This is a genomic window from Massilia sp. UYP32, from assembly GCF_050434365.1.
Taxonomy (GTDB): domain Bacteria; phylum Pseudomonadota; class Gammaproteobacteria; order Burkholderiales; family Burkholderiaceae_D; genus Telluria; species Telluria timonae.
Genome location: NZ_JBNDIK010000026.1, coordinates 1 through 54,658 on the forward strand (window position 1 = coordinate 1; position 54,658 = coordinate 54,658).

Here is a 54,658-nt window from a genome sequence, read left to right on the forward strand (position 1 = left end):
TTGAGCTTCTTAGTGGTCATCACTTCGGTCATGGAACAGTCCTTTCGGGATTATTTCATGACCCCGGTTCCACACAGAAATTCTGACAGGCTCGCATGATCTTCTATGTGGCGATCGCCAGCCGTTGTTCATATTCCTTCCGCATGCTGTAATCGAATGGTTCATCCTCCTATCGTCGATCCATGCAGCCGCCCTCACTTGTTTCCTCCTTGCGCACCACATCCTGGCGCGATCTAGCCGGTTGGGGTCTCGCCGCCTTATTCCTGGTCTCCATCGCCAGGACGCTCGCTCCTGATGCCGCCAAGCCCTTCTTGCGCAGTCTCGGCCTGTCCTTGCCCCTGTTGCTGCTGATGGCGAAAGACATCGCCCACGCGCCGGACGCCTGGCAGCGCCTGCGCAGCGCGCATGCGGCCCGGGCCCCATGGCATGCGCGCGTGGCGGCGCTGCTACCGCCCGAACTGGTGGGGATGCTCCGGCTCGACCGCCTGCTGTGGATCGGCTGCTTCAGGCGCCTGCGGCGGCAAACCGCTGCGTGCACGCTGCCGGACGGCGTCGCGCTGACCTATCTGGAACGCGGCGCCTACGGCACCGCCACCGCCGTCGTCTTCGTCAGCCTGTTGCTCGAGCTGCCGGTGCACGTCCTGCTGCTGAACCTGTTCGTCGAGGATGCCGGCAAGCTGGCCCTGCTGCACGTCCTCGGCGCCGTGGCGGTGCTGTACACGCTGGCCTGGGTGCTCGGCGACCGCTGGCATATCGGGGCAGGGCGCCACGTCATGACGGACGATACGCTGCACCTGAGCGTAGGAGCCCGGGTCGAAGGCCTGCTGCCGTTGGCGGCAATCGCGCGCCTGGAGACGGTCGATGCGCCGCTGCCGATCTGGCGCCGGCGCCATGGGGTGGCGAGCCGGGACACGCTGCTGGTCACGCCGTTCGACAAGCCGAACTGCGTGCTGGTGCTCGCCGACGACGCGCGCATCGATATCCTGCACTGGCAAGCGAGGAAGCGCCTGCCGCGTTACGTGTTCCTGTATCTCGACCGCCCCGAACTGCTGGCGGCGCGGCTTCGCCGGCGGGACGACGCTTGACGCGGGGCGTCTCCGGCGCGCTGGTCGCGCTGGCGCATCTCCTGTTCGTGCTTGCGCTGCTGCGCTTCGCGGAAACGCCCGATGCGCGCTACGCGGAGGCGCCCGTCGACTACGTTGCGGTCGTCTTCATTCCGGCGCCGCGGCCGCCGGCGCCGGCAGCGGCGCTCGCGCCGCCTCCGGTCACGGCGGCGCCGGTGCGCCGGCCGAATCGGATGAGGGCGCCGGTCGTGGAAATGCCAACGCCACCGGCGCCGCCCGCCGCGGCGCCCGAGACGCCGCCGTCGACGGACAGTCAGCAGACGCTGGCGCCGGCCAGGACCATCGATATGGAATCCTTGCGCGCCGCGGCGCGGCAAGTGGAAAGCGCGCGGGCGCCGACCGCGCTGGAAAGCCTGCGCGAATCCGAACAGATGCGCGCCAGCGACGACAGCGACCTGTCGCGCGCGGTGCGCAGGGCGAAGCGCCCCGATTGCCAGACCAAGTATGCCGAGGGCCGGACGACGGTCAACCTGCTGTTGCTGGTGCCGCTCGCCATCGAGACGATCACCGACAAGGGCTGCAAGTGGTAGCAGCCCTGCCGTAACGGGTTTACTTGCTGCCGGTCTTCCAGCGCATGCCGAAGCCGTAGTGCCGGTCCATCAGCTCGTGCGCGCTGGTCATGCCCTGCTGCTGGAAGTACTCGGCCAGCTTGGTGATCACCAGGTTGCCGCCGCGGTTCTCGATCAGCGCGATCGCGCACATGATCTGGCGGTCGCCGCCGTCGAGCTTCACTTCGACCGGCGCCTGGCCCGGCGCCGTCACCGTCACCACGCCATTGGTCACGCCCCAGTTGGCCGCGCCTTCGTAGATGAAGGAAAAGATCACCGCGCGCTTGATCTTGTCGAAGCGTTCGCCGTTGATGAACAGGTTCTCGCCATTGGCGGCGGCGCCGGTGCGGTCGTCGGCATCGAGCTGGATGAAAGGTTCGCGCTCATAGTCGCCGAAGGTGTTGCCCAGCGCCTGCACCAGGCCGCGGCGGCCGTCGGCCAGCTCGTACATGCAGCCGAGATCGAGGTCGATGCCGCTGCGGCCCTTGCGCGCCGCGCCGGCCTTGTTGGCCATCTCGCCGGCCTTGTTCGCGAGGTCGCCCGCCATGCTGGTGAGGCGGTCGAGGAAGCCGCCGCCGCGCGCGGCCGAAGAGGGAGGCGGCGGCGAGGCCGGCGGCGGCGCGATGGCGGCCTGGTTCCAGTTCAGGTTGACGTGGATGCGGCCGTAGCCGCCGCCGGGTCGCTTGTCGAGCGAAACCTTGTCGCCGCGCTTGTCGAGCGTGACCTTGGACAGCGAGACCGCCGGCTTGGGCGCAGGAGCAGGAGCAGGAGCAGGAGCAGGCGCGGGTGCGGCCGGCGCCGGCGTACCCGCCTCGGCGCCGCCGAAGTGCTTCAGCAGCGCCGACAGGCCGCCATTGAAGCCCTGGCCGACGGCGCCGAAGCGCCACAGGCCGTCACGTCGATAGAGTTCGGCCACGATCAGGGCCTTCTCGTCGCCGAAGTCGGCGCCCGACCATGGGAAGCGCACGGCGCTGCCCAGCGACAGTGAGCTGGCTCCCAGCGTGCGCATGGTGGCTGCGCCGTCGATCGCCGCCACGAACACGAGTTTCGTGATTGAGCTGGGCAACAGGTCGAGGTTCAGCGCGAAGCGCGCGCGAGCGCCGCTCAGGTCCAGGCGCACCGCGCCTTCGGGGCTGGCCAGCTGGTTGTAGAACACCATGTAGCGGTCGTCCGACAGCTTGTCGTTGGCGTCCAGGCCAAAGCAGGATACGTCGACCGAGGCGCCGTTGGCGGCGATCTCGACGTCGACATCGAAGATGTGGCCGGCGCCGAGGTCGGCCAGCTTGCCCTTCTGTCCGCGTCCAAATGTAGTCATGAGGGTTCTCCTTCCAGGAATGGTTTGTGGCCCAGTTCGGCGCGCGAGCCGAACAGGCGCGATTGTTCGAGGGTGCGCTCGGCCCAGGCGCGGTGGGTGGCGACTTCCTGCATCGCGTCGTCCATGCGGAACACCGCCGGGCTCGAGGCGTCGAGGATGGCGCGCGCCACCGCCAGGTCTTGCGGCGTCACCTTGAAGTGCTGCTCGATCGCCGCGATCTGGGTAGGATGGATCGCGGTCTTGCCGACCATGCCGTGGGCCAGGTCTTCGATCACTTCCTGGTCCAGCAGTTCGGGCAGGTCGAGGTATTCGAACACCGGCGCGGTCAGCATGAAGCCGTAGGGCCGGAAGGTCGTCACCAGGCGCGAGATCACCGGCCCGAGCGGCGTGCGGTACAAGGTCATGCCGCGCGGGCGGCGCAGGCCGAGCAGGGCCAGCAGGTCGTTGCCGCCGATGCGCAGCGCCAGGATGCGGTGGCGCACGCCCGGCGCCTCCAGGGCGGCGCGCAGGCCCTGCATTTCGCCGTCGTCGAAGGCCTCGGCCGTCTCCAGGGTCGGCATCAACACGTGTCCGGTGTGGCGCACCAGCTTGAAATAGCTGTCGAAGTTGTGGCGCGTGATCTTGGGCAGCACGAAGCCGGTCAGCTTCTCGGCGCCGGGCATGGCCAGCACGCGCGCCAGCACTTCGGGATTGCGCACCCGCACGAAGCGGTCGGCCGCCACGTCCAGGCGCATGTTCGCCAGCACCACCGACAGGTTGAACAGCGACCAGCTGAGTTCCCGGTCGGCGATCGAATCCTCGGTGCAGAAGATCAGCGAGCGCGCGTGCGGCAGGCGCTCGCCATTGGCGATCGCGGTCAGGTTCTTGTGATTGGCCGGCACGTACAGCGACGCGCCCAGTGATTTAGCCATCCGATGCACTCCTGATCAGGGATACTGCGTGATAGGGCAGGTGCGGGTCGATCTCGACCGGCACCCGTTTTTCTTCGGCCAGCACGGCCAGGTGCGCCACTTCGGCGGCGCCAGGGTCGCGCAGCACGACCAGGCGCGGCACGCGGCGCAGCAGCACGCGCGTGGCTTCGCCAATGCCGGGCTTGACCAGGTTGACGTCGGCAATGCCGTAGCGCCGCATCGCGGCGCCGATGTAGTCCTGCGAGCGCGCGCGCGCGGCCGCGGCGTCGATCGCTTCCGCGCGCGGCAGCGTGTCGGCTTGCGCCAGCGCCAGCGCCAGCAGCTCGTCGGCGAACGCCTGCGAGCGGTCCACCGCCGCGAACTGTTCGTAGAACACGCAGCCGTGGAAGTCGTCGGCGCGCATGTCCTCGCTCATCACCGTGCGGCTCACCAGGCCCGACACCGTGGCGTTCAGGATGCTCGACGGGATCAGGTAGTCGTCGCACGAGGCGGCGCAGGCGCTAGCGCCGGCCAGGTCGGACAGCACGTGCAGGCCGGCGTCGATATGGGTGCCGTGGCGCACGTTGAACACCTCGATCGAGCCGGCCAGTTCGCGCGCGATCACGCCCTTGCCGGTCCAGCCGTCGAGGAAGACGATGGAATCGGGCTGGTGCCCATGCGCCAGGATGTGGCGCAGGGCGGCGGCGTCGATGCCGCGGTCGCGCACGATCGACACCGAGTAGTGCACGGCGTCGCGTCCGAACAGCTCGCGCAGCAGGCGGGCGACGACCACCCCGACCGGGGTGCCGGCGCGCGCCAGCGACACCAGCGCCAGCCGGTGCAGCGGGCGCGCGGCGATCAGGCGGGCCAGGCGCAGGCAGTCGCGCGCCATGCGCGCGTTGTTGGCGCGGCAGGCCTCGTCGAACAGCGCCATGTAGCGCGCCGACGGCGCCGACTCGGGCGACAGCATCTGGCTGTAGTGGCGCCGGCCGCTCTGGATCAGCGCTTCCTTCTCGGCGACGTCGACGAAGCCCTCCTGCGGCAGGCGGCGCAGCAGGAAGCTGACCTCGCCCTTGCGGTAGCTGCCGGAGAAGTCTTCCCAGTCGCTCACAGCGCCCCCACGGTGATGCCGGCGAGCTGGGTGCCGCGCGGGATGATGGCGTAGTCGCAGGCGGCCATGAAGCGCGCGTCCGAGCGGCTGTCGCCCATGCCGAAGGTGACGATCTCGCCGAATTCGCGCTTCAGGCGTTGGGTGATGTGGGCCACCGCGTTGGCCTTGTCGAGCGCCTTGGGCAGGATGGCCAGGTTGTTGCCGTTGCGGTGGATGAAGTAATCGCGGTCGCCGTCGGCGATCCAGGGGCGCACCACGTCTTCCTCGAGCGGCGCCAGGCGTTCGGCCCGTTTGTCCGGATCCTTCACCACCAGGAAGAACGGGGTGGCGAAATCCTCGATCATGCGCGCGCGGCCGCCATAGCCGCTGCGCTTCCCATGGTCGTCGATGTGGGCGGCCAGCTCTTGCAGGCCGGGCAGCGCGGCATGCATCGCCGTGCGCATGCCGTCCAGCCAGGGCTGGTCGAGCGCGCCGCCCGGCTCGAGCACCACGCCGCCATAATTGATGACGGCGTAGCTGTCGAACGGCAGCGACACCCGGCGCAGGCCGTCGAGGTCGCGCGCGGTGGTCGGGATCATCGTCATCCCGTCCTGCAGCAGCGCCAGGAACGAGCGCTGCGAAGGCGTGGTATAGGAACAGATGCTGCCGTCCTTGTAATAGGCGGCCGGCTCCAGGGCGCCCGGGGTGTCCCGGTGCGCGCCGCATTTGCCGAAGGTCTGGAACAGCGTGTCGTCCAGGTCAGCGAACAGGAACTTCTTCAACGTGGTCCTCGGACTGGAAGTGGAATAGCCGCGCGTTCAGCTGGCCGGCCAGCTGGAACAGCGCGGGGCCGGGCGCGGTCTCGTGACAGACCAGCACGTGCTCGTACTGGCCGGGCGCGACGTTGTACAGGTAATTCGCGATGCCCTCGCCGTAGTTGTCGGGGAAGGTCAAGGCATGGCTCACCGCGCCCCAGGTGAGGATCGGCGAACGCGTGGTCGACTGCACCACCACGTCGACGCCATGGCGCTGCAGGGCGGCGCCGAACAGGGTCGAGACGTGCATGAATTCGCCGGTGCCCAGCACCAGCACCCGGCTGCCGGGCGCGAACTCGCCGGCCAGGCGCGCCGCCAGTCGCTCCGGCGCCCGCAATGCCCGCGCCGTGCCGAGGCGGCCGAAGGCGGGGCTGGCGCCGCGGTCGGCGTCTTCCGCATAGCGCTGCGCCACGCCGCGGTCGGGCGGCAGCGCTCCCTGCGCGAAGCTGAATTCGCCCTCGACCAGCGCGCCGCTCGTCACCGGCATGCCGAAGCGGGCGTCCAGCGCGTCGGTCGCGGCGCGGCCCATGAAATTGGTGATGGTGGCCAGGTGCACCCGCTCCAGGCCCGGATTCAGGCGGCGGCAGGCGGCGGCCAGGTTGACGAAGGTATTGCCGGTGCTGGCTTCGTCGTCGACCAGCACCAGGGTGCGTGCGGCCAGCAGCAGAGCGTGCAGCTCGGGCTCGACCGGCGCGTGCAGGAACTGGCGCGGCGCGTGACTGTGCGCTTCCTCGAATTCGATCAGCGGGCCATCGCCGACCCGGTAGCGGGTGGTGTGCAGGAACAGCGCCTGTTGGCCCGGATGGGCGCGCAGCCAGGCTTCGAACACGCCCTGGCCCAGGCCGATCGCGGTCTCCGCCATGGCGATGAACACCACCGGGCCCTGGACCGCGCCTTTGAGCTGCGGCACGGTCGCGGCCAGGCGCTCGTGCACCGTCAGCATGTCGATCGGTTGTGCCGGCCAGTGCTTGCCCAGCACCTTGCTGAGGAACAGGAAGCCGCGCTTGGCGTTGGCGCGCGCGGCAAAGCCGAGCAGGGCGTCGAGTTCGGACGCGCCGCTGTCGATGCGCAGGTCGAGGACACCGGTCGGCAGTTCGATGCGCTGGATGGGGAATGGGTGCGGCGCGTTCATGCCAGCTCCGTCGCGACGCTGACTTCGGCCACCCGCATGCCGTGGCGCGGCGCGGGAATCTCGAGGCCATCGTAGCCCTCGGCGAAGCCGCGCAGCGCGATATAGGGCAGGTTGGGGCCGGCCAGGCAGGCCATGCCGATCCCGCCCGACATGCGCGGATTGATCTCCAGCAGGCGCGGGCGGCCGCCGCCCTCGCGGAACTGGACGTTGAACACGCCATTGAGCTGGTAGTCGGCGGCCAGGCGCGTCGTCGCATCCAGGATGTCCTGGCGCATGTCGATCAGCTGGCCGCTGCCGGCTTGCGGCAGCTTGCGGCGTACCACGCCCGTGACCAGGCGCCCATGGTCGCCCACGCAGTCGACGCTGTATTCGGGGCCGTCCAGGAATTCCATCAGCAGCATGGTGTTGAAAGTCTCCAGCTCTCCCAGCCCGCGGCGCAGGTCCTGGTAGCCGATGTGGTACTCCACGCCTTTGATCAGCAGCGCGGCGCTGCTGCGCTCTTCGTCGACGATGGCGAAGCCCAGGCCATAGATGCCGTGCGCCGGCTTGACGCACAGCTTCGCATGGTGGGGGCGCAACTCGGCATAGGCGGCGTCGAACTGCTCCAGGGTCGCGAAGGGGCGGAACGCCGCCACCGGCGCGTCCGGCAGCACCGTCGCGGCATAGAAATCGGCCTTGTCGTGGATGCGTTTCAGCTGCGCCGGCGGGGCGGCGCTGAGCACGCGGGTCTTGATGTCGGCGAAGCGCGCATGCTCGGCCGCCAGCAGGGTGGCTTCGCGGCCCGGCACGAAGATGTCGATCCTGTGGTCGCGGCAGAAGGCGAGGCACCAGTCGACATAGGCGTCGCCTTTCAGGCCGGTCGGCTCGACGTGGAATTCATGGGCCAGGCGCGCGGCCGGCGCATGGCGGTTGGCGTTGCTGTGGATGATGGTGAAACGGCCTTCGGTATCGGCCTCGCGGATCAGCTTGATCGCCGCATTCACGGACGAAAACGTCCTGTTGTACCAGACGCGCATGTGGACTCTCTTGATGGATGATCGGCCACTGGCGTGGCGTTGCGGGCCCGCGCCAGGCGGCGCGGGCCATCAGGGAAGCTCCCTGTGAAACTCTCAGACGTTGACGCCGAACGAGCGTGCCAGCGGACCGAGGCCGCCCTTGAAGCCCTGGCCGACGGCGCGGAACTTCCATTCGCTGCCGGCGCGGTACAGTTCGCCGAAGATCATCGCGGTTTCGGTCGAGCTGTCCTCGGACAGGTCGTAGCGTGCGATCTCGGCTTCGCCGGCGGCGTTCAGGCAGCGGATATAGGCCTTGCCCACCTGGCCGAAGTTCTGGCGGCGCGCGTCGGCGTCGTGGATGGTGACGCAGAACGAGACCTTGTCGATGTCGGCCGGCACGCGCGCCAGGTCGACGGTCAGCTTCTCGTCGTCGCCGTCGCCCTGGCCGGTGGTGTTGTCGCCAGTGTGGACCACCGAGCCGTCGCTCGATTTCAGGTTGTTGTAGAAGATGAAGTCGGTGTCGCCGCGTACCTTGGCGTCGGTCTTCAGCAGGAAAGCGCTGCCGTCCAGGTCGAAGGCGGAACCGTCGGTCGAGCGGGGATCCCAGCCCAAGCCGATGATGACCTTGGTCAGGCCCGGTGCTTCCTTGCTCAGGTTGACGTTGCCGCCTTTTTGCAGACTGATTGCCATGCGAACTCCTTTTCCGTTGAGGGATGAAATAGACGACGATGCCGCCGTCGCCATCGGGGATGCATCCGCCAATATAGGCGGTAATTGATCAATTGTACATGGGGCCGGAGCGCGTGAATTTCAACATCTTTCATAGAGGGATGTACGTACTTACGCCCGCCCTGACCCCCGGAATGTCACATTTGCGGATTTGGAGAATCAGGCAAAAAGAGGCCAGTTTCCGGCAACGGAGAGCATGCCCGAACCCGATACTGGGTGCTCTTCCACCCCACCTGAAGGAGCGGAACTCTAGCCCCATCACAGGTGTCTGATCCTACGTATGCTGACAAGGAAGCACGCCATCACATGACTCATCTTTGTCGCGAAAACCAAGCGACAGAGATGCCAAAGATGTTGGATGTGCATGGCATGCGGTCAGTAACGAGGTGTTTCATTTGAAGCACGGCCCGCCACCATCGCTCTTGCAGCGAGAACGGCGCTACCCGTGGCGAGTCTGGCGGTGACGTCAGACACTGCTGCCGAACTTTGTCGGCGGGAGGCGGGAAAGTCACGCCTGTCAGATACGAACACGGTCAACAAGACGGCTCGGGGCAGGAAGAGGACGCTGGGTACATGTGCTCACGTCTTTGATAGCAGGATCGGGCAAAGATTGCCGAGTTTCCGGTCACGACGGGGCGGCCGGCGGCGCGATGATGGCTTCACCGGCGCGGCAGACCTCGCCGCGAACGCGCCCTGGCTGCTGGCGTCGCGGATGCGCGAGCTGGGCGGCCGCTATGAGCGCGGCGCCGAGGATTGGGCCCCGTTCGCGATCACGGACGGCAGGCTGGTCACCGGCCAGAATCCGGCGTCCAGCGCGCTGACCGCGGACGGGGTGCTGGCGCTCCTGGGCAGGGGCGCCTGACCGGGCTTACGCGGCCCTGGCGTCGTCCCCGCCGGTCCACGCGGCCTGGTCCACCGCTTGCGCGGCCTGCGCAAGCTGCGACTGATCGCGCGCGAGCCGCACCAGCTGCACCGGCAGGGCCAGCGACACGCCGCGTTCCTCGAGTCCGGCGAGGATGCTCAGGTAGATCTCCTGCTGCACGTTCATGTAGACGGTGTAGTCGGTGTTGTCGACGTAGTACACCACCTCGTAGTTGAACACCGGCGCCGCGATGCCGGCCAGGTGGGCGCGGTCGAAGCGCACCTGCGGCTGGGCCGCGACGATCTGCTGCACCATCTCCGGCAAGCCACGCAGCAGGGTCGCCGGCGTCAGGTGCGACACCCCGAACTGGAACACGACGCGGCGCGACTCCATGCGGCGCAGGTTCTGGATGCGGCTCTTGAGCAGGTCGTTATTGGAAAACACGATCTGCTCGCCGGAGAGGCTGCGCACGCGGGTGGTCTTCAGGCCGATCTTCTCGACCGTGCCCAGCATCTTGTCGACGATGATGAAGTCGCCCACCACGAACGGTTTGTCCAGCACGATGGAGAGCGAGGCGAACAGGTCGCCCAGGATGCTCTGCACCGCCAGCGCGATGGCGATACCGCCGATCCCCAGGCTGGCCACCAGGGTGGTGATGTTCACGCCCAGGTTGTCCAGCACCATCAGGGCCACCACCGCCCACAGCGCCACCCGCACCAGGAAGGCGATGGCGGCTGAGGAGGTGATGCGGTCCGGGTCTTCGTTGCGCTGGGCGCGGGTCGCCACCAGCCAGGTGCGCAGCGCGCGGTCGCCCCAGATCGCGACCTGGATCAGCACCGCGGTGATGGTGACGCGGCCGATGAACAGCTGCGCCTTGTCCGGCAGCGCCAGGACGCTGGCGCCGGCGTAGACGCCGACGATGATCAGCACCAGCAGCTTGGTCGAGCGCAGCGCGGCGACCGCGATGTCGTCCCACTTGGCGTCGGTGCGCGCGGCAAGCGCCGCCAGGCGCCGCGCCAGGATCGATTTGACGGCGTCCAGCCCGGCCGCCACGGCCGCGACCACGACCAGCGCGACCAGCCAGTCGGCGACCGGATTCTTGAGGATGACGTATTCCATCACGGTTTCATTTCCCTTTCATTCAATGTTCAAGCTTCAGGCGGCGGAGCGCTCTTCCTGGGCGTCGTCGTGCCCGGATGACGGCAGGGCGGCCAATGCGGCCAGGAAGTCGTCGCCCCAGCGCGCCACGTCGCGGTCGCGCACGATCGCGGCCATGCGGCCGGAGCGGTAGGCCACTTCATCGGCGCCCATGGTCAGCGCGTGGTAGAGCGTCGCGCTCATCGCGTTCCTGTCATACGGGTTCACCAGCAGCGCGCCGTGCAGCTCGACGGCGGCGCCGGCGAATTCGGACAGCACCAGCGTGCCCGGACGGCCGGCGGCGTGGCGGGTGGCGACGTATTCCTTGGCCACCAGGTTCAGGCCGTCGCGCAGCGGCGTGATCCAGGCGACGTCGCAGGCGGCGTAATGGGCCACGACTTCCTCGAACGGCAGCGAGCGGTAGAAGTAGCGCACCGGCACCCAGTCCAGGGTCGAGAAGCGGCCGTTGATGCGGCCCACGGTGCGGTCCAGTTCCTCGCGCAGGCTGTCGTAGATCTCCATGCCCGACGCCGCCGGCGTGATGATGTTGATGAGCATGACCTTGCCCAGCAGCTCGGGGTGCTGTTCGAGCATGCGCTCATAGGCCTGCAGCTTCTCCAGCGAGCCCTTCACGTAGTCGAGGCGCTCGATCGAGATGATGCCGGTGCGGCCATCCAGATACTCGTCCCATTCGGCGATCTGGCGCTGGATGTCGTCGCTCCTGACCAGGTCGTCGATCAGGCCGGCGTTGGTGCCCACCGGATGGGCGCCCAGCGTGACCCGGCGTCCGCCCACTTCGAGCGCGCTGTGCATGCGGTCCACGCCCAGCGCGCAGCCAAAGGTCAGGTAGCGCGGCGCGCACGGCACCGCATCCAGCACCTCGACCGGCGCGCAGGAGCGCGCGGCATCGACGAAGTTCTCGACGTAGCGCGGGATGTGGAAGCCGACGTAGTCGCACTGCAGCAGGCTGCCGATGATGTCGTTCCTCCATGGCAGGATGTTGAACACGTCGCTGGAAGGGAAGGCGGTGTGGTGGAAGAACGCGATCGTCAGGTCCGGGCGCAGCGGGCGCAGGAAGGCCGGCACCATCCACAGGTTGTAGTCGTGGATCCAGGCGGTGGCGCCGGGCGCCGCCTCGCGCGCGGTCTGCTCGGCGAACAGGCGGTTGACTTCCAGGAAGCGCTCCCAGTGGTCCTGGCGGAATTCGGCCTTATCGGGGAAGGAGAAGATGATCGGCCAGAACGCCTCTTTCGAGAACTTCTTGTAGAACTGGTCGATGTCGTCCGCCGTCAGCGGAATCCGGGCCGCCTTGAGTTGCGGGTAGCGCTGGGCGTCGACGGCCACGTGCGGGATGAACCCGCTCGGCGTCCGGCTGGCCTGCTGCGACCAGGCGACCCACGAGCCCTTGCGCCCGCCGGCGAAAAAGCTGAGCAGGGTCGGCATGATGCCGTTCGGGCTTTTCGGGCGGCGCTGGTAGGTGACGCCGCCTTCCACCACTTCGTCATAGGGCAGGCGGTGGTAGACCATCACCAGCTCGGCCTCGCCGTAGGAGGTCGCGTCATGCGCCACGGCGTCGCCGTCCAGGCGCAGGCCGTGGCGGCCGAAGGCCTGCAGGATGCCGCCGCAGCCGGCGGCGTCGGCCACCACCACGCGCGGCATCTTGCGCACCGCCTGCACCAGCGCCGGTTCGGCGGCGCCGACCACCACGCCGCGAAAGCCCGCCTCGAACATCGACAGGTCGTTCAGGGTGTCGCCCGCCACCACGATATGGGCCGGATCGAAACCGGCGACTTCGGCCAGGCGGCGCACCGCGACGCCTTTGCCGACGCCGCGCGGCAGCACGTCCAGGTAGCGGCCGGCCGAGAACAGCAGGTCGCAGCCGAGGGCGTCGACGGCATTCCGGAGTTCAGGCGTCAGGGCCTCCTCGGTGGCGTAGAAGGAAACGCGGCGTTCCTGCGGCACCGACTGGCGCACCAGCTCCGGGAAATCGGCCAGCGCTTTCAATACCGCCTGGCTGCCCGGCCAGCGCGCCGCGATCTCGTGCGCCAGCGGTTCGACCGGGCGCAGGTCGGCGTCGACGATGGTGGCGCCGACGTCGGCGATGATGTAATGGGGGCGCGGCACCGTTGGGTCGGACAGCAGGGGAATGACGGTTTCCAGGCCGCGGCCGGTGACGAACACCAGTTTTGCTTCCGGCAGGGCGCCGGAAAACAGTTCGCGGATGCGGCGCCGCGCCTCGTGGGTGCCGGCCAGCAGCGTACCGTCGAGGTCGGTAGCCAGCACCAGGCGTGAGGGATCGAGCTGGCGCGGCCAGTGGCGTGTTTCAATGACAGTCATTCTTCATCCTTTGCAGCGATGCGTCCGCCCATGAGCCATGGGTTGGGTGGCGGACCGGGTCTGGGCCTGCGATGCTCGCCGGGGAGGCGCGCGGGCCGGAGAAAGGCGGGATGCGACAAGCGGCGCTCTCTTCTGTAGGAATGCGCGTTCGACACATCGGGAACCGCCAGGCGGAAGAGGGCGGACAGCGCCGGCATGGATGCCGGAAAATCACGTGCGCCAGGTGCGCGCGACGCGGTCGACCCTCGGAAAACATTTGTACAATAGCATTTCGGGGCGGCATCTTCAACCCGCGATTCGCCTCGCCGTCCCGGCGCGGCCGCGGACGAGGAGCACAGAAATTGACGGGCACGCGAAAAAAGCTATTGCAAAACTTTAAGCCCGGCACTTATAATTCGGCTCCCCGGGCGGTTAGTTCAGCTGGTTAGAATACTTGGTCGACATCCAAGGGGTCGCAGGTTCGAATCCTGCACCGCCCACCAGACTTCCAGATCGCAGGCTCCCAGCAATGGTCGTAGCCTGTAGAGAAAAGGCGCAGCGGTGTGTCTTTTCTGTGCCGCTCAGCTAGAGCGGATTCTTCTTTCTCCAGTTACTGCGAAAAGCGCAACAGGCCGGTCTTGACTCCGATTTTTCCTGTTGCGCCGAAGCCTTTTGCGCGCTATACTAGCCGGCTTCGGTATGGGTCTGTCTTTTTTGACCCATATTTTTTAGTAGTTCAACTACCCCCGCCCAATCGTAGGTGGGAATGGAGAAAAAATGAGCCTGGGCCTCCTCGGTCGCAAGGTTGGCATGATGCGTATCTTCACGGATGACGGCGATTCGATCCCTGTCACCGTGCTGGACGTGTCGAACAACCGTGTCGCACAAGTCAAAACCCCTGAAACTGATGGCTACACCGCAGTTCAGGTCGTCTTCGGTCAACGTCGCGCTTCCCGCGTGAACAAGGCCGCCGCCGGTCACTACGCCAAAGCTGGCGTCGAAGCCGGTACGATGCTGAAAGAATTCCGCATCGATTCCACCAAAGCCGCTGAACTCAAAGCCGGCGACACCATCGATGCTTCGATGTTCGAAGTGGGCCAGAAAATCGACGTGCAAGGCACCTCGATCGGTAAGGGCTACGCCGGTACCATCAAGCGTTACAACTTCGCTTCGGGCCGTGCTACCCACGGTAACTCGCGTTCGCACAATGTTCCTGGCTCGATCGGTATGGCCCAGGATCCAGGCCGCGTGTTCCCGGGCAAGCGCATGACCGGTCACCTGGGCGACGTTACCGTCACCACCCAGAACCTGGAAATCGCTCGCATCGACGCCGACCGCCAGCTGCTGCTGGTCAAAGGTGCCGTGCCTGGCGCGAAGAACGGCCAAGTGGTCGTCAAGCCTGCTGTCAAAACCAAAGCCAAGAAAGGAGCGTAAGCATGGAACTGAAGCTCCTGAATGAGCAAGGTCAAGCTGGCGCCAACGTTGCAGCAACCGACGAAGTGTTCGGTCGTGAATACAACGAAGCCCTGATCCACCAGATCGTCGTCGCCTACGCTGCCAACGCACGTAGCGGCAACCGCAAGCAGAAGGACCGTGAAGAAGTCCACCACACGACCAAGAAGCCATGGCGCCAGAAAGGCACCGGCCGCGCTCGTGCTGGTATGTCGTCGTCGCCACTGTGGCGCGGCGGTGGTCGCATCTTCCCGAACACCCCGGACGAGAACTTCTCGCACAAAGTTAACAAGAAGATGTTCCGTGCAGGTATCTGCTCGATCTTCTCGCAACTGGCTCGCGAAGGCCGCCTGAACGTGGTCGAGAACCTGTCGATCGAAGCTCCAAAGACCAAGCTGCTGTCGCAAAAACTGCAGACCATGGGTCTGGAATCGGTCCTGGTGATCACCGACACCATCGACGAGAACCTGGAACTGGCATCGCGCAACCTGCCGCACGTGCTGGTCGTCGAGCCGAAGCACGCTGATCCGATGTCGCTGGTGTTCTACAAAAAAGTCCTGGTCACGAAAGCTGCTCTGGCCAAGATCGAGGAGATGTACGCATGAGCGCCGCAATCAAATTCAGCGAAGAGCGCCTGATGAAGGTGCTGCTGGCTCCGATCATTTCCGAGAAGGCTACCTTCGTCGCGGAAAAGAACGAGCAGATCGTGTTCAAGGTCCTGCCTGACGCGACCAAGCCAGAAATCAAGGCTGCCGTCGAACTGCTGTTCAAGGTCGAAGTGGAATCGGTGCAAACCGTGAACCGCGAAGGCAAGCAAAAGCGTTCGGGTCGTTTCACCGGCCGTCGCAACCACACCAAGCGTGCTTTCGTGTGCCTGAAGCCAGGCCAGGAAATCAATTTTGTCGAGGAGGCTAAATAATGGCACTCGTTAAGATGAAGCCAACCTCCCCAGGCCGTCGCGGCATGGTGAAAGTTGTGACCGAAGGCCTGTACAAAGGCCGTCCGCTCGCAGCCCTGGTTGAAAAGAAATCGAAAACCGCCGGCCGTAACAACAACGGTCACATCACCACCCGTCACAAGGGCGGTGGTCACAAGCAGCACTACCGTCTGGTCGACTTCAAGCGCCAGAAGGACGGCATTCCTGCCAAGGTCGAGCGTATCGAATACGACCCGAACCGTACCGCGCACATCGCACTGCTGTGCTACGCGGACGGCGAGCGTCAGTACATCATCGCCACCAAGGGCATGGCTGTCGGCGACAGCGTCATGAACGGCTCGGAAGCGCCGATCAAGGCCGGTAACTGCCTGCCAATCCGCAACATCCCGGTCGGTACCGTGATGAACTGCGTCGAAATGCTGCCAGGTAAGGGTGCCCAGATGGCCCGTACCGCCGGCGCCGGCGTCGTGCTGATGGCCCGTGAAGGCACCTACGCCCAGGTTCGCCTGCGCTCGGGTGAAGTCCGTCGCGTGCACATCGAGTGCCGTGCAACCGTGGGTGAAGTCGGCAACGCCGAGCACAGCCTGCGCAAGATCGGTAAGGCTGGCGCGATGCGCTGGCGCGGTGTTCGTCCTACCGTCCGCGGTGTGGTCATGAACCCGATCGATCACCCGCACGGTGGTGGTGAAGGTCGTACGGCAGCTGGTCGTCATCCAGTGTCGCCATGGGGCCAGCAGACCAAGGGCAAGAAGACGCGTTCGAACAAGCGCACTTCGTCGATGATCGTCTCGCGTCGCGGCAAGAAATAAGGATAAATCATGACTCGTTCATTGAAAAAAGGGCCGTTCATTGACGCCCACCTGGTGAAAAAAGTCGAAGCCGCGCAAGCGACCAAAGACAAGAAGCCAGTCAAAACCTGGTCGCGCCGCTCGACGATCACCCCGGACTTCATCGGTCTGACGATCGCCGTCCACAACGGCAAAGTGCACGTGCCTGTGTACGTGTCGGAGAACATGGTCGGCCACAAGCTCGGCGAATTCGCGCTGACCCGTACGTTCAAGGGCCACGCCGCTGACAAGAAGGCGAAACGATAATGGAAACTAAAGCAATCCTCAAAGGCGTGCGCCTGTCGGAACAAAAAGGCCGTCTGGTCGCCGACCTGATCCGTGGCAAGAAAGTTGACGCTGCACTCAACATTCTGCAATTCAGCCCGAAAAAGGGCGCGACCATCATCAAGAAGGTTCTCGAGTCGGCGATCGCCAACGCGGAACACAACGATGGCGCGGACATCGACGAGCTGAAAGTCACCCAGATCTACGTCGAAAAGGGCCCGATCCTGAAGCGCTTCACCGCACGTGCGAAGGGCCGCGGCGATCGTATTTCGAAACAATCCTGTCACATCTACGTGACTGTCGGTAACTAAGGAGTCACACGATGGGTCAGAAAATCCACCCAACCGGCTTCCGCCTGGCGGTCACCCGTAACTGGGCATCGCGCTGGTACGCTGGCAACGGCAATTTCGCCGACATGCTGAAGGAAGACCTGGAAGCACGCGCTTTCCTGAAGAAGAAGCTGAAGAACGCTTCGGTCGGCCGCATCGTCATCGAGCGTCCTGCCAAGAACGCACGCTTCACCATTTACTCGTCGCGTCCTGGTGTCGTGATCGGTAAAAAAGGCGAAGACATCGAAGTGCTGAAGTCGTCGCTGACGAAGATCATGGGCGTGCCTGTGCACGTCAATATCGAAGAGATCCGCAAGCCGGAAATCGATTCGCAGCTGATCGCCGATTCGATCTCGCAGCAGCTCGAAAAGCGCATCATGTTCCGCCGCGCCATGAAGCGCGCCATGCAGAACGCCATGCGCCTGGGCGCCGTCGGCATCAAGATCATGTCGTCGGGCCGCCTGAACGGCATCGAAATCGCACGTACCGAATGGTACCGCGAAGGCCGTGTGCCTCTGCACACCCTGCGCGCCGATATCGACTACGGCACCAGCGAAGCATCGACCACCTACGGCATCATCGGCGTCAAGGTCTGGGTCTACAAGGGCGACCGCTCCCCAACGGGCGAAGCACCTGTGATCGACACCCCGCCGGACGAGAAGAAGCCACGCGGCCCACGTCGTGACGACGGCAAGCCAGGCAGCCGTCCACGTCCAGGCGCGAAGCCAGGTGCCGCTCCAGCGGGCCGCCGCGCCGCTGCCAAGCCGGCAGCTGAGAAAGCAGGAGAATAAGCATGCTGCAGCCATCGCGCAGGAAATATCGTAAAGAGCAGAAAGGCCGTAACACCGGCATTTCGCACACCCGCGGCACCGCTGTGTCGTTCGGCGAATTCGGCCTGAAGGCAGTTGCCCGCGGCCGTATCACCGCACGCCAGATCGAAGCGGCTCGTCGTGCCATGACCCGTCACATCAAGCGTGGCGGTCGTATCTGGATCCGTATCTTCCCGGACAAGCCGATTTCGAACAAGCCGGCCGAAGTCCGTATGGGTAACGGTAAGGGTAACCCGGAGTACTACGTCGCTGAAATCCAGCCAGGCAAAGTCCTGTACGAGATGGACGGCGTCGCTGAAGAACTGGCGCGCGAAGCGTTCCGCCTGGCCGCTGCCAAACTGCCACTGGCTACCACCTTCGTGGTGCGCCAAGTTGGCCAATAACAGGAGTTGAATATGAAAGCATCGGAACTCCGCGGCAAAGACCAGGAAGCGCTGCAGAAGGAGCTGAACGAGCTGCTGAAGGCCCAGTTCGGTCTGCGCATGCAAGTCGCTACCCAGCAGCTCGGTAACACCGCGCAGCTCAAGAAAGTACGTCGCGATATCGCGCGTGTGAAGACTGTGATGAACCAGAAGGAAGCCAAATGAACGACACCACTAAAACGGCGCTGAAGCGTACGCTGGTCGGCAAAGTCGTGTCCGACAAAATGGACAAGACGGTGACCGTGCTGATCGAACGTCACGTCAAGCACCCGCTGTACGGCAAGATCATCGTGCGCTCGAACAAGTATCACGCGCACGACGAAGCGAACGAAGCGAAAATCGGTGACACCGTCGAGATCGCAGAAGGTCGCCCGATCTCGAAGACGAAAGCGTGGACTGTGACCAAAGTGTTGCAAGTCGCACAGGTACTGTAAGTATCTAGAAAATTTGTCTTGCGTGGCCCGCTGGTATCTGAGATACTAGCGGGCTTCGTTCATGTGTTGCCGCAGTTTGTCCCCTCGGCAAGTGCGGCCTGTAACGAATGCGTTATTGGAAAGTCCAATCACCCAATCGTGGTGCTCCAGCAGGGGCGGCACGGCGGGACCAAGACTGACCGCAGGCCCATGGGTTTCCGTGGGGTTTTCTACGGCTTAAGTTGGGAAAGAAAATACTATGATTCAAACCGAAAGCCGGCTCGAAGTAGCCGACAACACCGGTGCCAAGGAAGTTCTGTGCATCAAGGTGTTGGGCGGCTCGAAGCGCCGTTACGCGAGCATTGGCGACATCATCAAGGTCACCGTGAAAGTCGCTGCCCCACGTGGTCGCGTCAAAAAGGGTGAAATTTACAATGCCGTGGTTGTGCGTACCGCTAAAGGTGTGCGCCGCCAGGATGGTTCCCTGGTCAAGTTCGACGGCAATGCCGCTGTCCTGCTGAACGCCAAGCTGGAGCCGATCGGTACCCGTATCTTCGGACCGGTGACGCGCGAGCTGCGTACCGAGAAGTTCATGAAGATCGTGTCGCTGGCACCTGAAGTTCTGTAAGGATTCGACATGGATAAGATTCGTAAAAACGACGAAGTCATCGTTCTGACCGGTAAGGACAAGGGCAAGCGTGGCGTCGTTCAGAAGCGTGTAGACGCTGAACACGTCATCGTCGAAGGCGTCAACGTCGCTAAGAAAGCGACCAAGCCGAACCCGATGACCGGTGTTACTGGTGGTATCGTCGACAAGACTATGCCGATTCACGTGTCGAACGTCGCGCTGTTCAACGCTGCGACCGGCAAGGCAGATCGCGTTGGCTTCAAAGACCAGGACGGCAAGAAAGTCCGCGTCTTCAAGTCGAACGGCGAAGTAGTGAAAGGGTAATAAGAAATGGCCCGTCTCCAAGCAATTTACAAAGACAAAGTCGTCGCCGAACTGACCGAAAAATTCGGTTACAAGTCGGTGATGGAAGTGCCGCGCCTGACCAAGATCACCCTGAACATGGGTCTGTCGGAAGCAGTCGCCGACAAGAAGATCATCGAGCACGCTACCGGCGACCTGACCAAGATCGCTGGCCAGAAGCCAGTCGTGACCAAGGCTCGCAAGGCAATCGCAGGTTTCAAGATCCGCGAAGGCTACCCGATCGGCACGATGGTGACCCTGCGCGGCGCCCGCATGTACGAATTCCTGGACCGTTTCATCACCGTGGCCCTGCCGCGCGTGCGTGACTTCCGTGGCGTGAGCGGCAAATCGTTCGATGGCCGCGGCAACTACAACATCGGTGTCAAAGAGCAGATCATCTTCCCAGAGATCGACTACGACAAGATCGATGCGCTGCGTGGCATGAACATCTCGATCACCACGACCGCTAAGACCGACGAAGAAGCCAAAGCGCTGCTCGCCGCCTTCAAATTCCCGTTCAGGAACTAAGAGCATGGCAAAACTTGCACTGATTAACCGCGAACAGAAGCGTGCAGACCTGGTGGAGAAATTCGCCGCGAAGCGTGCCGCTCTGAAAGCAATCATCGACGACCAGTCGAAGTCGGAAGAAGAACGTTACGAAGCGCGCCTGAAGCTGCAGGCTCTGCCGCGCAACTCGGCCCCGACCCGCCAGCGTAACCGCTGCGCCATGACCGGCCGTCCACGTGGCACTTTCCGTAAATTCGGTCTGGCCCGTACCAAACTCCGCGAATTCGCCATGAAGGGCGAAATTCCGGGTATGACCAAAGCTAGCTGGTAATAGGAGAATAAGCAATGAGTATGAGCGATCCTATCGCCGATATGCTGACCCGCATTCGCAACGCACAAGTTGTTCAGAAAACCTCGGTCGCAATGCCGTCGTCGAAAGTCAAGGTTGCCATTGCCAACGTCCTGAAGGACGAGGGTTACATTGAAGATTTCGCAGTGTCGTCCGAAGGCGGCAAAGCGGAACTGAAAATCGGTTTGAAGTATTACACCGGCCGTCCGGTCATCGAGCGCCTCGAGCGCGTTTCCCGTCCTGGCCTGCGTATCTACAAGGGCAAAGACGAGATCCCAACCGTCATGAACGGCCTGGGCGTGGCTATCGTCTCGACCCCGCAAGGCGTCATGACTGACCGCAAAGCACGTGCTACCGGCGTCGGTGGCGAAGTGATTTGCTACGTGGCTTAAGGAGTAGACGATGTCTCGAGTAGCTAAGATGCCAATCGCCGTCCCTGCCGGTGCCGAAGTCGCGATCAACGCGTCGTCGATCACCGTCAAGGGCCCGCTGGGCACCCTGACCCAAGCCCTGAACGGCCTGGTCAAAGTGGAAAACAACAATGGCACGCTGACCTTCGACGTGATCGACGAGTCGCGTGAATCGAACGCCATGTCGGGCACCCTGCGCGCCCTGGTCAACAACATGGTCACCGGCGTCACCAAGGGCTTCGAGAAGAAGCTGAACCTGGTCGGCGTGGGCTACAAGGCAGCAGTGCAGGGCAACGCCCTGAACCTGTCGCTGGGCTTCTCGCACCCGGTCCTGCACGCGATGCCTGAAGGCGTCACCGCAGTGACCCCGACCCCGACCGAAATCGTGATCAAGGGTATCGATCGCCAGAAGGTTGGCCAGGTTGCCGCCGAAGTTCGCGCTTACCGCGCTCCTGAGCCTTACAAGGGCAAGGGCGTCCGTTATTCGGACGAAGTGGTCAAGCTTAAAGAAACCAAGAAGAAATAATCGGAGCAGACATGGACAAGAAACAATCCCGTCTGCGTCGTGGCCGTCAGACCCGCATCAAGATCGCCCAGCTGGGCGTGAACCGCCTGTCGGTTCACCGCACCAACCTGCACATCTACGCGAACCTGATCAGCCCGGACGCAAAAGTACTGGTGTCGGCTTCGACCCTGGAAGCGGAAGTGCGCGCCGAACTGGCTGGCAAGACCGGCGCCGGCGGCAACGCTGCTGCAGCCGCTCTGGTTGGCAAGCGCGTCGCAGAAAAAGCACTGAAAGCAGGAATCACCGAAGTTGCGTTCGATCGCTCGGGTTTCCGTTACCACGGCCGTGTGAAGGCGCTGGCGGAAGCCGCGCGCGAAGCCGGTCTGAAGTTCTAAGGAAGAATCGTCATGGCAAAAATGCAAGCGAAAATGGCAAGCGACAAGCCGGATGATGGCATGCGCGAAAAAATGATCGCGATCAACCGCGTGACCAAAGTGGTCAAGGGTGGTCGTATCATGGGTTTTGCAGCGCTGACCGTTGTCGGTGACGGCGATGGCCGCATCGGCATGGGCAAGGGCAAGTCGAAGGAAGTTCCTGTCGGCGTGCAAAAAGCGATGGAAGAAGCCCGCCGCAACCTGATCAAGGTGCCACTCAAGAACGGTACCCTGCACCACACCGTGTCCGGTCGTCACGGCGCCTCGCGCGTCATGATGATGCCAGCCAAGCCTGGTACCGGCGTGATCGCTGGTGGCGCAATGCGCGCTATCTTCGAAGTGATGGGCGTGACCGACGTGGTCGCCAAGTCGACCGGTTCGTCGAATCCTTACAACCTGGTGCGCGCAACCCTCGACGGCCTGTCGAAGATGAGCACCGCGGCTGACATCGCTGCCAAGCGCGGCAAGTCGGTCGAAGACATCGTCGGTTAAGGAGAACTCACATGGCAAACACCGTTAAAGTTCAGCTCGTCAAGGGCCTGATCGGTACCCGTCAAGACCACCGCGCCACCGTGCGTGGCCTGGGCCTGCGTCGCGTCAACTCGGTCTCCGAGCTGCAAGACACCCCAGCCGTGCGTGGCATGATCAACAAAGTCGCGTACCTCGTGAAAGTTGTTTCGTAAGCCCTCGGGTTTGCGAACGGAGAAATCAATGGAACTCAATACCATTCAACCAGCCGAAGGCGCTAAACACGCCAAGCGTCGCGTCGGTCGCGGCATCGGCTCCGGCCTGGGCAAGACCGCCGGCCGTGGTCACAAGGGTCAGAAATCGCGTTCGGGCGGCTTCCACAAAGTCGGCTTCGAAGGCGGTCAGATGCCTCTGCAGCGCCGTCTGCCGAAGCGCGGCTTCAAATCGCTGAACGCGACCTTCAAGGCTGAAGTTCGTCTGTCCGACCTGAACAACCTGGCTGTCGGCGACGTCGACATCCTGGTGCTCAAGCAGGCAGGCATCCTGCCGGTCGTGGCACGCGACGTGCGCGTCATCCTGTCCGGCGAGATCACCAAAGCGGTGAACCTCAAGGGCCTGAAAGCGACCGCTGGCGCGAAAGCAGCGATCGAAGCAGCTGGCGGCTCGGTCGCGTAAAGCGGCCGCTGCCTGATCGGAGCAAAAATTGGCGACTAATTCACAACTTGGTAAAAGCGCCGCTTCCGGATTCCCCTGGGGCCGGCTGTGGTTTTTGCTTGGCGCATTGGTCGTGTACCGCATCGGTGCTCATATCCCGGTTCCCGGGATTGACCCGGTGCAGCTCGCTGCGCTGTTCAAGCAGAACGAGGGCGGCATCCTGGGCATGTTCAACATGTTCTCGGGTGGCGCCTTGTCCCGCTTTACCGTGTTCGCGCTCGGCATCATGCCTTACATTTCGGCTTCGATCATCATGCAGCTTGCATCGATCGTCTCGCCGCAACTCGAGGCGTTGAAGAAAGAGGGCGAGGCCGGCCGCCGCAAGATCACCCAGTACACCCGTTACTTCACGGTGGCACTGGCGTTGTTCCAGGCGTTCGGCATCGCAGTCGCGCTCGAGGCGCAGCCTGGCCTGGTCATCGACCCTGGTCTCGGCTTCCGCTTCGTGACCGTCGTTACCCTCCTGACCGGCACCATGTTCCTCATGTGGCTGGGCGAGCAGATCACCGAGCGTGGTCTTGGCAACGGCATTTCGATCATCATCTTTGCCGGTATCGCAGCAGGTCTGCCTTCGGCCCTGGGCGGCTTGTTCACCCTGGTCTCGAACGGCTCGATCGGCAGCTTCTCGGCCATCCTGATCGTGGTCCTGGTGGCTGCGGTGACGTATGCGGTGGTGTTCGTGGAACGCGGACAGCGCAAGATCCTGGTCAATTACGCCAAGCGTCAAGTCGGCAACAAGATCTACGGTGGCCAAACCAGCCATCTGCCCTTGAAGCTGAACATGGCAGGCGTGATCCCGCCGATCTTCGCTTCGTCGATCATTCTGTTCCCGGCGACGATTGTCGACTGGTTCACGCGCGGCAAGGATTCCAGCGGCCCCGTGATCGGGTTCCTGAAGGATCTGGCGGCGTCGATGGCGCCAGGCGAGCCAATCCACGCGTTGCTGTATGCGGTGGCGATCGTGTTCTTCTGCTTCTTCTACACCGCGCTGGTATTCAACAGCAAGGAGACGGCGGACAACTTGAAGAAGAGCGGCGCGTTTGTTCCGGGCATCCGTCCGGGTGAGCAGACCGCACGCTACATCGACAAGATCCTGATGCGCCTGACCCTGGCCGGTGCAGTCTATATCACCCTGGTGTGCCTGGTGCCGGAGTTCATGACCGCCCAGTGGAAGGTTCCCTTCTACTTCGGTGGCACGTCGCTCCTGATCATCGTGGTGGTGACGATGGACTTCATGGCACAAGTGCAGAATTACGTCATGTCGCAGCAATATGATTCCCTGCTGCGTAAGGCTAACTTCAAGGGTGGAGTTCCTACGCGATAAGCGGGGGAGTGCATAGAGCGAATGGCAAAAGACGACGTCATCCAAATGCAGGGGGAGATTCTGGAAAATCTCCCAAACGCGACGTTCCGCGTGAAGCTGGAAAACGGACATGTGGTCCTGGGGCATATCTCGGGTAAAATGCGGATGAACTATATCCGCATCCTCCCGGGTGACAAGGTGACGGTGGAGTTGACCCCGTACGACCTGTCCCGGGCCCGCATCGTGTTCCGCACCAAGTAAAAACATCATCAAGTAAACGAACCGAAGAGAGTGCAAAATGAAAGTTAACGCTTCAGTCAAGCGGATCTGCCGCAACTGCAAGATCATCAAGCGCAAAGGCGTGGTCCGTGTGATCTGCGTCGAGCCGCGTCACAAGCAGCGTCAAGGTTAATCGAGGAATAACGAATGGCACGTATTGCAGGGGTTAACATCCCAAATCATCAGCACACCGTTATCGGCCTGACGGCTATCTACGGTATTGGCCGTCCGCGTTCGCAGAAGATCTGCGACGCAACCGGTATCGCGACCAACAAGAAGGTCAAGGACCTGGACGATAACGAACTCGAGAAACTGCGCGACGAAGTCGGCAAGTTTGTCGTGGAAGGCGACCTGCGCCGCGAACTGTCCATGAACATCAAGCGTCTGATGGACCTGGGTTGCTACCGCGGCATGCGTCACCGTAAGGGCCTGCCGGTCCGCGGTCAGCGTACCCGCACCAATGCTCGTACCCGTAAAGGTCCGCGCAAGGCAGCTCAATCGCTCAAGAAATAATCTAGGAACCGACCATGGCCAAGCAACAAAGCAGCGCAGCAGCAGCACGCGTGCGCAAGAAAGTGAAGAAGAACGTTGCCGAGGGCATCGCCCACGTGCACGCCTCGTTCAACAACACGATCATCACCATCACCGACCGTCAGGGCAATGCTCTGTCGTGGGCAACCTCCGGCGGCGCCGGCTTCAAGGGTTCGCGCAAATCGACCCCGTTCGCGGCTCAGGTCGCTGCCGAAGCTGCAGGCAAGGTCGCTCAGGAATCGGGCGTGAAGAACCTGGAAGTGCGCATCAAGGGCCCAGGCCCAGGCCGTGAATCGGCTGTGCGCGCTCTGAACAACCTCGGCATCAAGATCACCGAGATCCAGGACGTCACCCCAGTTCCACACAACGGCTGCCGTCCGCCGAAGCGTCGCCGTATCTAAGACCTCGGGAAGGGTGGTTCGCCGCCCGATCCGTGTCTTGAACACGACGCACGGGGCGCGCGCCCCGTTGTGTTTAAAAGATCGCCGGTGCAGTTGCCCAGAAATGGGTTATACTGCCCGGCTCTTGTCGCCTGCCATCTTGATGGCGGGCGCTGTTGTAAGCCACGTCCGGCCTGAGTTGCTATCAACTGCAGAGCTGGACTAGCGCCTGGGTGCATGTGCATCGCTGGGGCGTGATCAAATATTAAAGGAAATCTAACGTGGCACGTTATATCGGACCAAAAGCAAAACTGTCGCGCCGTGAAGGCACCGACCTGTTCCTGAAGAGCGCACGTCGCTCGCTCGATTCGAAGTGCAAACTGGACGTCAAGCCAGGCCAGCACGGCGTCAAGTCGGGTGCCCGCACCTCGGACTACGGCAACCAGCTGCGCGAAAAGCAGAAGGTCAAGCGTATCTACGGTGTGCTGGAACGTCAGTTCCGCCGCTACTTCGCTGAAGCGAACCGTCGCAAGGGCAACACCGGCGAAACCCTGCTGAAGCTGCTGGAATCGCGCCTGGACAACGTCGCTTACCGCATGGGCTTCGGCTCGACCCGCGCCGAAGCACGCCAGCTGGTGAGCCACAAGGCCTTCACCGTGAACGGCAACGTCGTGAACATCGCTTCGTACCAGGTCAAGACCGGCGACGTCATCGCTGTTCGTGAAAAAGCCAAGAAGCAAGTGCGTATCGCTGAAGCGCTGTCGCTGGCCGAACAAGTCGGTTTCCCGAGCTGGGTCTCGGTCGACGCGAAGAAGCTGGAAGGCACCTTCCGTTCGTTCCCAGAGCGTAACGAAATCGCTGCCGACGTCAACGAAGCGCTGATCGTCGAACTGTACTCGCGTTAACGACTGCGACAGGGACGGCTGCAAGCCGGCTCTTGGGCAGTCGTCCCCGCGCAGGCGGGGATCCCAGTTTTGCTTCCGAAGTCGCAGAACTTGGGTTCCCGCCTACGCGGGAACGACGTGGTGGTGGTGCGGGCGCAGCGACCTCGGGTCGGCACCCACAGCGAATCGGATGCACATCTTTCCAGTTCCTATCATCGCGTCGCACAGAATTGTTTTACCCGCCTGCCTTTGCGCAGGCGTTCTCTTTAAAGCCATCAGCCTTATCGGTGTAACGAGCCGAGGGTATTGAAAAGGACTCATTCATGCAAAATAGTTTGTTGAAGCCACGTATCATCGACGTCGAAGCACTGGGCGCCGGCCACGCGAAAGTCGTGATGGAGCCGTTCGAGCGTGGCTATGGCCACACCCTCGGCAACGCACTGCGTCGCGTCCTGCTGTCGTCGATGGTGGGCTATGCGCCGACCGAAGTGACGATCGCTGGTGTCGTGCATGAATACTCGTCGCTGGATGGCGTGCAGGAAGACGTCGTCGACCTGCTGCTGAACCTGAAGGGCGTGGTCTTCAAGGTCCACAACCGCGATTCCGTCACCCTGACCCTGAAGAAGGAAGGCGAAGGCGCCGTCCTGGCTTCGGACATCGACCTGCCGCACGACGTCGAACTGATCAACCCTGACCACGTCATCGCCCACCTGACCGCAGGCGGCAAGCTGGACATGCAGATCAAGGTCGAAAAGGGCCGCGGCTACGTGCCGGGCAACGTCCGTCGCCTGTCGGAAGACACCAACAAGACCATCGGCCGCATCATCCTGGACGCCTCGTTCTCGCCAGTGCGCCGCGTGTCGTACGCCGTGGAATCGGCCCGTGTCGAACAGCGTACCGACCTGGACAAGCTGATCATCAACATCGAGACCAACGGCGTCATCACCCCGGAAGAAGCGATCCGCCAGTCGGCGCGCGTGCTGGTCGACCAGCTGAACGTGTTCGCCGCCCTGGAAGGCACCGAAGCCGCCGCCGAAGCGCCATCGCGCGCGCCGCTGGTCGATCCGATCCTGCTGCGCCCGGTCGACGACCTGGAACTGACCGTCCGTTCTGCCAACTGCCTGAAAGCGGAAAACATCTACTACATCGGCGACCTGATCCAGCGTTCGGAAAACGAACTGCTCAAGACGCCGAACCTGGGCCGCAAGTCGCTCAACGAAATCAAGGAAGTCCTTGCTTCGCGTGGCCTGACCCTGGGCATGAAACTCGAGAACTGGCCACCAGCCGGCCTCGAGAAGTAATCCAGAAGTTTTGCAGTACCCCCACCCGGGCACAGTGTTCGGGCGGATTCAACCTTGAACCGGTCCGCGGTCATGCGCAAGCCTGAACGATCGAAGAACTGGATTTAGAAAACACCGAAAGGAAATACCATGCGTCACCGTCACGGCCTTCGTAAACTGAACCGTACCTCGTCCCACCGTCTGGCAATGCTGCGCAACATGACCGTTTCGCTGCTGCGTCACGAAGCCATCAAGACCACCGTCCCGAAAGCCAAGGAACTGCGTCGCGTCATCGAACCGATCCTGACCCTGGGCAAGACCGACACCCTGGCAAACAAGCGCCTGGCCTTCGCTCGCCTGCGCGACCGCGAAATGGTCCAGAAACTGTTCGCTGAACTGGGTCCTCGCTACGCAAACCGCAACGGCGGCTACCTGCGTATCCTGAAGATGGGCTTCCGCGTTGGCGACAATGCACCAATGGCTTACGTCGAACTGCTGGACCGTCCAGAAGTCACTTCGGCTGAAGAAGCACCGACCGCCGAGTAATCGACTGTCGACTTGAAAAGACCAGGCCTCGCGCCTGGTTTTTTTTCGCCCGTGCCAAGGATGAGTTCCGGCGCGAAGCGGGCAAGCGGTGTACCATGCCCGGTGCAGTAACTTTCCACGAGATACCATGGTTCGATTTTCCGCCCGCCGCCTGCTGCAGGCCTGCCTGACGCTGTTCGCCGTCCTTTCCCTGTTCACCGCGCTGCCCGCCCGCGCCGGGCAGGACTTCCTCGATCCCGCCGTCGCCTTCCGTTTTGATGCGCGCATGGCCGACCCGCAGACCGCCGAGATCACCTACGTCATCGCGCCCGCCTACTACATGTACCGCGAGCGCTTCGCCTTCAAGGCCAGCGGCGCCGGCGTCACGCTGGGCGAGCCGCAGGTCCCGCAGGGCAAGGTGAAGTACGACCCGACCTTCGAGAAGGATCTCGAGACCCATACCGGCACCCTGACGATCCGGATTCCGGTCGAGGGCACCGGCCCGTTCACCCTGACGGCCACCAGCCAGGGCTGCGCCGACGCCGGCCTGTGCTATCCGCCGCAGGAGCACAGCGTGAATCTCGGCGCCGGCGGCGCGCAGCCCGCGTCCGGCCTGCCGATCGGCGGTGGCGCGGCCCAGGGCGGCATGTCGACGCCGGCGTCCGCGCCGCTCGCCGCTACGCCGACAGCGGCGCCCGCCGCGCCGCAATCGGACCTCTCGACCATCGCCGGCATCCTCGGCGGCGGCAGCCTGCTGGCCATCGTGCCGGCCTTCATCCTGCTCGGCCTGGGCCTGGCGTTCACCCCGTGCGTGCTGCCGATGGTGCCGATCCTGTCCTCGATCATCGTGGGCGAGGGCAGGCACGTGAGCCGTTCGCGCGGCTTCGTGCTGTCGCTGGCGTATGCGCTGGGCATGGCGATCGTCTACACCCTGCTCGGCATCGCCGCCGGGCTGGCTGGCGAAGGCCTGGCCGCCGCGCTGCAGAATCCCTGGGTGCTGGGCGCCTTCGCGCTGCTGATCGTGGCCATGTCGCTGTCGATGTTCGGTTTCTATCAGTTACAACTCCCTAACACCTTGCAGACCCGTTTGACGCAGGCATCCAACAGCCAGCAGGGCGGCAAGCTGCTCGGGGTGTTCGTCATGGGCGCCATTTCGGCCCTGATCGTGGGCCCCTGCGTGGCGGCGCCGCTGGCCGGCGCCCTGGTCTACATCAGCCAGACGCGCGACGTCTTCATCGGCGGCGCGGCGCTGTTCTCGATGGCGGTGGGGATGAGCATCCCGCTGCTGCTGGTGGGACTGTCGGCCGGCTCGCTGCTGCCGCGCGTCGGGCCGTGGATGGAATCGGTGAAGCGCCTGTTCGGCGTGCTGATGCTGGCGATGGCGATCTGGCTGGTGTCGCCGGTGCTCCCGGGCCTGGCCCAGATGCTGCTGTGGGCGGCGCTGCTGCTGGGGTATGGCTTCTATCTGTTGCGCCATACCCGTCACTGGGCGGCGCTGGCCTTCGGCGCGGCGTTCGCGGTGCTGGGGGCGACCCAGCTGGTCGGCCTCGCCAGCGGCGGGCGCGACGCCTGGGCGCCGCTGGCGCACCTCGGCGGCGCGCCGCAGAACCACGGCCTGGCGTTCACCCGCATCAAGACCGTGGACCAGCTCGACGCCGCGCTGGCCGCCAACGCCGGCAAGACCGTGATGCTCGATTTTTATGCAGACTGGTGCGTGTCGTGCAAGGAGATGGAAAAGTTCACCTTCGTCGACCCGGCCGTGCAGCAAAAGCTGGCCGACACGGTGCTGCTGCAGGTGGACGTGACGGCCAACGATGCCGACGACAAGGCCATGCTCAAGCGCTTCGGCCTGTTCGGACCGCCGGGCATCATCCTGTTCGATGGACAGGGGAAGGAAATCGCGGACAGCCGGGTGATCGGCTTCCAGAATGCGGAGAAGTTCCTGGCCTCGCTGCAGCGGCTGCAGCGGTAAGGTTGGCGGCGTCGCCGCCAACCTTGGGAGCCGTCATGCTTACGCGTTCGCGCGGTGGCCGTGGTGACCGTGATGGCGCGGGCCCTTGCGGTGCTTGGCCTGCTCATCGAAGGTCTTGCGCTGTTCCGGCGTCAGCTGGGCATAGAAGCTGTTCAGGGCGCCAAGACGCGCTTCCATGCGCGCGGTGCGTTCCTTCTGCATCGCGATCTGCTTTTCCATGCGTTGCGGGGCGCTCAGGCTGGCCCAGGCGGCGCGGTCGCCACGTCCGGCGCGTTCACCCTTCTTCTGCGGCGCCTGGCTGGCGACGAAGGCGTCCCAGGCCGGCTGCTGCTGCGCATTGAGCTTGAGCGCATCGCGCAGCTTGGCCTGGCGTTCGGCGCGCTTCTGTTCCATCTTCGCGCGGCGCTCGCCGGCCTTGGCCTGCCACTCGGCCTTCTTGGCCAGGCGTTGCTCGGCGGTCAAGGCCGGACGGCCTTCGGCAGGGGCGGCGGTCTGGGCCTGGGCGCCGACAGTGGCGCCGAACAGGCCGGCAGCGGTGAGGGCGATCACGAGATTCTTGCGGAGGGTGTTCATTGGTTATTCCTTTGTGAGAGTCTGGTTGACGTGCATCCGAAACGCTCGCTGCACGGTTCCCATCTTGCGCACAAACTGTAACCGTGGGGTTTCCCCTGTCTCGCACATTGTATCAATATGTTTCGGGCCTATTCGCTTATACACAGCGATACAAAATGCTCCTCCGGGCTTGTCATAAACTCGGATAATTGAGGTTATGGATACTCCCTCTACGATTCTGATCGTCGACGATGACCGCGACATCCGGACCCTGCTGGCCGACTACCTCGAGTCGAACGGCTACCGGACGCTGGCCGCCGCCGACGGCAACGCGATGTGGAAGGCGCTCGAAGAAACCCGCCCCGACCTCATCGTGCTCGACCTGAACATGCCCGGCGACGACGGCCTGACGCTGTGCCGCAAGCTGCGCGCCACCTCGACCCTGCCGGTCATCATGCTGACCGCCCGCAACGAGCCGCTGGACCGCATCCTCGGCCTCGAGATGGGCGCCGACGACTACCTGCCCAAGCCCTTCGAGCCGCGCGAACTGCTGGCGCGCATCCGCAGCGTGCTGCGCCGCTCGCACGCCATGCCGTCCAACACGCCGTCCGAGAACGTGCAGCAGATGCGTTTCTCGGGCTGGACGCTCGACCTCACCGCGCGCCACCTGCTCAACCCGGACGGCATCGTGATCATGCTGTCGGGCGCCGAGTTCCGCCTGCTGCGCGTGTTCCTCGAGCATCCGAACAGGGTGCTGAACCGCGACCAGCTGCTCAACCTCACGCAGGGCCGCGACGCCGACCCGTTCGACCGCTCGATCGACATCCAGATCAGCCGCCTGCGCCAGAAGCTGGGCGAGGATGCGCGCATGCCCCAGATCATCAAGACGGTCCGCAACGGCGGCTACGTGCTGGCCGGCCAGGTGACGGTGGAGCCGGCGGCGTGAAGGATTTCTTCGGGTCGATGACGGGCCGGGTGTTCCTCACGCTGCTGCTGGGCGTGTGGATCTCGGCCGCGCTGACCCAGCTGGCGGCCGACTACCAGCGCCTGCGCGACTGGGAACGCCAGCGCGAGCAGCACCTGCTGGAACGCGCCGAGCAGCTCGTCATGGCCACCGAGATCGTGCCCGCCGAGGCGCGCTCGATCTATCTCGACGTGGCCAACCGCCCCGGACTCGAGCTCCAGGTCAGCGATACGATTCCGGCGGCAGCGCCGGCCACCCCGTTCGCGAAGTCGCTGGCCGCGCGTCTGGGCAAGGGCTACCGGGTCGAATCGGTCTCCGCGCGTCCGGCCGCCTGCGACGGTGCGCCGCCCCTGCCCATGATGTACGGGCTGCTCAGCATGCGCTACAGCGGCGCCTGCGAATCGCTCAACGTGCACCTGCGCGACGGCGCCGAGCTGCACCTGTCGGTGCTGCCGCCACGCCCGTCCACGCCAAGCGACCTCGACCTGCGCGCGCTGGTCGCCCTGTTCATGGTCAGCATCGCCGTGCTGGCCTACCTGGTGGCGCGCATGACCACCCGGCCGTTCAAGCAGCTGGCCCAGGCCGCGCAAGACCTGGGCCAGGACATCAACCGTCCGCCGCTCGACCTCACCGGCGCCAGCGAGATCCGCCAGGCCAGCGCCGCCTTCAACGCGATGCAGGCGCGCATCCGCCAGTACATCTTCCAGCGCACGCAGATGCTGGCCGCGATCACCCACGACCTGCAGACGCCGCTCACGCGCATGCGCCTGCGGCTCGAAAAGGTGGCGGACGGCGAGCTGCAGGAGCGCCTGATCGGCGACCTGTCGGCCATGCAGGAAATGGTGCGCGAAGGCCTGGTGCTGGCGCGCAGCATGGACACCACCGAGGCGATGCAGATGCTGGATCTCGATTCGCTGCTGGAAGCGGTGTGCGCCGACGCCAGCGACGCCGGCCAGGATGTCACGCTGGAGGGCAAGGCCACGATGGCGGTGCTGGGCCGGCCGCTCGACCTGCGCCGCTGCCTGGGCAACCTGATCGACAACGCGGTCAAGTACGGCCGCGATGCGCGCGTCTGCGTCGACCGCATCAACGGCACGGCGCGGGTGCGCATCCGCGACAGCGGCCCGGGCATCCCGAGGAGCGAACTGGGACGGGTGTTCGACCCGTTCTACCGGGTCGAGACCTCGCGTTCGCGCGAATCGGGCGGCACCGGCCTGGGATTGACGATCGCGCGCAACATCACCGAGCAGCACGGCGGCAGCATCACCCTGACCAACCACCCGGAAGGCGGGCTGGAAGTGACCTTGATGCTGCCGGCCTACTACCCGAACAAATTGGTGAATAAATAAGGCAGTACACGAAGTCGTAACAACACTGTGGGACAATGCGGCGCCCTCATCCAGGGCGAGCTGCACGGCCACCACGATCAATGATGGAGCCGCCGACAACGGGCGGCAAGGGACGAGAATGAAAAAGAAGAATGTCGGCGTCATCGCCGGAATTGCGGCGCTGGTCGTGGCTGGCGGCTGGTATCTGAACCAGGGCAACGATGCCAAGGCCGAGGCGGGAGCGGGCCAGGGGCCGGGCGGCCAGCCGCCGGTGACCGTCAACGTGGTCGCGCCCGAGCGGCGCGACGTCGGCGTCGAACTGTTCGCCAACGGCACCGTGACCCCAATGAAAACGGTCAACCTGCATCCGCAGACCGTCACCACGATCCGCGAAGTACATATCCGCGAAGGCCAGTTCGTCAAGGAAGGCCAGCTGATGTTCTCGCTCGATGACCGCGCCGACATGGCCAACGTCGCCCGCGCCGAAGCGCAGGTGGCGCGCGACTCGGCCACCCTGGCCGACCTCGAGCGCCAGTACAAGCGCAGCCAGGAACTGGTGGCGCAGAACTTCCTGGCCCAGAGCGCCCTCGACTCCCTGCTCAGCCAGGTCGAAGCCCAGCGCGCGCTGGTGCAGTCGAACCAGGCGGCGGCCCGCGCCACGCGCGTGAGCGCCAGCTACACCACGATCCGGGCGCCGATGACGGGCCGGGTCGGCGCCATCGACGTCCACCCGGGCACCCTGGTGCAGATGAGCACCTCGCTCACCACCATCACCCAGCTCGACCCGATCAACGTGTCGTTCACCCTGCCGGAATCGACGCTGGGCGCGCTGCTGGCGGCCCAGAAGCAGGGCAACGTCGAGGTACGGGTCAACCCGGGCAGCGGCAAGGAAGAAGACGCGCCGGTGGTCGGCCGCCTGAGCTTCATCGACAACGCGGTCGATCCGCAGGCCGGCACCATCCGCGTGAAGGGCGAGTTCGCCAACCGCGACACCTCCCTGTGGCCGGGCCAGTACGTGACCGCCAACGTGGTGGTGCAAACGCTGAAGAATGCGGTGGTGATCCCGCAGACCGCCATCATCACGGCGACCAACGGCACCTTCGTCTATGTGCTGGGCGAGGGCAACTCGGCGCGCCAGGTGCCGGTGCAGCGCGTGTACGCCTTCGGCGACCAGGCGGCCGTCACCGGCCTCGAGGGCGACGAACGGGTCATCACCGAAGGCAAGCAGAACCTGCGTCCGGGCGGCAAGGTGCGCCTGGCCGGGCAGGGCGCCAAGCCGGCCGCGCCGGCGCCGGCCAAACAGGGCGAGCAGGCATGAATCTGTCCGAACTGTGTATCCGCCGTCCGGTGATGGTGGTGCTGCTGTCGCTCAGCCTGGTGCTGGTCGGCATCCTGTCGTACATGCAGATCCCGGTCGCCGCGCTGCCCAGCTATAACACGCCGGTCATCAACGTCTACGCCAACCTGGCCGGGGCCAGCCCCGAGACGATGGCGTCCTCGGTGGCGCTGCCGCTCGAGAAGCAGTTCTCGACCATCGCCGGCATCAAGCTGATCACCTCGACCAGCACCCAGGGCGACACCAATATCGTGCTGGAGTTCGACAACGAGATCGACGTCGACAAGGCGGCGGTGGACGTCCAGGCGGCCCTGCTGGTGGCCCAGCGCCGCCTGCCGCTCGAGATGACCGAGATGCCGTCCTACCGCAAGGTCAACCCGGCCGACGCCCCGATCCTGTTCATGCACCTGACCTCGCCGTCGATGGACTTGTCGGAGCTGAACGACTACGCCGAAAACCTGATCTCGCCGGCGATCTCGACCGTGCAGGGCGTCTCGCAAGTGTCGATCAACGGCGGCAAGCGCTTCGCCGTGCGCGTGCGCGCCCGTTCCGACCTGATGAACGCCCGCAATATCTCGATGGACGAGCTGGCGGCGGCGCTGCGCGCGGCCAACTCGAACACGCCGCTGGGCATCCTCGACGGCCCGACCCAGGCGCTGACCATCCAGGGCGGCGGCCAGCTGATGCGGGCAGCCGACTTCGCCAACCTGATCATCGCCACCCGCGACGGCCTGCCGGTGCGCCTGAAGGACATCGCCGACGTGCAGGACAGCTACCAGTCGGTCAAGGCCATGGGCAGCCTGAACGGCGAGCGCTCGATCTCGCTGATGGTGCAGCGCCAGCCGAACGCGAACACCGTGCAGGTGGTCGACGCGGTGCGCGCGCTGATCCCGCGCTTCGAAGGACAGCTGCCGGCCTCGATCAAGATCGAGCTGGTGAACGACCGCTCGCTGTCGATCCGCGAAGCGATCCACGACGTCAACCTGACCCTCGGCGGCACCGTGCTGCTGGTGATCCTGGTGATCTTCCTGTTCCTGCACCGCGCCGCCGCCACCTTCATCCCGGCGGTGACGGTGCCGATCTCGCTGCTGGGCGCGCTGTCGCTGCTGTACTGGCTCGGCTACAGCCTGGACAATATCTCGCTGCTCGGCATCACGCTGGCGGTCGGCCTGGTGGTCGATGACGCGATCGTGGTGCTCGAGAATATCGTGCGCCATATGGAGATGGGCAAGAAGCCGATGGCGGCCGCCCTCATCGGCGCGCGCGAGGTGGGCTTCACCATCATCTCGATCTCGATCTCGCTGGTGGCGGTGTTCATCCCGATCTTCTTCATGCCGGGCGTGATCGGCCTGCTGTTCCGCGAATTCGCCGTGATCGTCGGCCTGGCGGTGCTGGTCTCGGCCCTGATCTCGCTGACCCTGGTGCCGATGCTGTGCTCGCGCCTGCTCAAGGATGGCGGCCACGTCGACCCGAAAGACATGTCGTGGATCGGCCGCCGCTTCGAAGCCGGCTTCACGCGCGTGCGCAACGGCTATGGACGCACGCTGGACCTGGCGCTGCGCCACCGTTTCGTGGTGCTGATGCTGGCGCTGGGCACCTTCGTGCTGACCGGCGTGCTGTATTCCACCATGCCGAAGGGCTTCTTCCCCGAAGAAGACATCGGCCAGATCCGCGTGATGGTCGAAGCGTCGGAAGACACGTCGTCGATGGCGCTGGCCGAGCTGCAGGGCAAGGTGGTCGACATCATCCGCGCCAATCCCTATGTGAAGGACACGACCTCGTTCAGCGGCGGCGGCAATACCGGCCGCATGTTCCTGGTGCTGAAGGACCGCGGCGAACGTCCGCCGATGGACCTGGTGATCGACGACCTGCGCAAGGCCACCCGCGCCGTGCCGGGCGTGCAGGTGTTCATGTCGCCGCAGCAAAACCTGCAGCTGGGCGGGCGCCAGAGCAAGGCGCGCTACCAGTACACGCTGCAGAGCGTGTCCGGCGGCGAGATCGGCGGCTGGGCCGAGAAATTCCTGGAAGGCATGCGCAAGGACGAGCGCTTCCGCGACGTCAACAGCGATTCCCAGAACAAGGCGCTGCAGGCGACGGTGGACATCGACCGCGACAAGGCGGCGCTGCTGGGCGTGGAAATGGACGACATCCGCACTGTGATGTACGCCTCGTTCGGCGAACGCCAGGTCTCGACCATTTATTCGACGGCGGCGAGCTACTACGTGATCCTGGAAGCGGCCGCGAGCGACCGCTACTACGACGAAGCGCTGTCGCGGGTCTCGGTGCGCAGCAAGAGCGGCGAGCTGGTCAAGCTGTCGAGCATCGCCTCGGTGCGCCGCACGGTCGGCCCGCTGCAGGTCAACCACCAGGGCCAGCTGCAGGCGATCACCCTGTCGTTCAACCTGGCCCCGGGCGTGTCGCTGGGCGACGCCACCGCCCACATCGAGGAGCTGGGGCGCGAAATGAAGCTGCCGGCCTCGGTCATCGCGACCTATGGCGGCGACGCCGCCGTGTTCCAGGATACGCAATCGAGCCAGCTGATCCTGATCATCGCCGCGGTCGGCGTCATCTACGTGCTGCTGGGCGTGCTGTACGAAAGCTATATCCACCCGCTGACCATCCTGGCCGGCCTGCCGTCGGCGGCCGTCGGGGCGCTGATCACCCTATGGTTCTTCGACAAGGACCTGACCCTGATCGCCATGATCGGCATCCTGATGCTGATCGGCATCGTCAAGAAGAACGCGATCATGATGATCGACTTCGCGCTCGACGCCCAGCGCAACCTGGGCATGAGCCCGCAAGAGGCGATCCGCGAGGCCTGCATCCTGCGCTTCCGCCCGATCCTGATGACGACCCTGGCGGCGCTGATGGGTGCGCTGCCGATCGCGCTGGGCATCGGCGCCGGCGCCGAGCTGCGCCAGCCGCTGGGCCTGGCGGTGTGCGGCGGCCTGATCTTCTCGCAAGTCATCACCCTGTACATCACCCCGGTGATCTACCTGTACCTGGACCGCTACAGCGGCACCGGCCCGTTGACCGACGAGCAGATCGCGAGGGCCGACCAGGACCACGTGGCGCATCCGGCCACGCCGGTCCACCCCGTGCACCCGGCCTGAGCGGCAATCATGTGCGCCGGCCGGCCGCCAGTATCGGAACATTCATTGTCTGATACTGGCGGCCGGAAACATTTGGTAACAACCATCAACGGCCTGGACAGCGCACCCGGGCGCCGCGCGTGGTGCGTCGGCGCCGCAAAACGGTTAGACTGCGGCTCTCTGCCGTTTTTTTAGACGTGGCTTCCAGGAAATCGATCGATCTTGCGTGACCATTCCCACACCTACGACCAGGACAGCGAAGTGTGTTCCCATTGCGGGCAGCCACTGCCGCCGACAGGGCCGCGCTATGGGCTGGGGCTAGCCTACGGGCGCAAGAAGCCGAACCGCTTCGGCGTGGCGGGCACGATCGCCGTCCACCTGTTGCTGGTGCTGCTGTGGTTCTATGAACCGAAGGAGCAGGACCAGCGCACGGCGCGGCCGGCCTCGGAAGACCAGGGCGACAGCCAGGTGGTCTATGTGGCGCCGCTGCAGGAAACCTCACCCGTCGAGGCGGCGCCGCGGCCGACGCCGCGTCCCTTGCCGGCGCCGCCGGTGCCGCGCGTGGAACAGGAGCGCATCATCGTCCAGCGCCTGCCGGACACCATCACGGTTCCCGACGAGCGTCCCGCGCCGCCGGCTCCGCCGCAACCGCAGCGCCAGCAGCCGCCCACCGAAGTCCCGCCCGACATGGACATGGCGGCTTACGTGAAGGCCCAGCGCGAGCGCCGCGGCGCCCCGACCGGCGCCGAAGTGCCGGCCCAGGAAAGCGACGCCGCGCGCGGCACCCGCAACGCGCTGGCGAACATCGCCGCCATCAACGGCCGCGGCACCGACGACAGCAACGAGACGGGCGGCATCTTCTCGGTGTCGAACAAGACCTTCAACACCATGGACCTCAAGTTCCGCGGCTGGAACCCGAGCTTCAAGCGGCGCTGGCTGACGGCGGTGACGGTGGAGCAGGGCAGCGAGCGCGATATCGAGACCGCCGTCATCAAGAAGATGATCGAGCTGATCCGGCGCGAGAAGAAGGGCGACTTCGAGTGGGATTCGCACCGCCTGGGGCGCGTGGTGAAGCTCAGTGCGAGGCCGCAGGATACGGATCAGCTGATGACCTTCCTGTACAAGGAGATGTTCCCGGATTACAGGCCGGTGCCGGGACGCTGAGGCATTGTCGACGCCAACAAAAAACCGTGCCTCGGCACGGTTTTTTCATGCGCGCGGAGCGATCAGCCCGCCTTCAGCTTGCGCGCGATATCCAGCGCAAAATACGTCAGCACGCCATCGGCGCCGGCGCGTTTAAAGGCCATCATCGACTCCATCATGACCTTGTCGTGATCGAGCCAGCCATTCAGCGCGGCGGCCTTGAGCATCGCGTACTCGCCGCTGACCTGGTAGGCGAAGGTCGGCACCTTGAACTCGTCCTTCACACGGCGCACCACGTCCAGGTAGGGCATGCCCGGCTTGACCATCACCATGTCGGCGCCTTCGGCCAGGTCGAGCGCCACTTCGCGCAGCGCCTCGTCGCTGTTGGCCGGGTCCATCTGGTAGGTGTTCTTGTCGGCCTTGCCCAGGTTGGCGCTGGAACCCACGGCGTCGCGGAACGGGCCGTAGAAGGCGGATGCATACTTGGCCGAATAGGCCATGATGCGGGTGTGGATGTGGCCCTGCGCTTCGAATGCCTGGCGGATGGCGCCAATACGGCCGTCCATCATGTCCGACGGCGCCACGATGTCCACGCCGGCCTCGGCGTGGGTGAGCGCCTGCTTCACCAGCATCTCGATCGTCTTTTCGTTGACGATGTAGCCGTTCTCGTCCGGCAGGCCGTCCTGGCCGTGGGTCGTGTACGGGTCGAGCGCGATGTCGCTGATCACGCCCAGTTCCGGGAAGTTCTTCTTCAGTTCGCGCACCACGCGCGGCACCAGCCCGTCCGGGTTGGTCGCCTCGATGCCGTCATAGGTCTTGACCGACTGGTCGACCAGCGGGAACAGCGCCATGGCCGGGATCCCGAGCGAAACGCATTCTTCGGCGACTTTCAGCAGCAGGTCGAGCGAGACGCGTTCGACGCCCGGCATCGACGCCACCTGCTGGCGCTGGTCCTGGCCTTCGAGCACGAAGACCGGGTAGATCAGGTCGGCGGCGGTGATGGTGTTTTCGCGCATCATGGCGCGCGAGAATGGGTCGCGCCGCATGCGGCGCGGGCGGGCCGCCGGATAGGCGGAGGTAATAATGGTCATCTTGATCGTCCTTGCAAAATCAGGCGGCAGGGTTATCGTCGTCCGCCGACGGCGCAGCACTTTCTTCGTTGCCGGTGTCTTCCTCTACTTCTTCCTCGTATTCGTCCTCGCTGCCGCTGAGTCCGGCCAGTTCCAGGATCTTCGCGTCCGCTTCCTCGATGCCGATGCGCTTGAGCGCCGAGAACAGTTGCACCGTGAACGGGAAGCCATTGCCTTCCTCGTCGACATAGCTGTCGAGCACGGCGCGCGCTTCGCGCAGGGCATTGGTCGACTCGTTGCGATTGAGCTTGTCGGCCTTGGTCAGGATGCAGTGGATCGGCTTGCCGGTCGGGGCGAACCACTCCAGCATCTGGACGTCGAGGTCGGTGAACGGGCGGCGCGAATCCATGATCAGGATGAGCGCCGCCAGCTGGTCGCGGCGCTGGACGTAGTCGCCCAGCAGCTTCTGCCAGTGCAGCTTGGCGGTGCCCGAGACTTCGGCATAGCCGTAGCCCGGCAGGTCGACCAGCAGCGCTTCGATCTCGTCGACCCGGACCGCATCCTTGCGGTGCTGGCCCACGTGGGCGCCGCCGATCGAGAAGTAATTGATGTGCTGGGTACGGCCAGGCGTCTTGGAAGCGAACGCCAGACCCTTCTGGTTGGTCAGGATATTGATCGCTGTGGATTTGCCGGCGTTCGAGCGCCCGGCGAAGGCGATTTCCGGTACTTGCGTGCCTGGCAAATCGCGCAACTGGTTAACGGTCGTGAAGAACCGGGCTTGCCATAATCTGGACATTGGGAGAGGGATTAAGGGCCATGAAATGGCGTTGGGGAAACAAAGCTATTGTACAATAAGGGGTTGATTGCTGCTCCGCCCACTGGCGGGTAGATCAAAGCGCTGCACTGAACTTTCAATCTTGACTTTATAAGGTGCCAGTTATGAATCGGTTGACGTCCCCCTTGCTTAAAACACTGTTGGTTACTTCGCTGACTGTTTTTGGGGGACTACCGGCGGCGATGGCGGCGTCCGCCGCAACCGCGCCAGCGGTCAAAGCCGATCCAGCCAAGGGCGGCGCCCTGTACGAAGCGGGCGACGCCGCGCGCGGCCTGCCGTCCTGCCTGTCCTGCCACGGCGCGGCCGGCAACTCGACGATCGCGATCAATCCGAAACTGTCGGGCCAGTTCGCGACGTATACCCACAAGCAGCTGGTCGACTTCACGACCGCGCACCGCCAGCAGCCGATCATGACGACCTATGCCAAGATGCTGACGGAGCAGGAGAAGAAGGATATCGCAGCCTGGCTCGCGACGCAGGCGCACAAGCCCGGCGCGGCGAAGAACAAGGAAACCGTCGAGCTGGGCCGCAAGATCTATCGCGGCGGCATTGCGGAAAAAGGCGTGGCTGCCTGCGCCAGCTGTCATGGCGCCACCGCCAACGGCATCCCGGCGCAATACCCGCGCCTGGCCGGCCAGCACCAGGATTACACCACGGCCCAGCTGGAAGCATTCAAGACCGGCGCCCGCGCCAACAGCCCGCAGATGACGGTGCTGTCGCAACGGATGTCGCCGGAAGAGATGCGTGCAGTGGCAGACTATATCGCCGGCTTACGCTAAGAGTGTTGCTTTAGCGCTACGCATGAGCATGAGATGAACGGAAGAGGGCGGCAGCGTCGAGCTGACGCCCTTTTTTCCACGCGCGGACCCGCTTTCGCGCAGGATGAAAGTTGTAGAGTATGAGCACCACCGGAATTGAACTGAATACCCGCCGCCCCTGGCTGGCCGAGGCGGTCGAGCTGATCTCCTCGATGCGCTTCGCGATCAGCCTGCTCACCATCATCTCCATCGCCTCCGTCATTGGCACCGTGCTCAAGCAGAACGAGCCGATGCCCAATTACGTGAACCAGTTCGGGCCGTTCTGGTTCGAGATCTTCGACAAGCTCGGCCTGTACAACGTCTATTCGAGCTGGTGGTTCCTGGTCATCCTGGTGGTGCTGATCGTCTCGACCGCGCTGTGCGTCGTGCGCAACACGCCGAAGATGTTGCGCGATATGCGCAGCTGGCGCGAGAACGTGCGTGTCGAATCGCTGCGCAATTTCCACCACAAGGCCGACTGGCAGGCGCCGCTGTCGCGCGCCGCGCTGGCCGAGCAGAGCGCGTTGCGCCTGCGCCACGCCGGCTATGCCACCAAGATCGTGGAAAAAGACCAGGCGATCCTGGTGTCGGCCAAGAAGGGCGCCGGCAACAAGTTCGGCTATATCTTCGCCCATACCTCGATCATCGTGATCCTGCTGGGCGGCATGCTGGATTCGGAACTCCCCGTGCGTGTTCAACAATGGTTCTTTGGCAAGACGCCGTTCACCGGCAGCGGCGTGATCGCCGAGATCCCGGCCCAGCATCGCCTGGGCACCAGCAATCCCAGCTTCCGCGGCAATACCGCGATCGCCGAGGGCCAGACCAGCCATACCGCGATCCTGAACCAGCCGTCCGGCGTGCTGGTGCAGGAATTGCCGTTCGGGATCGAGCTCAAGAAATTCCACATCGAGTTCTATTCGACCGGCATGCCCAAGCTGTTCGCCAGCGATGTCGTGGTGCACGACCTGGAAAACGGCCACAAGTTCGAGTCGACGATCAAGGTCAACCATCCGCTGATCTACAAGGGCATCGCCGTCTACCAGTCGAGCTTTGACGATGGCGGCAGCAAGCTCAGGCTGACCGGCTTCCCGATGACGGGCGCCAGCGCGGCCAGCTTCCCGATCGAAGGCGAAGTCAATGGCGCGACCGAGCTCACCTTCGGCAAGGATACCTATGCCGTCGAGTGGTCGGGCTTCCGTCCCTTCAACGTCGAGAACGTCGCCCAGGGCAACGACGCGCGCGCGGTGGGCAAGAACGTCGGCTTCAATGCGCAGCTGTCGGCCACGCTGGGCAAGGCCTCCGGCGCGGCGGCCGACCCGGACGCCAACAAGGACCTGAAAAACGTCGGCCCCAGCGTGCAGTACAAGCTGCGCGACCACACCGGCCAGGCGCGCGAATACATGAACTACATGCAGCCGCTGACCCTCGAAGGCGCCCAGGTCTACCTGGCCGGCGTGCGCTCGAATCCGTCCGAGAACTTCAGCTTCCTGCGCATCCCGTCCGACGAGCGCCACGGCGTGGGCGACTGGATGCGCCTGCGCGCGGCGCTGTCCGATCCGGCCGCGCGCCAGGAGGCGGCCAGCCGCTACGCCAGCCGCGCGCTGAGCGCCGAGCAGCGCGGCGGCGGCGCGCTGGCCGGCCAGCTGAAGGACTCGGCCGCGCGCACGCTCGACATCTTCGCAGGCAGCGACGGCCGCGGCGGTTTCGTCGGCGTGGCCCGCTTCCTGGAACAGATCCCGCAGGCCGAGCAGGAAAAGGCGGCCGGCATCTTCATGAAGATGCTCAACGGCGCGCTGTGGGAATTGTGGCAGGTGGCGCGCGAAAAGAACGGCGATGCCGCGGCGGAGCCGACTGACGCCAACGGTCGCTTCCTGCAACTGGCCACCAATGCCTTGTCGGACAGCTTCCTGTACGGCGCCCCGGTCTATTTGCAGCTGGACGATTTCACCGAAGTAAAGGCGTCGGTGCTGCAGATGACTCGCTCGCCGGGCAAGAATGTGGTCTACTTCGGCTGCCTGCTGCTGACGCTGGGCGTGTTCGCGATGTTCTACATCCGCGAGCGGCGCGTCTGGATCTGGGTGCGCGACGTCGATGGCGGGGCCGAGGCCCTGATGGCGATGAGCACCCAGCGCAAGACGCTCGATTTCGAGCGTGAATACGAAGAGCTGTCGGTCAAGCTGCCGCAACCGGCGTAAGCTGGCGACGATCTGGAGAAAATGATGGAACTGTCCCAAACGAAAAATAGCGCTCCGGCGCGCTCGACCGACAAATACCAGGAAAAGGTCGGCTACTTCCGCCGCCTGACCGCGGCCGACTGGCTGTACGGCATCGCGCTGCTGGCGGGAGCCCTGTACGCCCAGGTCCAGTACGGCCATTTCATGGACATCTATGAAGAAATCATCCTGATCTGTACCGCGCCGGTATTCGCGGCGCTGGGCTGGTACTGGAAGCCGATGCGCTGGCTGGTGCCGCTGGTCGGCGTGCTGTCGCTGGCCGCGATCTCGATGTATGACGGCAACCTGGCGGCGGCCGAGCAGAAGTTCTTCCTGAAATACATGCTGTCGAGCGGCTCGGCCATCCTGTGGATGAGCGCGCTGTTCATGTTCTCGACCGTGTTCTACTGGGTCGGCCTGTTCAGCCGCGGCAAGTTCGGCGGCGGCGTCGGCGCCAACCTGTGCTGGGCCGCGGTCGTGATCGGCTCGGTCGGCATGATGGTGCGCTGGTACGAAAGCTACCTGATCGGGCCGGACGTGGGCCACATCCCGGTGTCGAACCTGTACGAAGTGTTCATCCTGTTCGCGATCATCACCGCGCTGTTCCACCTGTACTACGAAGAACACTACGCCACTCGCCAGCTGGGTCCGTTCGTGATGCTGATCATCGGCGCCGCGGTCGCCTTCCTGCTGTGGTACACGGTGTCGCGCGACGCCGCCCAGATCCAGCCGCTGGTTCCGGCGCTGCAGAGCTGGTGGATGAAGATCCACGTCCCGGCCAACTTCATCGGCTACGGCACCTTCGCCCTGGCGGCGATGGTCGGCACCGCTTACCTGCTCAAGTCGCACGGCATCCTGGCCGACCGCTTGCCGCCGCTGGAGGTGCTGGACGACGTGATGTACAAGTCGATCTCGGTCGGCTTCGCCTTCTTCACCGTCGCCACCATCCTGGGCGCCCTGTGGGCGGCCGAGGCCTGGGGCGGCTACTGGTCGTGGGACCCGAAAGAGACCTGGGCCCTGATCGTCTGGCTCAACTACGCGGCCTGGCTGCACATGCGCCTGATGACCGGCCTGCGCGGCCGCGTGGCGGCCTGGTGGGCGCTGGTGGGCTTGCTGGTGACCACCTTCGCCTTCCTGGGCGTGAACATGTTCCTGTCGGGCTTGCACTCGTACGGCGAGCTGTAAACCGGCTCCGTGCGCGTGCCGGATGACCGGGCGGCCAACCGTCACCGCGTGGACGGCGTAGCCGTCCACCCTAACGCTGGCTTAAGGGAACTTCGTGTAATGTAAGCAAAACACCAGTTCCCGAGGCCAGCCATGCTGTTCAAACGTCATCCCAACGGACTCGATCTTCCGTTCCCGTCCGAAATCACGCCGCAAGAGGTCTATACCGGGCGGCGCCAATTTATTGCCCGCATGGCCGCCACGGCGGCAGTCGGCAGCGGCATGTGGGAGATGGCCAACCGCGACGCCTTCGCCCAGGCTGCCCCTGCCCAAAAGCTGGCGGCGCGCGCCAACGTGGCGCTGTCCACCGACGAGAAGCAGACCCCGTTCAAGGACGCCGCCGGCTACAACAACTTCTATGAGTTCGGCCTCGACAAGGGCGATCCGGCCGAGAACGCGCACACCCTGCGCACCCGGCCCTGGACCGTGCGCATCGAGGGCGAGGTCAACAAGCCGCTCACGCTCGACATCGACAGCCTGCTCAAGCTGGCCCCGCTCGAGGAACGCATCTACCGCCTGCGCTGCGTCGAAGGCTGGTCGATGGTCATTCCCTGGGTCGGCTATTCGCTGTCGAATTTGCTCAAGCAGGTCGAGCCGACCGGCAATGCCAAATTCGTCGAATTCACCACCCTGGCCGACCGCAAGCAGATGCCGGGCCTGAGGAGCGGCGTGCTCGACTGGCCCTACGTGGAAGGCTTGCGCATCGACGAAGCCATGCATCCGCTGACCATGCTCACGATGGGCATGTACGGCCAGGTGCTGCCGAACCAGAACGGCGCGCCGGTGCGCCTGGTCGTGCCCTGGAAATACGGTTTCAAGTCGGCCAAGTCGATCGTGCGCATCCGCCTGGTGAGTCGCCAGCCGCGCACCGCCTGGAACGATTCTGCGCCGCGCGAATACGGTTTCTATTCGAACGTGAACCCAAACGTCGACCATCCGCGCTGGTCGCAGGCGAGCGAACGCCGCATCGGCGAGACCGGCCTGTTCCAGCCCAAGCGCAAGACGCTGATGTTCAACGGCTATGACCAGGTCGCCTCGCTGTACACGGGCATGGACTTGAAGCGCTATTACTGATGGCGCTGCAGCTTTCCAATCAACGGGTCGGATGGGTAAAAACGGCCGTTTTTATCCTCTCGCTGCTGCCTTTCGCGCGCCTGGTGTGGGGGACCGCCACCGGCGCCTTCACCGATCCGCTGGCGGAAATCACCGGCATCAGCGGCGAGTGGGCGCTGTACTTCCTGTGCATCACGCTGGCGGTCACGCCGCTGCGGCGCCTGACGGGCTGGAACTGGCTGGTGAAGCTGCGGCGCATGGTCGGGCTGTTCACCTTCTTCTATGCGCTGGTCCACTTCATCGCCTTCCTGTGGTTCGACCATTTCTTCGACGTGGCGGCGATGCTGGCCGACGTGGTGAAGCGGCCGTTCATCCTGGTCGGCTTCATCGCCTTCGTGCTCCTGATCCCGCTGGCGGCCACGTCGACCAATGCGATGATCAAGCGCCTGGGCGGCAAGCGCTGGCAATGGCTGCACCGGCTGATCTACGCGATCGGTCCGCTGGCGATCCTGCACTACTGGTGGATGAAAGAGGGCAAGAGCGACTTCGCGCAGCCGATCCTGTTCGGGGCGATCATGGCGCTGCTGCTGGGCGCGCGGGCATTCTGGCATTTCAGGCGCAAGCCCCAAGCTGCGGGCGTTTGACTGCGGCGCGTCCTACAGACTGCGCGGCGGCAATGAGGCGTCGATCGTTTTGCTGCGTTTGGCAGTCTGACTGGAGAGTTCTGCGCTCCGCTGTATGGCGCGCCGGAGCTGCAGTTGTGTTTCGGCGAGACCAAACAATGCGATGGATCCTTCATAGGATAGATGCCCTTCGTCGCGGTACAGGGTGACGCCGTCGATACGAGTACGGCAAAACCGGTCGTCGCACAAGATGGCATCGAATCGCACGATTGGCAGCTTCATTTCTTTTTCCGCCCGATCAAGCAATGCCAGTACGTTATGCCCGTGTTGCAGATACTGTTCGCGCTTGATCCTGCATTGTTCGTCGACGCCACCAATCCACTGTCCTCGATCGCGCCGTTCCAGGCAGCGGCCTATATCGAAACCTGACGAGGGAGGTGGTGCAACCAGAATGACATCACGCCCCAATGCACGGATCGCGCTGACGGTCCGCGCCAGGCCGGCATGGCCCCTTGGCAGCGTGCCGGTAACTCGCGCTGGTTCGTCCCCCAACGCAACCCGCTCGATCACGGTCGTGTTTCTCGTATATTGCGTCAACGGGCTGGAAAGAATTACGGTACGAAGCTCCGGGTTTTTCTTCAGATAAGAAAGAACCGTGTCATTGAATTCGATGCACTTTTTCGCCCATTGCTCGCTATTGAACTCGACCGATGCCAGTCCAATCAAAGGACCGCAACGACCCATCGTCGCCTGCACGATGTGTTTCGGATAGATGGATTCGTGTGACAAGCCCGGAACGAGATGCATGGCAAACGAATCTCCCCACACAAGTACCGTTGGTGTTTCTGAATTCTGGCACGATTCGCTGGGAAGAAAATGCGTTGCACTTGCACATGCTGGCGCGAATCCCGTATTGGCGCGCCGGGCAAAGGCATAGTCTTTTTCAGGTTTTTTTGTAATGACAGCCTGCGCTACGCCCAAGGCCATCAATGTCACGCAAGTGGCTGCCACGGCGGGACGATAGTAACCATGCAGATTCCCATGCCTGAAAGGCTCTTCGATATGACGGTGCAGTATCCACGCAAGCAAGAACGATAATATGATCAGCGCAGCGCGGATAAGGTACTGGGTGAGCGTGTTTTCATTGCCAAGTACGATGTTGTTATAGAAGGCAAAAATCGGCCAGTGAACCAGATAAAGGGAATAAGAAATATCGCCAACCTTATGCAGTGTTTCGACGACCACGCCACGTTGCAACAAGGGATGATTCGCCAGTATCACGGCAAGTGTACCCAGGCAGATCAATAATGCCTGCGGACCAGGGTGAAACGAATAGAATGTCAGGATGAGACAGGCCAGGAGCCCGAGTGCGGAAAGAATCGCCAGCTTTCCAGCAAGGATCCTGATCCACCGAATCTCGATCAAAAACACACCCAGCGAACCGATGAGCAGTTCCCATGCCCTGGTCGGCAGCAGGAAAAACGTCGACGCCTCGCCTCGATGGACGTAGCACAGGACCATGCTGGCGAGCGTCAGCAGGGTCAGGACGGGGAGCCAGGCTTTTCTGGGGAAAAACAGGAAGATCGCTGGAAGGATGAAGTAATACTGCTCTTCAACTGCCAATGACCAGACATGCAGGAGCGGTTTTAACTCGGCCGCGCCGGAAAAATATCCGGATTGGCTGGTCAGCACGAAGTTGGCCGAGAAGGTCAGCGCTCCGAATAACTGATGCCAGAAATCCGCGAGTTCCTGAGCACCAAGCAGAAATGGCGCTGCCAGCGATGTGAATAGGAAGGTGACAAAAGCTGCGGGCAGCAGCCGTTTCGCGCGTCGAGCCAGGAACGACTTGTAGCTGAAACTGTCATCCTCGACTGCCTTTTTGATCAGGCTCGTGATCAAGAATCCCGACAGGACGAAAAAAATGTCCACGCCAAGATACCCGCCATTGATTGCGCCTATTTTTGCGTGGTAGAAGACCACTGCAAGCACGGCGAGTCCTCGCAATGCCTGGATATCGGCGCGAACTTTGGTGACTGATTGAACCATACAAATGTCGAGAAGTTATAAAATATTGCAAAAAAGAATTATACTCATGTTAATGAGTAGTGCAATATATTTAACTTCCCGCCATATTACTTAAACCATTTGTGCCTTAAATACGTCACAAGGTGATATCGGATTGAAGCGAATTCACGTTTTCATCGCGTTATCGACAGCGATGAAACGTCCGATGAAGCGGAATGAAGGGCGCCCTTGTAGAGTTGCTGGCCTGGGCGTTTGGATCGATGTCGCCGTCGTCCGGCGCTGCCGAATGGCGGCTGGCAGAGAGGCGTGGGACGCCACCGGGAGTCCGGTGGCGCGATGAAGGAATCCCTGTACGGGTTGCCGCTATGCCTGATTCATCATCGTTTCGAGCGCGAACACCTCGGCTGGTGTCTCGCGCCGGCGCACCAGGTGGGTGGCGTCGCCATCGACGATCACCTCGGCCGCGCGGCCGCGGGTGTTGTAGTTCGACGCCATCGTCATGCCATAGGCGCCGGCCGTCATGATGGCCAGCAGGTCGCCCGGCTCGAGCGCCAGCTCGCGCTCGCGCGCCAGCCAGTCGCCCGACTCGCACACCGGGCCGACGATGTCCCACACCAGTTTTTCGCCGTCGCGCGGGGTCACCGGCTGCACGCCCATCCAGGCCTGGTACAGGGTCGGACGCATCAGGTCGTTCATCGCGGCGTCGACGATGCAGAAGTTCTTCTCGGCGCCGGGTTTCAGGAATTCGGTCTTCGTCAGCAGCACGCCGGCGTTGGCCACGATCGAGCGGCCCGGCTCGAAGATCACCTTGATCGGCTGGCCGCCGTGTTTCTCGGCACGCCAGGCGTCGATGCGCTTGAACAGGCGGCCCAGGTAGTCGCCCACCGGCACCGGCGGCTTGTCGCCGGCCACGCCGTAGTCGACGCCGATGCCGCCGCCGATGTCCAGGTGGTGCAGGTGGGTGCCCTCGGCGTGCAGGGTGTCGATCAGCTCGATCAGCTTATCGAGGGCTTCGAGCAGCGGGGCGTCGTCCAGCAGCTGCGAGCCGATATGGCAGTCGATGCCGACCACGTCCAGGTGCGGCAGGCTGGCGGCGGTGCGGTAGGTGTCCAGCGCATCGTCGAAGGCCACGCCGAACTTGTTGGCCTTCAGGCCGGTCGCAATATACGGGTGGGTCTTGGCGTCGACGTTCGGGTTCACGCGCAGCGAGACCGGGGCGCGCATGCCGAGCTTGCCGGCGACCTCGTTCAGGCGGTGCAGTTCGGGGATCGATTCGACGTTGAAGCACAGGATGCCTTTTTCCAGCGCAAGCTGCATTTCCTCGACGGTCTTGCCGACGCCCGAGAAGATGGTCTTGCCCGGGTCGCCGCCGGCCGCGATCACGCGCAGCAGTTCGCCGCCCGAGACGATGTCGAAGCCCGCGCCCTGGCGCGCCAGCAGGTCGAGCACGGCCAGGTTCGAATTGGCCTTCATCGCGTAGCAGACCAGGGCGTCGCGGCCCTGGCAGGCGTCGTGGTAGGCGCTGAAGTTCTCGAGCAGGGCGGCTTTGGAGTAGACGTAGGTCGGCGTGCCGAATTGTTCCGCGATGGCGGACAGCGAAACGTTTTCGGCGTGCAGGACGCCGTCTTGGTGCGAAAAATAGGACATCAGCGGTGCGGGGCAGGGGGGGAGGCGTTGTTCGAAGGGACGGGCTGCGGTGGTTGGTCGACCGGTGCCGCGGGCGGCGCCGACGTCGGCCTTGCCGGCGGCGTCGGCATGTACAGGTCGCCGGTCTGGCCGCAGCCCGACAGGGCGGCAAGCAAAACAGCGGCCGGGAGAAGCGCAAGAGAGGACTTCACGATTAGAATCACGGTTTGATTAGCAGATTTTGGAGTGTAGCATGACCGAAACCGAATTTTTGGACCTTGCCGACCTGACCCTCAAGCAGATCGAGGACGCCTTCGATCGCCTGAACGACGAGGACGTGATCGACGTCGAATGCAAGCGCAGCGGCAACGTGCTGGAGATCGAGTTCATCGACAACGGTTCCAAGATCATCGTCAACAGCCAGGCGCCGTTGCAGGAGATGTGGGTGGCGGCGCGCTCGGGCGGCTACCACTACAAGCGCGTGGGCGACGAATGGCGCAATACCCGCGACGACAGCGAGTTCTTCGCGTCGCTGTCGAAATATGCGGGCGAGCAGGGCGGGGCGCAGGTGTCGCTGGTCTGAAGTACCGGCCATCGACGACAAAGGCGGCCATTGGCCGCCTTTGTCATTTCTGCACCGTGCCGATCAGAACAACTCGTTCCTCACCGCATCACGCTCCTTCTGCTGTTCCGGCGCCGGCGGCGGGCCGACGTCCAGCGTCTCGACCCCGCTGCCCGGCGGCGTCTCGGCATAGTAGTAATCCGAACCGTACTGCACCAGCCCGGCCGGCACCTCGCGCTCGACGTTCGGCTCGCCCTTGAGCGCCTTCTGCATGTAGCCGATCCAGATCGGCAGCGCCAGGCCGCCGCCGGTCTCGCGCGCGCCCAGGTTGCGCGGCTTGTCGTAGCCCATCCAGGCGATGGCCACCACCTTCGGCTGGTAGCCGGCGAACCAGGCGTCGATCGAGTCGTTGGTGGTGCCGGTCTTGCCCGCCAGGTCGGTGCGCTTGAGCGCCATCGCCTTGGCCGCGGTGCCGTGGCGCACCACGTCCTTGAGCATGCTGTCCATCAGGAAGGCGTTGCGGGCGTCGATCACGCGATTGGCTTCAATGCCCGAACGCGCCGGACGCGCTTCGGACAGCACCTTGCCGTCGCTGTCGGTGACCTTCGAGATCAGGTAAGGGCTGATGCGGTAGCCGCCGTTGGCGAACACCGCATAGGCGCCGGCCATCTGCAGCGGCGTGGTCGCGCCGGCGCCGAGCGCCAGCGTCAGGTAGGCTGGATTGCGTTCCGGCTCGAAGCCGAAGCGGCTCGCGAATTCCTGGCCGTAGCGGGCGCCGATCTTGTTCAGCACGCGGATCGAGACCATGTTCTTCGACTGCATCAGGCCGCGCCGCATGGTCATCGGACCTTCGTACTTGTTGTCGTAGTTCTTCGGTTCCCACGCCTGGCCGCCGGTCTGGCCGGCGTCGAAGCTGATCGGGGCGTCGTTGACGATCGTCGCCGGCGACAGGCCGCGCTCGAGCGAAGCCGAATAGATGAAGGGCTTGAACGAGGAACCCGGCTGGCGCCAGGCCTGCGTCACGTGGTTGAACTTGTTGCGGTTGAAATCGAAGCCGCCGACCAGGGCGCGGATCGAACCGTCCTCGGTATTGGCCGCCACGAACGCCGATTCGACTTCGGGCATCTGGGTGATCAGCCACTTCGACTCGTCGTCCTGCATCACGCGGATCACCGCGCCGCGGCGCACGCGGCGGTTCGGGGCCGCCTTGTCGGACAGCCAGGCGCGCGCGAAGGCCAGGCCCGGGCCCGAGATCGTGATCGTGTCGCCCGAGGCGATGGTCGCCTGGACCTGGGTGGAACTGGCCTGCAAGACGACGGCGGCGATGATGTTGTCGCTGTCCGGATGCTCGGCCAGCTCGGCCTCGATCGCTTCGTCGGCGTCAAGCTTGGCGCCCGGGATCTCGATGAACGATTCCGGGCCGCGGTAGGGGCGGCGGCGCTCGTAGTCCATCACGCCGCGGCGCAGGGCCAGGTAGGCGGCGTCCTGGTCGGCCTTGGTGATGGTGGTGAACACGTTCAGGCCGCGGGTATAGGTGTCTTCCTTGAACTGTTCGTAGACCAGCTGGCGCGCCATCTCGGCCACGTATTCGGCGTGCACACCGAAGGCGGTGCTGTCCGACTTGATCTTGAGCGGCTCTTGTTTCGCCTGGTTGTATTGCGCCTCGCTGATGTAGCCGAGCGAGTGCATGCGCTGCAGGATGTATTGCTGGCGGGTCTTGGCGCGGGTCGGGTTGACGACTGGATTGTAGGCCGACGGCGCCTTCGGCAGGCCGGCCAGCATGGCCGCTTCGGCCACGGTGATGTCGCGCAAGTCCTTGCCAAAATAGATCTGGGCCGCCGACTGGAAGCCGAAGGCGCGCTGGCCCAGGTAGATCTGGTTCATGTACAGCTCGAGGATCTGGTCCTTGGAGAGGTTCTTCTCGATCTTCCAGGCCAGCAGGGCCTCGTAGGCCTTGCGCTTGAAGGTCTGCTCGGAGGACAGGAAGAAGTTGCGCGCGACCTGCTGGGTGATGGTCGAGGCGCCCTGGCGCGAGCCGCTGGTGGCGTTGTGGAATGCGGCGCGCAGGATGCCCCAGTAGTCGATGCCGCTGTGCTCGTAGAAGCGGTCGTCCTCGATCGACAGCACGGCCTTCTTCATGACGTCCGGGATGTCCTTGAAGTGGACCAGGGTGCGGCGCTCCTCGCCGAATTCGCCGATCAGGACGTTATCGGCTGTAAAGATGCGCAGCGGCATCTTGGGCCGGTAGTCGGTGATGGTGTCCAGCGCCGGCAGGTTCGGGTAGGCCATCGCAAGGGCGAACACGACCACCAGCACGCCGATGGCGCCCAGGCCGAACAGGCCGGCGACCGCCATCAGGACCAGGCGTTTGGGGCTGAACTTCGCGGAGGAAGAGGAGGCTGCTTGTTTCTCTTTCATGCTGACTTTCGCTTTGTTGATCCGCCTCATTATAAGGCAGCGGTTTGGTGCCCGATACTCGACGGAGCTTAACGGAACTCAAGGGCAATATTGGCCTGGCAATGAAAACGCCGGAGTGTGGCGCGCACGCCCCGGAAAGGAGTGTTCCAGTGCAGAAATTTCTTGTCCGTAGTCATCCTTTGTTGCTACGATCCGATGCGGTGCTGCACGTAAGTGCCGGATTTTTATAAGAAAGTTATAAGAAGTAAATAGCTGTTTTATTTACGACAACATGTAATTCCGGGCCTTTCAAGCTCATTCTGCAGCCACAGGAGTGTATTGGTGATCAATCTGGGGTCCTTGTTTGGACAATCGAGTCCGCCGATGGTCGGGCTCGATATCAGCACGTCCGGCGTCCGCCTGGTCGAGCTGGCCGATGCAGGCAAGGGTATCGTGCGCCTGGAGCGCTACGCCACCGAGGCGCTGCCGCGCGGCGCCGTGATGGACGGCAATATCGAAAACATGGACCAGGTCGCCGACGCGGTGCGCCGGGTCTGGAAGAAGAGCGGCACCCGCGCCCGCCACGTGGCGCTCGGCATGCCGCCCGCCGCCGTGATCACCAAGAAGATCATCCTGCCGGCCGGTCTGTCGGAAGACCAGTTGGAAGTGCAGGTCGAGTCCGAGGCCAGTCAGTATATCCCGTTCGCGCTCGATGAGGTCAGCCTCGACTTCGACGTGATCGGCGCGGCCCCGAATTCGCTGGACGACATGGAAGTGATGCTGGCCGCCGCGCGCCGCGAAAAGGTCGAGGACCGGGTCGCGATCGCGGAAGCCGCCGGCCTTACCGCCACCGTGATGGACATCGAATCGTACGCCGCGCGCGGCGCGCTCGAACACGCCGCCCTGCCGCGGCAGGACCAGATCGTGGCCCTGTTCCAGATCGGCGCCCACGCCACCCACGTGTCGGTGCTGCTGAACGGCGAAGCGGTCTACGAGCGCGAGCAGCCGTTCGGCGGCAATGCGCTGACCCAGGACATCGTGCGCAGCTACGGCATGGCGTTCGAAGAAGCCGAGACGCGCAAGAAGGCGGGCGACCTGCCCGAGAACTACCGCGCCGACATCCTGGCGCCGTTCCTGGAAAGCGCGGCGCTGGAAATCACGCGCGCCATCCAGTTCTTCTACACCTCGACCCCGTATACCCGGATTGACCAGCTGTACCTGGCCGGCGGCTGCGCGCTGCTGCCCGGGATCCTCGACGTCGTGGCCGGCCGCACCCGCCTGCCGACGCTGCTCGCGGCGCCCTTCGAGGGCATGCAGCTCGGCCCCGGCGTGCGCGAACACCAGCTGCGCCAGGACGCCCCGGCCTACCTGGTCGCCTGCGGCCTGGCGCTGCGGAGGTTCGGCTGATGATCCGGATTAACCTGCTGCCCCACCGCGAAGCCAGGCGCAAGCAGAAGCAGGCCGCCTTCGTCGCCCTGATGGCCCTGGGCGGCGTGCTGGGCGCCATCGTGGTGATGCTGGTCGGCGCCTATAACGCCAGCCAGATCTCGGTCCAGAACCAGCGCAACGAGGTCCTGAAAAAAGCCAGCGCGGAGCTGGACAAGAAGATCGGCGAGATCACCAACCTGAAGGAAGAAATCGCCGCGCTGCAGGCGCGCCAGCAGGCGGTCGAGGACTTGCAGGGCGACCGCAACCAGCCGGTCCACCTGCTCGACGAGCTGGTGCGCCAGACGCCGGAAGGCGTGCACCTGAAATCGGTCAAGCAGAGCGGCCAGCGCGTGATCCTGACCGGCAACGCCCAGTCGCAGGAGCGGGTGGCCGAGCTGCTGCGCAACCTGTCGAGCGGCTCGCCGTGGCTG

General features: G+C 64.0%; 61 protein-coding genes and 1 tRNA gene (1 of these 62 cut by a window edge). 46 read left to right on the plus strand and 16 right to left on the minus strand.

What is annotated here, in order from left to right:
- The first annotated feature begins 209 nt into the window (after positions 1-209).
- Together ABIB42_RS19725 and ABIB42_RS19730 are read left to right on the plus strand one after the other, a co-directional pair.
- Positions 210-1,085, plus strand: a complete 876-nt coding sequence (locus tag ABIB42_RS19725) for a hypothetical protein (protein WP_429248867.1) — start codon at positions 210-212, stop codon at positions 1,083-1,085.
- The gene (locus tag ABIB42_RS19730) at positions 1,082-1,654 is read left to right on the plus strand and encodes a hypothetical protein (protein ID WP_184237932.1); all 573 of its coding nucleotides are present in this window, start codon (positions 1,082-1,084) and stop codon (positions 1,652-1,654) included. The genes ABIB42_RS19725 and ABIB42_RS19730 overlap by 4 nt, the downstream gene beginning before the upstream one ends.
- Positions 1,655-1,673: 19 nt before the next feature.
- Here the strand turns inward: ABIB42_RS19730 and ABIB42_RS19735 are convergent, their stop codons facing one another.
- The 7 genes from ABIB42_RS19735 to ABIB42_RS19765 all read right to left on the minus strand — a co-directional run bounded on the left by ABIB42_RS19735 (position 1,674) and on the right by ABIB42_RS19765 (position 8,599).
- Positions 1,674-2,987 (minus strand): TerD family protein, encoded by a 1,314-nt coding sequence (locus tag ABIB42_RS19735; protein ID WP_429248868.1) that lies wholly within the window; start codon positions 2,985-2,987, stop codon positions 1,674-1,676.
- Entirely contained in the window at positions 2,984-3,898 is a 915-nt protein-coding gene (locus ABIB42_RS19740) for an HpcH/HpaI aldolase/citrate lyase family protein (RefSeq protein WP_005663488.1), read from the minus strand. The genes ABIB42_RS19735 and ABIB42_RS19740 overlap by 4 nt, the downstream gene beginning before the upstream one ends.
- Positions 3,891-4,988 carry a cysteine protease StiP family protein gene (locus ABIB42_RS19745; RefSeq protein WP_005663486.1) on the minus strand — a complete coding sequence of 366 codons (1,098 nt, stop codon included), beginning with the start codon at positions 4,986-4,988 and terminating at the stop codon, positions 3,891-3,893. The genes ABIB42_RS19740 and ABIB42_RS19745 overlap by 8 nt, the downstream gene beginning before the upstream one ends.
- Positions 4,985-5,749, minus strand: coding sequence for a hypothetical protein (locus ABIB42_RS19750; RefSeq protein WP_429248869.1), 765 nt, complete (start codon positions 5,747-5,749; stop codon positions 4,985-4,987). Before ABIB42_RS19750 ends, ABIB42_RS19745 begins: the two co-directional genes overlap by 4 nt.
- A complete protein-coding gene (locus ABIB42_RS19755) occupies positions 5,727-6,914 on the minus strand; it encodes a phosphoribosyltransferase domain-containing protein (protein WP_005663482.1) in 1,188 nt (395 codons plus the stop codon). Before ABIB42_RS19755 ends, ABIB42_RS19750 begins: the two co-directional genes overlap by 23 nt.
- Positions 6,911-7,930 carry an ATP-grasp domain-containing protein gene (locus tag ABIB42_RS19760; RefSeq protein ID WP_005663480.1) on the minus strand — a complete coding sequence of 340 codons (1,020 nt, stop codon included), beginning with the start codon at positions 7,928-7,930 and terminating at the stop codon, positions 6,911-6,913. Before ABIB42_RS19760 ends, ABIB42_RS19755 begins: the two co-directional genes overlap by 4 nt.
- Positions 7,931-8,023: 93 nt before the next feature.
- A complete protein-coding gene (locus ABIB42_RS19765) occupies positions 8,024-8,599 on the minus strand; it encodes a TerD family protein (protein ID WP_219862185.1) in 576 nt (191 codons plus the stop codon).
- Positions 8,600-9,350: 751 nt separating this feature from the next.
- Between ABIB42_RS19765 and ABIB42_RS19770 the strand changes: the two genes are divergently transcribed.
- Entirely contained in the window at positions 9,351-9,500 is a 150-nt protein-coding gene (locus ABIB42_RS19770; RefSeq protein ID WP_429248870.1) for a hypothetical protein, read from the plus strand.
- A 6-nt stretch (positions 9,501-9,506) separates the two neighbouring features.
- Here ABIB42_RS19770 and ABIB42_RS19775 read toward each other — a convergent pair whose 3' ends face one another.
- The gene (locus tag ABIB42_RS19775; RefSeq protein WP_429248871.1) at positions 9,507-10,619 is read right to left on the minus strand and encodes a mechanosensitive ion channel family protein; all 1,113 of its coding nucleotides are present in this window, start codon (positions 10,617-10,619) and stop codon (positions 9,507-9,509) included.
- 36 nt (positions 10,620-10,655) lie between these two features.
- The gene (gene ggpS / locus ABIB42_RS19780; protein WP_429248872.1) at positions 10,656-12,974 is read right to left on the minus strand and encodes a glucosylglycerol-phosphate synthase; all 2,319 of its coding nucleotides are present in this window, start codon (positions 12,972-12,974) and stop codon (positions 10,656-10,658) included.
- Between the two features lie 405 nt (positions 12,975-13,379).
- Here ggpS and ABIB42_RS19785 point away from each other — a divergent pair.
- The 30 genes from ABIB42_RS19785 to dsbD all read left to right on the plus strand — a co-directional run bounded on the left by ABIB42_RS19785 (position 13,380) and on the right by dsbD (position 29,959).
- A tRNA-Val gene (locus ABIB42_RS19785) sits at positions 13,380-13,456 on the plus strand.
- A gap of 274 nt (positions 13,457-13,730) precedes the next feature.
- Positions 13,731-14,387, plus strand: coding sequence for a 50S ribosomal protein L3 (gene rplC / locus ABIB42_RS19790; protein WP_005663469.1), 657 nt, complete (start codon positions 13,731-13,733; stop codon positions 14,385-14,387).
- Between the two features lie 2 nt (positions 14,388-14,389).
- Positions 14,390-15,010 carry a 50S ribosomal protein L4 gene (gene rplD / locus ABIB42_RS19795; protein ID WP_005663467.1) on the plus strand — a complete coding sequence of 207 codons (621 nt, stop codon included), beginning with the start codon at positions 14,390-14,392 and terminating at the stop codon, positions 15,008-15,010.
- On the plus strand, positions 15,007-15,324 hold the full coding sequence (gene rplW / locus ABIB42_RS19800; protein WP_005663466.1) for a 50S ribosomal protein L23: 318 nt from the start codon (positions 15,007-15,009) through the stop codon (positions 15,322-15,324). Before rplD ends, rplW begins: the two co-directional genes overlap by 4 nt.
- The gene (gene rplB, locus ABIB42_RS19805; protein ID WP_005663464.1) at positions 15,324-16,151 is read left to right on the plus strand and encodes a 50S ribosomal protein L2; all 828 of its coding nucleotides are present in this window, start codon (positions 15,324-15,326) and stop codon (positions 16,149-16,151) included. The genes rplW and rplB overlap by 1 nt, the downstream gene beginning before the upstream one ends.
- A 9-nt stretch (positions 16,152-16,160) precedes the next feature.
- Positions 16,161-16,436: a 30S ribosomal protein S19 gene (rpsS, locus tag ABIB42_RS19810; protein WP_005663463.1), complete on the plus strand. Its 276-nt coding sequence runs from the start codon at positions 16,161-16,163 to the stop codon at positions 16,434-16,436.
- Positions 16,433-16,765: a 50S ribosomal protein L22 gene (gene rplV / locus ABIB42_RS19815; RefSeq protein ID WP_174348348.1), complete on the plus strand. Its 333-nt coding sequence runs from the start codon at positions 16,433-16,435 to the stop codon at positions 16,763-16,765. The genes rpsS and rplV overlap by 4 nt, the downstream gene beginning before the upstream one ends.
- Positions 16,766-16,776: 11 nt before the next feature.
- The gene (rpsC, locus tag ABIB42_RS19820) at positions 16,777-17,574 is read left to right on the plus strand and encodes a 30S ribosomal protein S3 (protein ID WP_005663458.1); all 798 of its coding nucleotides are present in this window, start codon (positions 16,777-16,779) and stop codon (positions 17,572-17,574) included.
- 2 nt (positions 17,575-17,576) lie between these two features.
- Complete coding sequence (gene rplP / locus ABIB42_RS19825) at positions 17,577-17,996, plus strand: 50S ribosomal protein L16 (protein ID WP_005663456.1); 420 nt, start codon at positions 17,577-17,579, stop codon at positions 17,994-17,996.
- A 12-nt stretch (positions 17,997-18,008) separates the two neighbouring features.
- On the plus strand, positions 18,009-18,200 hold the full coding sequence (gene rpmC / locus ABIB42_RS19830) for a 50S ribosomal protein L29 (protein WP_005663455.1): 192 nt from the start codon (positions 18,009-18,011) through the stop codon (positions 18,198-18,200).
- On the plus strand, positions 18,197-18,469 hold the full coding sequence (gene rpsQ, locus ABIB42_RS19835; RefSeq protein ID WP_005663453.1) for a 30S ribosomal protein S17: 273 nt from the start codon (positions 18,197-18,199) through the stop codon (positions 18,467-18,469). The genes rpmC and rpsQ overlap by 4 nt, the downstream gene beginning before the upstream one ends.
- Positions 18,470-18,707: 238 nt before the next feature.
- Positions 18,708-19,076 (plus strand): 50S ribosomal protein L14, encoded by a 369-nt coding sequence (rplN, locus tag ABIB42_RS19840; RefSeq protein ID WP_005663451.1) that lies wholly within the window; start codon positions 18,708-18,710, stop codon positions 19,074-19,076.
- A gap of 9 nt (positions 19,077-19,085) precedes the next feature.
- Positions 19,086-19,400, plus strand: a complete 315-nt coding sequence (gene rplX / locus ABIB42_RS19845) for a 50S ribosomal protein L24 (protein ID WP_005663448.1) — start codon at positions 19,086-19,088, stop codon at positions 19,398-19,400.
- Between the two features lie 6 nt (positions 19,401-19,406).
- Complete coding sequence (gene rplE, locus ABIB42_RS19850) at positions 19,407-19,946, plus strand: 50S ribosomal protein L5 (RefSeq protein ID WP_005663447.1); 540 nt, start codon at positions 19,407-19,409, stop codon at positions 19,944-19,946.
- 4 nt (positions 19,947-19,950) lie between these two features.
- Positions 19,951-20,256 (plus strand): 30S ribosomal protein S14, encoded by a 306-nt coding sequence (gene rpsN / locus ABIB42_RS19855; protein WP_005663444.1) that lies wholly within the window; start codon positions 19,951-19,953, stop codon positions 20,254-20,256.
- A gap of 14 nt (positions 20,257-20,270) precedes the next feature.
- The gene (gene rpsH, locus ABIB42_RS19860; protein WP_005663442.1) at positions 20,271-20,666 is read left to right on the plus strand and encodes a 30S ribosomal protein S8; all 396 of its coding nucleotides are present in this window, start codon (positions 20,271-20,273) and stop codon (positions 20,664-20,666) included.
- Between the two features lie 10 nt (positions 20,667-20,676).
- Complete coding sequence (gene rplF, locus ABIB42_RS19865) at positions 20,677-21,210, plus strand: 50S ribosomal protein L6 (protein WP_005663440.1); 534 nt, start codon at positions 20,677-20,679, stop codon at positions 21,208-21,210.
- A gap of 11 nt (positions 21,211-21,221) precedes the next feature.
- Complete coding sequence (gene rplR / locus ABIB42_RS19870) at positions 21,222-21,584, plus strand: 50S ribosomal protein L18 (protein WP_005663438.1); 363 nt, start codon at positions 21,222-21,224, stop codon at positions 21,582-21,584.
- Positions 21,585-21,596: 12 nt separating this feature from the next.
- Positions 21,597-22,115, plus strand: coding sequence for a 30S ribosomal protein S5 (gene rpsE / locus ABIB42_RS19875; protein WP_005663437.1), 519 nt, complete (start codon positions 21,597-21,599; stop codon positions 22,113-22,115).
- Positions 22,116-22,126: 11 nt separating this feature from the next.
- A complete protein-coding gene (gene rpmD, locus ABIB42_RS19880) occupies positions 22,127-22,306 on the plus strand; it encodes a 50S ribosomal protein L30 (protein ID WP_005663436.1) in 180 nt (59 codons plus the stop codon).
- Between the two features lie 28 nt (positions 22,307-22,334).
- Positions 22,335-22,766: a 50S ribosomal protein L15 gene (rplO, locus tag ABIB42_RS19885; protein WP_005663434.1), complete on the plus strand. Its 432-nt coding sequence runs from the start codon at positions 22,335-22,337 to the stop codon at positions 22,764-22,766.
- A gap of 28 nt (positions 22,767-22,794) precedes the next feature.
- Positions 22,795-24,129: a preprotein translocase subunit SecY gene (gene secY, locus ABIB42_RS19890; protein WP_005663430.1), complete on the plus strand. Its 1,335-nt coding sequence runs from the start codon at positions 22,795-22,797 to the stop codon at positions 24,127-24,129.
- 21 nt (positions 24,130-24,150) lie between these two features.
- Entirely contained in the window at positions 24,151-24,369 is a 219-nt protein-coding gene (gene infA, locus ABIB42_RS19895) for a translation initiation factor IF-1 (RefSeq protein WP_005663428.1), read from the plus strand.
- Between the two features lie 37 nt (positions 24,370-24,406).
- A complete protein-coding gene (gene rpmJ / locus ABIB42_RS19900) occupies positions 24,407-24,520 on the plus strand; it encodes a 50S ribosomal protein L36 (protein ID WP_005663407.1) in 114 nt (37 codons plus the stop codon).
- Positions 24,521-24,534: 14 nt separating this feature from the next.
- The gene (rpsM, locus tag ABIB42_RS19905) at positions 24,535-24,900 is read left to right on the plus strand and encodes a 30S ribosomal protein S13 (RefSeq protein ID WP_005663405.1); all 366 of its coding nucleotides are present in this window, start codon (positions 24,535-24,537) and stop codon (positions 24,898-24,900) included.
- 14 nt (positions 24,901-24,914) lie between these two features.
- Entirely contained in the window at positions 24,915-25,319 is a 405-nt protein-coding gene (gene rpsK, locus ABIB42_RS19910; RefSeq protein ID WP_005663404.1) for a 30S ribosomal protein S11, read from the plus strand.
- A 260-nt stretch (positions 25,320-25,579) separates the two neighbouring features.
- On the plus strand, positions 25,580-26,203 hold the full coding sequence (gene rpsD / locus ABIB42_RS19915) for a 30S ribosomal protein S4 (RefSeq protein WP_005663403.1): 624 nt from the start codon (positions 25,580-25,582) through the stop codon (positions 26,201-26,203).
- A 302-nt stretch (positions 26,204-26,505) separates the two neighbouring features.
- Positions 26,506-27,483: a DNA-directed RNA polymerase subunit alpha gene (locus tag ABIB42_RS19920; RefSeq protein ID WP_005663401.1), complete on the plus strand. Its 978-nt coding sequence runs from the start codon at positions 26,506-26,508 to the stop codon at positions 27,481-27,483.
- 129 nt (positions 27,484-27,612) lie between these two features.
- Positions 27,613-28,008 (plus strand): 50S ribosomal protein L17, encoded by a 396-nt coding sequence (gene rplQ / locus ABIB42_RS19925; RefSeq protein WP_005663400.1) that lies wholly within the window; start codon positions 27,613-27,615, stop codon positions 28,006-28,008.
- A 127-nt stretch (positions 28,009-28,135) separates the two neighbouring features.
- The gene (gene dsbD, locus ABIB42_RS19930; protein ID WP_005663398.1) at positions 28,136-29,959 is read left to right on the plus strand and encodes a protein-disulfide reductase DsbD; all 1,824 of its coding nucleotides are present in this window, start codon (positions 28,136-28,138) and stop codon (positions 29,957-29,959) included.
- 39 nt (positions 29,960-29,998) lie between these two features.
- On the opposite strand, the gene ABIB42_RS19935 is transcribed toward dsbD, so the two are convergent.
- Positions 29,999-30,532 (minus strand): Spy/CpxP family protein refolding chaperone, encoded by a 534-nt coding sequence (locus ABIB42_RS19935; protein ID WP_184237941.1) that lies wholly within the window; start codon positions 30,530-30,532, stop codon positions 29,999-30,001.
- A gap of 196 nt (positions 30,533-30,728) precedes the next feature.
- Between ABIB42_RS19935 and ABIB42_RS19940 the strand changes: the two genes are divergently transcribed.
- The 5 genes from ABIB42_RS19940 (at position 30,729) to ABIB42_RS19960 (ending at position 38,395) form a co-directional block, all read left to right on the plus strand.
- Positions 30,729-31,457 (plus strand): response regulator, encoded by a 729-nt coding sequence (locus ABIB42_RS19940; RefSeq protein WP_005663395.1) that lies wholly within the window; start codon positions 30,729-30,731, stop codon positions 31,455-31,457.
- Positions 31,454-32,824 (plus strand): ATP-binding protein, encoded by a 1,371-nt coding sequence (locus ABIB42_RS19945; protein ID WP_005663394.1) that lies wholly within the window; start codon positions 31,454-31,456, stop codon positions 32,822-32,824. The genes ABIB42_RS19940 and ABIB42_RS19945 overlap by 4 nt, the downstream gene beginning before the upstream one ends.
- A 118-nt stretch (positions 32,825-32,942) precedes the next feature.
- Complete coding sequence (locus tag ABIB42_RS19950; protein ID WP_005663392.1) at positions 32,943-34,121, plus strand: efflux RND transporter periplasmic adaptor subunit; 1,179 nt, start codon at positions 32,943-32,945, stop codon at positions 34,119-34,121.
- On the plus strand, positions 34,118-37,252 hold the full coding sequence (locus ABIB42_RS19955; RefSeq protein WP_005663391.1) for an efflux RND transporter permease subunit: 3,135 nt from the start codon (positions 34,118-34,120) through the stop codon (positions 37,250-37,252). Before ABIB42_RS19950 ends, ABIB42_RS19955 begins: the two co-directional genes overlap by 4 nt.
- A gap of 201 nt (positions 37,253-37,453) precedes the next feature.
- Positions 37,454-38,395, plus strand: coding sequence for a hypothetical protein (locus ABIB42_RS19960; RefSeq protein WP_429248873.1), 942 nt, complete (start codon positions 37,454-37,456; stop codon positions 38,393-38,395).
- A 62-nt stretch (positions 38,396-38,457) separates the two neighbouring features.
- Here the strand turns inward: ABIB42_RS19960 and hemB are convergent, their stop codons facing one another.
- On the minus strand, positions 38,458-39,465 hold the full coding sequence (gene hemB / locus ABIB42_RS19965; protein ID WP_071360715.1) for a porphobilinogen synthase: 1,008 nt from the start codon (positions 39,463-39,465) through the stop codon (positions 38,458-38,460).
- 19 nt (positions 39,466-39,484) lie between these two features.
- Positions 39,485-40,240, minus strand: a complete 756-nt coding sequence (gene yihA / locus ABIB42_RS19970; RefSeq protein WP_071360714.1) for a ribosome biogenesis GTP-binding protein YihA/YsxC — start codon at positions 40,238-40,240, stop codon at positions 39,485-39,487.
- 143 nt (positions 40,241-40,383) lie between these two features.
- Between yihA and ABIB42_RS19975 the strand changes: the two genes are divergently transcribed.
- The 5 genes from ABIB42_RS19975 (at position 40,384) to ABIB42_RS19995 (ending at position 46,210) form a co-directional block, all read left to right on the plus strand.
- Positions 40,384-41,058: a c-type cytochrome gene (locus ABIB42_RS19975; RefSeq protein ID WP_429248874.1), complete on the plus strand. Its 675-nt coding sequence runs from the start codon at positions 40,384-40,386 to the stop codon at positions 41,056-41,058.
- A 119-nt stretch (positions 41,059-41,177) separates the two neighbouring features.
- The gene (locus ABIB42_RS19980; RefSeq protein ID WP_429248875.1) at positions 41,178-43,271 is read left to right on the plus strand and encodes a cytochrome c biogenesis protein ResB; all 2,094 of its coding nucleotides are present in this window, start codon (positions 41,178-41,180) and stop codon (positions 43,269-43,271) included.
- Between the two features lie 24 nt (positions 43,272-43,295).
- Positions 43,296-44,474 carry a c-type cytochrome biogenesis protein CcsB gene (ccsB, locus tag ABIB42_RS19985; RefSeq protein ID WP_071360712.1) on the plus strand — a complete coding sequence of 393 codons (1,179 nt, stop codon included), beginning with the start codon at positions 43,296-43,298 and terminating at the stop codon, positions 44,472-44,474.
- 132 nt (positions 44,475-44,606) lie between these two features.
- Positions 44,607-45,587: a protein-methionine-sulfoxide reductase catalytic subunit MsrP gene (msrP, locus tag ABIB42_RS19990; RefSeq protein WP_005663381.1), complete on the plus strand. Its 981-nt coding sequence runs from the start codon at positions 44,607-44,609 to the stop codon at positions 45,585-45,587.
- Positions 45,587-46,210 carry a sulfite oxidase heme-binding subunit YedZ gene (locus tag ABIB42_RS19995; protein ID WP_429248876.1) on the plus strand — a complete coding sequence of 208 codons (624 nt, stop codon included), beginning with the start codon at positions 45,587-45,589 and terminating at the stop codon, positions 46,208-46,210. Before msrP ends, ABIB42_RS19995 begins: the two co-directional genes overlap by 1 nt.
- Before the next feature lie 12 nt (positions 46,211-46,222).
- Here ABIB42_RS19995 and ABIB42_RS20000 read toward each other — a convergent pair whose 3' ends face one another.
- From ABIB42_RS20000 to lptM, 3 genes are all read right to left on the minus strand, one after another.
- Positions 46,223-48,235 (minus strand): acyltransferase family protein, encoded by a 2,013-nt coding sequence (locus ABIB42_RS20000; protein ID WP_429248877.1) that lies wholly within the window; start codon positions 48,233-48,235, stop codon positions 46,223-46,225.
- A gap of 342 nt (positions 48,236-48,577) precedes the next feature.
- On the minus strand, positions 48,578-49,861 hold the full coding sequence (lysA, locus tag ABIB42_RS20005) for a diaminopimelate decarboxylase (RefSeq protein WP_219862213.1): 1,284 nt from the start codon (positions 49,859-49,861) through the stop codon (positions 48,578-48,580).
- The gene (gene lptM, locus ABIB42_RS20010; protein WP_429248878.1) at positions 49,861-50,064 is read right to left on the minus strand and encodes an LPS translocon maturation chaperone LptM; all 204 of its coding nucleotides are present in this window, start codon (positions 50,062-50,064) and stop codon (positions 49,861-49,863) included. Before lptM ends, lysA begins: the two co-directional genes overlap by 1 nt.
- A 29-nt stretch (positions 50,065-50,093) precedes the next feature.
- Here lptM and cyaY point away from each other — a divergent pair, with 29 nt between their 5' ends.
- Positions 50,094-50,423, plus strand: coding sequence for an iron donor protein CyaY (gene cyaY / locus ABIB42_RS20015; RefSeq protein WP_005663375.1), 330 nt, complete (start codon positions 50,094-50,096; stop codon positions 50,421-50,423).
- 63 nt (positions 50,424-50,486) lie between these two features.
- On the opposite strand, the gene ABIB42_RS20020 is transcribed toward cyaY, so the two are convergent.
- Complete coding sequence (locus ABIB42_RS20020) at positions 50,487-52,820, minus strand: penicillin-binding protein 1A (protein WP_040774896.1); 2,334 nt, start codon at positions 52,818-52,820, stop codon at positions 50,487-50,489.
- Positions 52,821-53,183: 363 nt separating this feature from the next.
- Here ABIB42_RS20020 and ABIB42_RS20025 point away from each other — a divergent pair, with 363 nt between their 5' ends.
- Together ABIB42_RS20025 and ABIB42_RS20030 are read left to right on the plus strand one after the other, a co-directional pair.
- The gene (locus ABIB42_RS20025; RefSeq protein WP_221434663.1) at positions 53,184-54,206 is read left to right on the plus strand and encodes a pilus assembly protein PilM; all 1,023 of its coding nucleotides are present in this window, start codon (positions 53,184-53,186) and stop codon (positions 54,204-54,206) included.
- Positions 54,206-54,658: the 5' portion of a PilN domain-containing protein gene (locus ABIB42_RS20030; protein WP_429248879.1), read on the plus strand. Its footprint extends 180 nt past the window's final position; the window shows 453 of its 633 coding nt (coding positions 1-453); its start codon is at positions 54,206-54,208; the stop codon falls past the right edge of the window. Before ABIB42_RS20025 ends, ABIB42_RS20030 begins: the two co-directional genes overlap by 1 nt.

Coding starts and splice junctions, on each gene's coding strand:
- ABIB42_RS19735 (WP_429248868.1), bottom strand. CDS start 2,987: ATGACTACATTTGGACGCGGACAGAAGGGCAAGCTGGCCGACCTCGGC.
- ABIB42_RS19740 (WP_005663488.1), bottom strand. CDS start 3,898: ATGGCTAAATCACTGGGCGCGTCGCTGTACGTGCCGGCCAATCACAAG.
- ABIB42_RS19755 (WP_005663482.1), bottom strand. CDS start 6,914: ATGAACGCGCCGCACCCATTCCCCATCCAGCGCATCGAACTGCCGACC.
- ABIB42_RS19760 (WP_005663480.1), bottom strand. CDS start 7,930: ATGCGCGTCTGGTACAACAGGACGTTTTCGTCCGTGAATGCGGCGATC.
- ABIB42_RS19765 (WP_219862185.1), bottom strand. CDS start 8,599: ATGGCAATCAGTCTGCAAAAAGGCGGCAACGTCAACCTGAGCAAGGAA.
- ABIB42_RS19770 (WP_429248870.1), top strand. CDS start 9,351: ATGCGCGAGCTGGGCGGCCGCTATGAGCGCGGCGCCGAGGATTGGGCC.
- ABIB42_RS19775 (WP_429248871.1), bottom strand. CDS start 10,619: ATGGAATACGTCATCCTCAAGAATCCGGTCGCCGACTGGCTGGTCGCG.
- ggpS (WP_429248872.1), bottom strand. CDS start 12,974: ATGACTGTCATTGAAACACGCCACTGGCCGCGCCAGCTCGATCCCTCA.
- rplC (WP_005663469.1), top strand. CDS start 13,731: ATGAGCCTGGGCCTCCTCGGTCGCAAGGTTGGCATGATGCGTATCTTC.
- rplD (WP_005663467.1), top strand. CDS start 14,390: ATGGAACTGAAGCTCCTGAATGAGCAAGGTCAAGCTGGCGCCAACGTT.
- rplW (WP_005663466.1), top strand. CDS start 15,007: ATGAGCGCCGCAATCAAATTCAGCGAAGAGCGCCTGATGAAGGTGCTG.
- rplB (WP_005663464.1), top strand. CDS start 15,324: ATGGCACTCGTTAAGATGAAGCCAACCTCCCCAGGCCGTCGCGGCATG.
- rpsS (WP_005663463.1), top strand. CDS start 16,161: ATGACTCGTTCATTGAAAAAAGGGCCGTTCATTGACGCCCACCTGGTG.
- rpsC (WP_005663458.1), top strand. CDS start 16,777: ATGGGTCAGAAAATCCACCCAACCGGCTTCCGCCTGGCGGTCACCCGT.
- rplP (WP_005663456.1), top strand. CDS start 17,577: ATGCTGCAGCCATCGCGCAGGAAATATCGTAAAGAGCAGAAAGGCCGT.
- rpmC (WP_005663455.1), top strand. CDS start 18,009: ATGAAAGCATCGGAACTCCGCGGCAAAGACCAGGAAGCGCTGCAGAAG.
- rpsQ (WP_005663453.1), top strand. CDS start 18,197: ATGAACGACACCACTAAAACGGCGCTGAAGCGTACGCTGGTCGGCAAA.
- rplN (WP_005663451.1), top strand. CDS start 18,708: ATGATTCAAACCGAAAGCCGGCTCGAAGTAGCCGACAACACCGGTGCC.
- rplX (WP_005663448.1), top strand. CDS start 19,086: ATGGATAAGATTCGTAAAAACGACGAAGTCATCGTTCTGACCGGTAAG.
- rplE (WP_005663447.1), top strand. CDS start 19,407: ATGGCCCGTCTCCAAGCAATTTACAAAGACAAAGTCGTCGCCGAACTG.
- rpsN (WP_005663444.1), top strand. CDS start 19,951: ATGGCAAAACTTGCACTGATTAACCGCGAACAGAAGCGTGCAGACCTG.
- rpsH (WP_005663442.1), top strand. CDS start 20,271: ATGAGTATGAGCGATCCTATCGCCGATATGCTGACCCGCATTCGCAAC.
- rplF (WP_005663440.1), top strand. CDS start 20,677: ATGTCTCGAGTAGCTAAGATGCCAATCGCCGTCCCTGCCGGTGCCGAA.
- rplR (WP_005663438.1), top strand. CDS start 21,222: ATGGACAAGAAACAATCCCGTCTGCGTCGTGGCCGTCAGACCCGCATC.
- rpsE (WP_005663437.1), top strand. CDS start 21,597: ATGGCAAAAATGCAAGCGAAAATGGCAAGCGACAAGCCGGATGATGGC.
- rpmD (WP_005663436.1), top strand. CDS start 22,127: ATGGCAAACACCGTTAAAGTTCAGCTCGTCAAGGGCCTGATCGGTACC.
- rplO (WP_005663434.1), top strand. CDS start 22,335: ATGGAACTCAATACCATTCAACCAGCCGAAGGCGCTAAACACGCCAAG.
- infA (WP_005663428.1), top strand. CDS start 24,151: ATGGCAAAAGACGACGTCATCCAAATGCAGGGGGAGATTCTGGAAAAT.
- rpmJ (WP_005663407.1), top strand. CDS start 24,407: ATGAAAGTTAACGCTTCAGTCAAGCGGATCTGCCGCAACTGCAAGATC.
- rpsM (WP_005663405.1), top strand. CDS start 24,535: ATGGCACGTATTGCAGGGGTTAACATCCCAAATCATCAGCACACCGTT.
- rpsK (WP_005663404.1), top strand. CDS start 24,915: ATGGCCAAGCAACAAAGCAGCGCAGCAGCAGCACGCGTGCGCAAGAAA.
- ABIB42_RS19920 (WP_005663401.1), top strand. CDS start 26,506: ATGCAAAATAGTTTGTTGAAGCCACGTATCATCGACGTCGAAGCACTG.
- rplQ (WP_005663400.1), top strand. CDS start 27,613: ATGCGTCACCGTCACGGCCTTCGTAAACTGAACCGTACCTCGTCCCAC.
- dsbD (WP_005663398.1), top strand. CDS start 28,136: ATGGTTCGATTTTCCGCCCGCCGCCTGCTGCAGGCCTGCCTGACGCTG.
- ABIB42_RS19935 (WP_184237941.1), bottom strand. CDS start 30,532: ATGAACACCCTCCGCAAGAATCTCGTGATCGCCCTCACCGCTGCCGGC.
- ABIB42_RS19940 (WP_005663395.1), top strand. CDS start 30,729: ATGGATACTCCCTCTACGATTCTGATCGTCGACGATGACCGCGACATC.
- ABIB42_RS19950 (WP_005663392.1), top strand. CDS start 32,943: ATGAAAAAGAAGAATGTCGGCGTCATCGCCGGAATTGCGGCGCTGGTC.
- ABIB42_RS19955 (WP_005663391.1), top strand. CDS start 34,118: ATGAATCTGTCCGAACTGTGTATCCGCCGTCCGGTGATGGTGGTGCTG.
- hemB (WP_071360715.1), bottom strand. CDS start 39,465: ATGACCATTATTACCTCCGCCTATCCGGCGGCCCGCCCGCGCCGCATG.
- yihA (WP_071360714.1), bottom strand. CDS start 40,240: ATGTCCAGATTATGGCAAGCCCGGTTCTTCACGACCGTTAACCAGTTG.
- ABIB42_RS19975 (WP_429248874.1), top strand. CDS start 40,384: ATGAATCGGTTGACGTCCCCCTTGCTTAAAACACTGTTGGTTACTTCG.
- ABIB42_RS19980 (WP_429248875.1), top strand. CDS start 41,178: ATGAGCACCACCGGAATTGAACTGAATACCCGCCGCCCCTGGCTGGCC.
- ccsB (WP_071360712.1), top strand. CDS start 43,296: ATGGAACTGTCCCAAACGAAAAATAGCGCTCCGGCGCGCTCGACCGAC.
- msrP (WP_005663381.1), top strand. CDS start 44,607: ATGCTGTTCAAACGTCATCCCAACGGACTCGATCTTCCGTTCCCGTCC.
- ABIB42_RS19995 (WP_429248876.1), top strand. CDS start 45,587: ATGGCGCTGCAGCTTTCCAATCAACGGGTCGGATGGGTAAAAACGGCC.
- ABIB42_RS20000 (WP_429248877.1), bottom strand. CDS start 48,235: ATGGTTCAATCAGTCACCAAAGTTCGCGCCGATATCCAGGCATTGCGA.
- lysA (WP_219862213.1), bottom strand. CDS start 49,861: ATGTCCTATTTTTCGCACCAAGACGGCGTCCTGCACGCCGAAAACGTT.
- cyaY (WP_005663375.1), top strand. CDS start 50,094: ATGACCGAAACCGAATTTTTGGACCTTGCCGACCTGACCCTCAAGCAG.
- ABIB42_RS20020 (WP_040774896.1), bottom strand. CDS start 52,820: ATGAAAGAGAAACAAGCAGCCTCCTCTTCCTCCGCGAAGTTCAGCCCC.
- ABIB42_RS20025 (WP_221434663.1), top strand. CDS start 53,184: ATGGTCGGGCTCGATATCAGCACGTCCGGCGTCCGCCTGGTCGAGCTG.